Origin of the sequence: Duganella rivi (genome assembly GCF_009857435.1) — a bacterium.
Classification (GTDB): Bacteria; Pseudomonadota; Gammaproteobacteria; order Burkholderiales; family Burkholderiaceae_D; genus Rugamonas; species Rugamonas rivi.
Genome location: NZ_WWCK01000002.1, coordinates 115,344 through 173,014 on the forward strand (window position 1 = coordinate 115,344; position 57,671 = coordinate 173,014).

The window sequence follows — 57,671 nt, forward strand, 5'->3', positions numbered from 1 at the left end:
GGCCAGGGTCTGACCCCGAACGGGGTCAGACCCTTTCGTTAGGGGTACTGCTGGCAGCAAACCTGTTAAGCGCCAGCGATATGTGGATTGGGCGTACAGCGCTATCTACGAAGGACGTTATTTTACCGCGCCGAAGGCGAGGCGTACTTTTAGGCCGGTTTCTCGGTGCCGGACAGTGCCGTCTCCTATCCTTTCCTGTGGTGGAGCCGCGAAGACCTGGGCATGATGGAAACCGTGCTGCGGATCAAACCGCCGGCCGTACGCGAAGAAACACTGATTAACCTGGTCGCTCTTAAGCCGGCTGCCTAGTCGTTTATAATGCCCTTTTGGCTTAGGGCAATAGTTTCAAGATGACGAAGGCTTCTTTCTGGATGGTGGACGCGGACGCGGTGAGCGACGCCGACCTGCAGCGCTTGCGCGGCTGGCTGTCGCCGGGCGAAATGGCGCGCCACCAGCGCTTCGTCCGCGCACAGCGGCAGCGCCAGTTCATTGTCGGCCGGGTGCTGCTGCGCATGGCGCTGGGCCGCTTGCTGGGCGTGACGCCGCAAGAGATCCGGCTGGAAGAGCAGGTCGGCAAGGCGCCGCGCTTGGCGGCGCCGGCGCTCAAGGGCGTGCCGCCCGGTTTCAGCATCGCCCACAGCGGGCGCTGGGTGGCGTGCGCGGTGAGCGCGCAAACGGCGCTGGGTTTGGATATCGAAATGAAGGATGGCGGGCGCGATCTCAATGCGCTGGCTGCGCAAGCATTCGACAGCGTCGAGATGTCGCAATGGGAGCGCCTACAAGGCTTGCCCGATGATCAGCGGGTGGAGGGTTTCTACCGTCTGTGGAGCGAGAAGGAAGCGCGCTTCAAGCTGGGCGACAGCGGCGGCGGCCACTGCCTGGAGCTGCCGCACGCGGAACTGTCGATGGTGCTGTGCACCGACAAGCCACTGGAAAAGCCGCCGGTGATAGAAGTGGTGACTCTTCCAGCATAAAAAAAGGTTCTTCACGGATAACCGGGAAACGCCATTTAACGGGGTACGCAATATGAGGACTGGTTGGCGTCACCCTCCAGAATCCTAAAAACGCACCCCGACCGAAAGGGTCTGACCCCGTACGGGGTCAGACCCTGGCTGCAGCGGTGTGCGGGTTGGGTTGGTGCCGCGCGCTTTTAAAGCGGCAGGCAACGTCAAACCCGTCGTGCAAAACGTCTTCCCTTAAATCCGTGATGAACCTAAAAAAAGCTGGCTTAGCCGGCTTTTGTCTTTCTTAGAACGCGTAACGCACGCCGGCCGAGAAGAAGTCAGCCTTGATGTGGCTGCCGCCGTCCTTGGCGATCTTGCCGAAGTTTTCGTATTCAGCGACGAAGCTGACGTTCTTGTTCAGTGCGAACGACGCGCCTACGCCGATATACGGCGAGGTTTGGTTGTCCGAACCGCTAGCCGAGATGCCAGGCGCCGATGCCGATACTTTCACGTGCGACGAAGCCACGCCCACCTTGCCGAACAGTGCGAACTGGTCGTTCAGCGGCAGGGTGCCGGTTGCCGCGATGTACACGGTTTTCGGCTCGGAAGCGATGCGTGCGCCGTTGCCGCGTTTTTCTGCTTCGCGCAGGTCGGCAAAGCCTACTTCGAAACCGAAGTTGCGGTTGTAGGTGTAGCCGCCGTACAGTTTGTATGCGGTGGTGCTTTCCTTGAACGAGTAGGACTCTACGTCCACTTTTTGCTCAGCGCGGCCAACGTTGGCGCCGATGTAAGCGCCTTCTGCCTGGGCTGCCAGTGGTGCTGCCAGGGCAGCGATCATTGCGGCGAAGATAGTTTTTTTCATGTTGCTCTTTCCTGTAGTGGGACAAAAAGCAAAACGGCGCATCCTGCGTTATGCGGAGGCATCGTTTCGCCGGGGCAACATTATAGAGAAAGCTAGCAAATTATGCAAATTGACCGGTTCGGTGCTAGTCGTTCAGGCCATTGTCGTCGGCATACGTATCAACCTTGCAATGCCAATTCGATAAAAATTTTCTTGTAAATGTAAACGATTCTCATTTAATATTATTGTTTGTGAACAATTCTCATTCAATAAAACTGGGGAAACAGGGAAATGCGGATCAAGGTAATGGCGTTGGCGCTGGCCGGCACGACGGCGGCGTGGGCGGCACAGGCGGCGGAAGGTGAGCCGATCGAGCAGGTAGTGATCAGCGGCGATAAACTGAAACGGACGGAAATCGACAGCAGCGCCAGCGTCGGTGCGCGTAACCGCCGCCAGATCGAGGAGTCGGGCTTTAACTCGCTGGACGAGGTGGCGTCGCAGATGGCCAACGTCGGCACCGCCGAGAACCTGTCGATCCGCGGCGTGCAGGCTTACGGCCCGACCGGTGGCGGCGGCAAGACCATCACGCTGGTGGTGGACGGCGTGCCGCAGGACGGCTTCGGCCAGGACATCTCCAACCTGAGCGTGTGGGACGCCGACCGCGTGGAAGTGCTGCGCGGCCCGCAGTCCACCAACCAGGGCCGCAACTCGCTGGCCGGCGCCGTGGTGCTGAAGACCCGCGATCCTTCCGATGTGCGCGACTTCAGCTACCGCGCCAGCGTCGGCAATCAGAATGCGCACCGCGTGGCGTTTGCCGGCGGCGGCGCCATCGTCGACCAGGTGCTGGCCGGCCGCATCTCGCTGGAGCAGCGCAAGCGCGACGGCGATGTCTACAACCCGACCCGCGACGATAAGCGCGCCAATCACGACGACGGCCACACGCTGCGCGCCAAGCTGCGCGTAACGCCGTGGGGCGATCATTACCAGGCGCTGGTCACGCTGGTGGACGACAAGCAGGATTCGGGCTACGGCACGGTGGAAGCGGTGAAGGCGCCGGCGTCGTGGCGCCAGAATCTCGCCAACGAGCGTAGCTTCACCATCAATCACACGCGTTCCGCGGCGCTGGAGCAGACCTTCCGCGCGTTCGGCGCCGATGTCACGCTGCTGTCTACCTATTCGCACAACCGCTACAACCGCACGCAGGACTACGACGGCACGGAGCTGAAGCAGGGCTATCGCACCGGCGAAAACATCGACCGCCAGTGGGTACAGGAAGCGCGCGCCAACTTCGACACGCAGCTGTTTGGCCACAAGCTGAAAGGCGTGGCTGGCTTGTACTACTCGCAGCAGTACTACAACGGCGACGACACCTTCATCGTGCCGGTGTCATATGTCTTGGGCCTGATTGGCCAGTGCCGGTCGCAAGCCCTGTGCGATGCGGCCTATGGTGCGGAGTTCATCAGCCGCCGCCAGTTGCAGAACAACGCCAGCAAGACCCGCGCCGCCTACGGCGAAGTCGATTATGTGGTCGATAAGCTGACCATCACCGCTGGCATGCGCTTTGACGGCGAGCGCCAGAACCGCGTGCCGGATTCGCAAACCGAGGGCACCTCGCCGCTGGCGCGCCAAATCTTCAAGCAGCTGATCAACGCCGGTTACTTTGCACCGGATGGCCCGCAGAACCTCGATACCGACAACTCGGTGTGGCTGCCCAAGCTGGGTGTGCGCTACGCGCTGGCGCCGGAGTGGGTGGCCGGCCTGACCGCGCAGCGCGGCTACCGCACCGGCGGCGTCGATTACAGCTACCAGCGCGGCTCGCACGCTTATGGCCCGGAATACACCAGGAACTACGAGGTGTCGCTGAAGGGCGCGCTGGAGAATGGTTTGGTGGTGTCGGTGAATGCATATCGCGTCAATTGGGTGGATCAGCAGGTCAACGTGGGCAACAACACGCTGGACGTCTACCTGGTCAACGCCGGCAACTCGCGCCTGCAAGGCCTGGAAGGCGAACTGCGTGGCCGCGTAACGTCGCAGCTGGAGCTGTTCGGCGCGGTCGGTATCGCGCGCACCAAGTTCATTGATTTCGTGACGCCGACCGAGAATTTCAGCGGCAAGCAGTTCGCGCGCTCGCCGCGCGAGACGCAGTCGGTGGGCTTCACCTGGACGCCGGGGCGCTGGATGCTCAACATGAGCCTGGCCCATGCCGCCGGCACGTACACCAGCTCGGAGAATACCGACCGCAATGACGGCCACACCACGCTGGCCGGCAAGACCACCTACACGCTGGCCAATGGCCTGAAGCTGTTCGCTTACGGCACCAACCTGACCAACCAAGCCTACATCACGGCCAACAAGCTGGAATCGGTCACTGGCCGCTACAAGGTGACGCTGGGGAGCGCGCGCCAGGTCGGTTTCGGCTTGCAGGGCTCTATCTGAATGGGAGGATGAGATGAACTGGATCTGCACGGGCGTGGCGGCGCTGGCCGCGTTGTGCCTTTACCTGGCGTCGCCGCACCAGGCCTTGTGGCCGGCGGCGTTGCGGCGGCAAGCGTTCCTGCGCTGGTTGACGGTGCCGCTGCTGGCCGGTTCCATCGCCAGCGCGGCCGAGGCTTATGGTGCGTGGTGCGGCGTATGCATCACGCTGTCCGGTTTCATGACCACGCTGGTCGTGCTGCCGTACCTGGACGCGTGGCACCGGAAGGGAGTGCAACATGCTCGGTAAATCGACTGCCGCTGCGTTGCTCGGCTTGCCGTTGTCAGTGCTGATCGTCGGCTTTGCGGCCTTGCTCAGCCAAGACCAGGCCAGTACCACGCTGCCCTGGCTGTTGCTGTTCTTCCTCGTGTGGATCGCGGTGATGACGGGGGCTTTCCTGTTCAAGACCGGCTTGCGCGCGTGGCTGTGGATGGGCGGTGCAACCGTGATCGGTCTCGCTGCGCTGCATTTTCTCAAGGCCAGTGGCCTGGTCAGGATCGCCGCATGAAATCAGCTACTTTGCGCACTTTTATCTCGGTGCATACCTGGGTGGGGCTGATCGCCGGTTTTGGCTTATTCATCGCTTTCTATGCCGGTGCGGTGACGCTGTTCCACGAAGAGCTGCACGCGTGGGAAACGCCGCCGGCCAAGGTGGCCGCGCCAAGGCACGAGCCGCAAGCCTTGATCGACGCGGTGCTGCAAGCGCATCCGCAGGCCAAGGACGCGTTTTACGTGCGCCTGCCGAATGAACACGAGCCGGAACTGGTGCTGGAATTCGCCGAGCGCCACTTCCGCCTCGACGCGAACGGCAAGCTGGAAGAATTCAAGGAACGCTCGCAATTGGTCGACTTCATCTACCGCTTGCACTATACGGCAGGCTTGCCGCGCAGCTGGGGCATTTACGTGCTGGGCGTGGTGTGCGTGCTGTATGGGCTGGCGCTGGCCAGCGGCGTCATTATCTACGCGCCCAACTTCTTCAAGGACTTGTTTGCGCTGCGCATCGGGAAGAACATCAAGCGCATGTGGCAGGACGCGCACAACGCCATCGGCATTCTGTCGCTGCCGTTTCACTTGATGTACGCGTGGAGCAGCGCGGTGCTGGCGCTGGGCGTGCTGCTGCTGGCGCCGTTCCAGTACCTGGTCTTCGACGGCAAGCTGCTGCAATTGGTCGGGCAGGACATCAGCGCGGCCGCCCCGCCCAAGGCCGCCGGCGTGAGCGCACCGCTGGCGCCGGCCCGGCAACTGCTGGCTGAAGTCGAGCGCGCGGCGCCGGGCATGGAGGTAGAGACACTGATCTACCGTCAAGCCGGCGACGCCAACGCGCAACTGCAAGCCTATGGCCACGCACACCAGAACACCGTGTCGAGCGTTGCCGCCGTGGTGCTGAACGCCAGCAGCGGCAAGGTGGAGCGCGTGGTCATGCCGGACAACTACAGCGCCGGCACGCGCTTCCTGCGCAGTTTGCAGACGCTGCATTTTGGTAGCTTCGGCGCGGCGGCGGTGCAGTGGATGTACTTCGTGCTGGGCATGGCCGGCGCGTTCCTGTTCTACAGCGGCAACCTGCTGTGGATCGAGGCGCGCCGCAAGCGGCACAAGCTGGTGCAGCCGCGCAGCGGCAAGCTGATGGCGCAGGCGACGCTGGGCGTGTGCCTGGGTTGCGTGGCCGGGGTGTCGGCGGTGTTCCTGGCGAACAAGCTGGGGCCAGCGAACCAGTTGCCGCTGTGGGAGTCGCGCAGCTACTACACCGTGTTCTTCGGCTGCGTGCTGTGGGCCTTCGCCCGTCCCCCTGCACGCGCGGCGCACGAGCTGCTGAAGCTGTGCGCTGTGCTGACGCTGGCCGTGCCCTTGTCGCACTGGTGGAGAACCGGCGTTAACCCGGTGTTGGCGCTGCTGCAAGGCGACGGCGTCGTGGCCGGCGTGGCGGCTATATCGGTACTGTTTGCGACGCTGTACTGGAAGATGTCGCGCGCCGTACTGGCACGCGGCCAGCACGGCGACCCGCACAGTGTATGGTCATTGCGCAAAGTCATGCCAGCACAGGGAGAGATACAGCAAGCGGCATAATCATGCGGTTATAATCCGTTCAATCTTTCAGGAAACTTCATATTGAACGGAACCGCCCGACATGAGCCAGCCCAATCAGTTTTCTTTGCTCAAGCAGCGCCGCTTTGCGCCGTTTTTCTGGACTCAGTTCCTCGGTGCGTTTAACGATAATCTGTTTAAGACGGCGCTGGTGGTCATCATCACGTTTGATGCGCTGAGCTGGACCACCATGTCGCCGTCGCTGGTGACCAATCTGATTCCGGGCCTGTTCATTCTGCCGTATGTGCTGTTCTCGGCCACGGCCGGCCAGTTGGCCGATAAGTTTGAGAAATCGGGCCTGACGCGCTTCGTCAAGTGGCTGGAGGTCGGCATCATGTGTGTGGCCGGCATCGGCTGGGTGACGCACCACCTGTGGCTGCTGATCGCCGCCGTGGTGGGCATGGGCGTGCACTCGACGCTGTTTGGGCCGGTGAAATATGCCTACCTGCCGCAGCAGCTGAAACCGGAAGAACTCATCGGCGGTAACGGTGTGACCGAGATGGGCACCTTCGTCGGCATCTTGATGGGCGAGGTGCTGGGCGCGGTGCTGGTGGTGCAGCAGCCGCACGGCCTGCTGCTGGAAGCTGCCGCCACCATCTGCGTGGCGGCCATGGGCCTGGCCGCGGCCTACCGCATTCCGCTGTCGCCGGCGCCGGCGCCCGATCTCAAGATTAGCTGGAACTTCGTCGGCGAATCGATCCGCAATATCAATTTCTCGCGCAAGAACCGCACGGTGTTCTTGTCCATGCTCGGCAACTCGTGGTTCTGGTTTTACGGCGCGCTGGTGCTGGCGCAGTTCCCGGTGTACGCCAAGGATTATCTGCACGGCGACCACGGCGCCTTCGTGCTGCTGCTGACCATCTTCTCGCTCGGCGTCGGCAGCGGCTCGCTGCTGTGCGAGCGCCTGTCGGGCCGCAAGGTGGAGATTGGACTGGTGCCGTTCGGTTCGATCGGCTTGACGGTGTTTGGCGTCGACCTGTATTTCGCCAGCCTCGCCTTCAGCGGCGCGGCAACTGCGGGGGTGCACATAGACGCGTTCGCGCTGCTGGCCCAGCACGGCATGTGGCGCATTCTGTTCGACGTGCTGATGATCGGCATGTTCGGCGGCTTCTTCATCGTGCCGCTGTTCGCGCTGATCCAGCTGCGCTGCGATCCGGCGCACATCTCGCGCACCATCGCCGGCATGAATATCCTCAATGCGCTGTTCATGGTGGCGGCAGCCGGCCTGGCGATTGTGCTGCTGGGGCAGGGCTTGACCATCCCGCAGCTGTTCCTCGTGACCGCGCTGCTGAACGCCGTGGTGGCGATTTACATCTTCTCGCTGGTGCCGGAATTCCTGATGCGCTTCCTCGCGTGGCTGCTGATTCATACCATCCACCGGGTGCAGGTGGTGGACGCCGAGCGCATACCGGCCGAAGGTGCGGCGGTGCTGGTGTGTAACCACGTGAGCTACGTCGACGCCATCGTGATCATGGCCGCTGCGCCGCGTCCGATCCGTTTCGTGATGGATCACCGCATCTTCAAGCTGCCGCTGCTGGGCTGGATTTTCCGCACTGCGCGCGCGATTCCCATTGCGCCGGCCAAGGAAGACCCGTGGCTGATGGAAAAGGCTTATGTCGATATCGCGCAGGCGCTGCACGAGGGCGACCTGGTGTGCATCTTCCCCGAGGGCCAGCTCACGCGCACCGGCGACATCAACGAGTTCAAGGGCGGCGTGGCCAAGATCGTCGAACGCAGCAAGGTGCCGGTGATCCCGATGGCGCTGCGCGGCCTGTGGGGCCATCTGCTGAGCCGCAACCAGGAGAATGTGTTCGAGCGCGTGTTCCGCAAGGGCTTGCGCTCGCGCTTGTCGCTGGCGGTAGGCGCGCCGGTGGCGCCGCAAGATGTCTCGCCGGACGACCTCAAGCAGCGCGTGGCGGCGCTGCGCGGCGACTGGAAATAACCACGCGCCGCGGCAAAAGGCTATGTCATAGTCGTTAAAAAATGTAACTTACCACAGGTTACAAATTACTTAGTTGTCTTAACAAGTTTTCCGTAGACTGCGATGCGGCGCTTCACGCGAGCGCCGCATGCTTATCACTAGGGGAAAACTAAAATGCAGAAATATACGTACTGCGCGCTGGCCACTGCAGCGCTGCTGGCACTGACCGCTTGCGGCGGCGACAATATTCAACAACAACCACCACAGGCGGCGCCGGTCGCACCGGCGCCAACGCCGGTGGCATCGACCATCACCATCGACTTCACCAAGGGCATCGACGGCTGGGTTGCCGGCGTGGCCGATTACACCGACGACAGCGAGCCGACCGAAACCGGCGCCGGCTGGTCGAAAATACCGCTGCCGGTGGGTGGCATGGGCTATTACGTGGCCTCGCGTAACAACAGCGACGATGTGTTCACCTTCATCAAGCGTCAGTTCACCGGCCTGGTGCCGAACGCGAAGTACACCGTGACCTTTGAAATGACCTACGCCACCGATGCCGCAGTCGGCTGCTTCATGGGTGTCGGCGGCGCGCGCGGCGAGAACGTCTACATGGTGGCCGCGGCGACTGACGCCGAACCGAAAGTGGTCAAGCAAACCACTGACAACCGCTATCGTTTGAATTTTGATCACGGCGACCAGGCAGTGTCCGGCAAACAGGGCAAAGTACTGGGCGTGCAGGGTGTCGAGGGACTCGAGTGCGAAGTGGCGCCGATGACCAAGGCCACCCGTAAATCGGACGAAGCGATTTCCTTCACCGCCGATAAAGACGGTAAGTTCTGGATCGTGCTGGGTACCGACTCGGCGTTCGAAGGCACCAACGCTCTGTACTATCTGGGCGCCGTCGCCAAGGTCAAGCCGCAATAATCAGCGCGCCGCCTGCACCTGCTCGCGGTTGTGCCGCGCGCCGGCCAAGCGGACGATCTGTGCCAGTTCCACCGGCTTGACCAGATGATGGTCAAAGCCGGCTGCCGCCGTGCGCTGGCGCGCATCGGTTTGGCCCCAGCCGGTCAGGGCCAGCAGCAAGATGCGCTCGGCGCCGGGGAGGCGGCGGATGGCGCGCGCAGTTTCGTAGCCGTCCATGCCGGGCATGCCCAAGTCCATGATGACCATGTCCGGCGCTTGCTCCGTCACCGCCGCCACGGCGGACGCGCCGTCGTACACGGCGCGTGCATCGAAGCCTTCGATCTCCAGCAAGGCGCTCAGCGAATCAGCGGCGTCCTGGTTGTCATCGACCACCAGCACTTGCATCTTACGGCCATCGGCGCCGCCGCCCGGCGCCAGCGGCTCGGGGAGACCAGCGTCTTGCCCGGCCAGCACCGGCAGCATGATCACGAACTCGCTGCCCTTGCCGATGCCGGCGCTGTAGGCTTCCACCGTCCCGCCGTGCATCTCGGCGAACTGGCGCGATAAGGTGAGGCCGATCCCCAGGCCGCTGGAAAACTGCCCGTTCACCGTGTTGCTTTGCTCGAACATGCGGAAGATGCGCGGGATGGTGTCGGCATCAAGTCCGATGCCGTCGTCGAGTATGCTGACCATCAGCTGCCCTTGGTCGACTGCGGCGCGCACCGACACATGCCCGCCCTGCGGCGTGAACTTGACTGCGTTCGATAAGATGTTGGCGATGATTTGTACCATCCGCGCGTAGTCGATATCGAGCATGAGCTCGTGCGCCGGCAACTGCCAGGTGATGTGGATGCGCTTGGCGTCCGCCGCCTGCTGGCACAACTCGCCGACGTGGTTCATCACCGACACCAGCGACGCCAGTTGCCGCTGCAAGGTGACCTTGCCGCTGGTGATGCGCGCCACGTCCAGCAAGTCCTCGACCAGGCGCGTCAACAGGCGCACCTGCCGTTCCACCATGTCGCGGATGCGCGCCACCGGCGCGGCGTCCGGGTAGAGGTGGGTGAGCATCGTCACGGCGCTGCGGATCGGCGCCAGCGGATTGCGCAGCTCGTGCCCCAGGCTGGCGAGGAATTCATCCTTGCGCCGCGCCGCCTCGCGCACCTGGTACTGCTTGTTGCGCGCGCGTAAAACGGCGTGCAGCGCGGTGAGCAGCGTGATCGTGCGCACCGGCCGCTCCATCAGGCTCAGATTGCCCAGGCCCGCCACTGCCTGCCGCACACGCGGCGAATCGGCGCCGTGGTGGGTGAGCAGGACGATGGGCAGATCCGACCAATCCGGCTGCCGCGCAACGCAGCCTTGCAGCAGCTTGTAGCCGCCCGCGTCCAGCGCTTCCTCCACCGTCAGCACCGCGCCGGCGCCGCGCTCAAGCTCTTGCGCCAGCTCGGCCAGCGTGCCGCATACGTGGCTGTCGATGGCGGCCATGGCCAGCACGCGCGCGGCCAGCGGCGCATCCTGGCCGGTGGGAGCGTAGATCAGGATGCGTGCTTCCATGGCGCCTAGTCGCGGTCGGCGTCGCCGCTGAAGGTCGGCACGCCGGTCAGCACGCCGTGGAAGTCTTTCAGCACCGGCCCCACAGCCAGGCCGCCGGCGCCGATGATGAAGCGGCGGATGGTGCGCTCGTGCGCGCTGCCGCGTTTCTTGAACACCGAGATCGCTTGCCTTACCTCGCCGGCCGCTTCGAAGTAGCGCAGCATGATGATGTTGTCGGCTAGGTAGCTGGCATCCACCGTCGTGCTCATGTGGGAGCCTAGCATGCCTTGCTGTACGCCGACGATGATGCTGACCACGCCGCGCTGGCCGAGGTAGGTCAGTAGCTCGTGCAGGTGGACGATCAGGAAGCGTTCGTCCGGCACGGCGTTCAGGTAGCCGTTCAGGCTGTCGATCACGACCACCCGCGCGCCGTGTTCGACCGCTTTCAGCACGGCGCTGGAGAATTCGCCCGGCGCCAGTTCGGCCGGGTCGATTTGCTGCACCGTCAGCAGGCCGTTGTCGATGGCGTCTGATAGATTCAGGCCCAGGCTGTGGCAGCGACTGAGCATATTGTTGCGCGCTTCCTCAAACAGGAACATGGCGCACGCTTCGCCGCGCAGCGTGGCGGCGTGCACGAACTGCGCCGCCAGCGACGACTTGCCGGTGCCGGACGGGCCGCTGATCAAGGTGCTCATGCCTTCTTCCAGCCCGCCGCCGAGCAGGGCGTCGAGCGCCGGCATGCCGCTGGACAGCTGGCGCTGCGGAAGGCTCTGGCGCGATTGCGCCGCCACCAGGCGCGGGTAGACCAGCAGGCCGCCTTTGACGATCTTGTAGTCGTGCGCGCCGCCGCGATAGGCCACGCCGCGGTACTTGACGACGCGCAGGCGGCGGCGGTCGGAGCCATAGTCCTGGTCGGTCAGCTCCAGCGCCAGCACGGCGTGCGCCACGCTGCGCACCTGCAGGTCGGTGGTGAGGGCGGTGCGGTCGTCGAGGAGCATGGAGGTGCAGTGGCGGCTGCTCAGGTACTGCTTGAGCGCCAGCACCTGGCGGCGGTAGCGCAGCGGACTTTCGGCCAGCAGCTGGAGCTCGGACAGCGAGTCAAGCACAATGCGGCGCGGATGATACTTATCCACGGCCGCGAGGATGCGCTGGGTCGTGCTGCCCAGTTCAATTTCCGACGGGTGGAAAATGGTGTACTGCTGATCTGGATCCAGCGCTTTTTCATCGGGGATGATTTCTTCGATGCGGATGCCATCCATGCTCCAGCCGTGGGAGCGCGCGACACCGCGCAGCTCCTCGGCTGTTTCCGCCAGCGTAACGTACAGGACGGGCTCGCCGCGCCGCATGCCTTCGTTTAAAAATTGCAGGGCAAGGGTGGTCTTGCCGGTGCCCGGCTCGCCCTCCACGAGGTAGAGGCGATTGGCGGTCAGGCCGCCGGCCAGCACTTCATCAAGGCCGGGCACACCGGTCGGTAGAAAATCGATAGCGACGCTGTTTTGTTCTTCCATGGGCAGATTCCGAAACGAAAAAGGCGTTGTCCCGGATGCTACCTGAAACCGCTTTATCGGCGCGCACGCAACTGCAGACCTTCTTGCTTGTGGCGGTACATGGCGCGGTCGGCGCGGCTCAGCAGTGCTTCAATGTCCTGCGGATCGTCTGGATGATGGATGGCAATGCCGATGCTGGCGCTCAGCGCGACGGTGGCGGTTTTCAGCACGAATGGCTGCTGCAGCGCCGGCAGTAGCTTGTCGGCCATTTCCTGGGCGTCGGCGTCGCTGTGCAGCATTTCGAGGATGACCACGAATTCATCGCCGGCCAGGCGGCCCACGGTGTCGGTCTTGCGCACCGCGCCGCGCACGCGTTCGGCGAATTGGCGCAGCAGTTCGTCGCCTTCCTCGTGGCCATAGCGGTCGTTGACTTGCTTGAAGCGGTCCAGGTCGAGGAAGAACACGGCGCAGCTTTGGCGCAGGCGGCTGGCGCGCTGCAGTGCCTCGGGCAAGGCTTGCATCAGGGCGCGGCGGTTCGGCAGGCCGGTCAGGGTGTCGTTCAGCGCCATCGCCTCCATCGAGGCGAATAGCTGCTTGCGCTCGCTGATATCGTGCAGGAAGGCGATGAACAGGTGGCCGCTGCTGCGCGGCACGTAGGCCAGCGAGACTTCCACCGGCAGTTCCTGCCCGGCGCGGTTGTGCAGCATCAGTTCGACGCGGCGGCTAAGCAGCGACGCGGCGCCGCCGGCACTTTCTGCCAGCTGGCGCATGTCGCGCTCGTAGGCGCGGCGCAGCAGCGGCGGCAGCATCATGGCCGCCAGTGGCTGGCCGATGACTTCCGTGCGCTTCCAGCCCAGCAGTTTCTCCGCCTGCAGATTCCATTCGCGCACCACGCCGCCCGGATCGAGGGCGATGAAGGCGTCGTGGGCGTTGTCGAGAATTGCCCGCAATTCGGCGGCGCGTTCTTGCAGCAGTTGCTGCGTGCTTTGCTCCTGCGCCAGCGCGCGCTCCAGTTGCAGCGCTTTGCGGGCGATTTCGCGGGTGCGCTCGGCCACCGTGGATTCCAGCTTTTCGTTCAGGCCGCGCAGCGCGCCGAGGTGATTCTGCTCATTGTTGAGCATTTCATTGAGGGAGCGCGACAGTACTTGCACCTCGTGGTAGCTGTCGTTCTGGCGTACGTCCGGCAAGGTGGCCGCATCGGCCGGCGCGGCCAGGCGTTCTTCGATAGCGCGGCTCAAGGCATTTAGCGGGCGGGTGAGGCGGCCTGCCGCTATCGCCGCGCCGATGGCCATCACCGCGCCAAGGATAGCGCCCAGCAGCAGGATCTGGCGTTCCAGCGCGCGCGCGCCGGACAGGGCCAGCGCCTCCGGCTGGCGTACCAGGATCGACCAGTCCAGCGTGGCCGGATCGCCGGGCGTGCCGGTGCGGGCGTAGCCGGTGAGGTAATCGCGTCCGTCCGCCCAGGTTTCCTTGAGCGCGCCCGAGGCGCCGCTGGCGGCCAGCGCCAGGCTCTCGCTGCTGATCTTTTGTTCTTCCATGCCCTGCGGGCCGAGGATGGCAACGCCGTCGCTGCGCACCACGAAGACATCGGCCGCGTATTGCAGGTTGGCTGGCGCGAACACGGTTTGCACCATGCGCCGCGCCCATCCCCAGCTCATGCGCACGCACACCACGCCGCGGAACTGGCCGTTGGCGTCCAGCACCGGGCCGGAGGCGTCGACGAAGCGCCACGGGTCGGCGTTGTACGGCAATTTCCGGCCAGGCAGGGTGGCCGGAGGATAGTCGGCGGCGCGGATCTTGTCCTGGCCAGCCTTGAACCAGTCGCGCGCGCTGACGTCCGCGCCTTCCTGCACGCCCTGCGTGGCGGCGAACACCTTGCCGTCCGGCGTGGCTAGGCCGATCCATGCGTAGTCGGGGAAGGTTTTTTGCAGGCTCTCCAGCACGCGGCGCACTTCGACCGGATTTTTTCCCTCGCGGATGCGCGGCAGTTCGCTGAGGAGTTGAACGTCGCCGGTGGCCTTGCGCACGATGCCGGTGAGGGAGCTGCGCATCTGCCACGACAGCTGCTGCAAGCGCTGCTCGGCCTCGCGGCGCGCGTAATCGATGGCGAAGTGATCGACCAGTATCAGTAAGGACAATACCGTCAGCAGCACCGTCGCGCTAACGCCCACCGTGACCAGCGTGGTGAGGCGGGGGCGGGTGGTAGCAGGGGCCGGCGGGAGCATGGACTGATTGTAGCATCGCACGATCTGCACACTGTTGCGTTCAGGACAATTTTGCTGGTTTAAACCACGCTTAAGTGACACTTAAGCATGATGCGTTGCACAAGAAAGTTGCTTGACTTAATTAGAATGATCGTTCATTCTATAGTCTGTGCTTAATTTTTATACAGAAAGCCCAATCTCATGGAAGCCTTTTTCTGCAAAAAACCTCTGCTGCGGAGCGCTGGCGCCGTAGCGATCATCTCCGCGCTGGCCGTCATGGCCGGCTGCTCCAAATCCACGGCCGAAGCACCTCGCACGCAGCAGGTGGCGGAAGTGGGCGTATTCAAAGTGGCGCAAGAAGCGCTGCAAATCACCACCGAACTGCCGGGCCGCACCGCCGCTTATCAAGTGGCTGAAGTGCGCCCGCAGGTCAGTGGTCTGATTCAGAAACGCCTGTTTGTTGAAGGTGGCGACGTCAAAGCAGGCGTGCCGCTGTACCAGATCGACGCGGCCACTTATCAAGCCGCGTACAACTCGGCCAAGGCGGCACTCGCGAAGGCCAAGGCCAACCTGGTGGCAGCCGCGCCGAAAGTGGCGCGCTACAAGGACTTGGTCGCCATCGAAGGCGTGAGCCGCCAGGATTACGACGACGCTGTCGCCGCCCACGAGCAGGCCAAGGCCGACGTGGAATCGGCGGTCGCCGCGCTGGAACAAGCCAAGATCAATCTCGATTACACCCACGTTGATGCGCCGATCAGCGGCCGTATCAGCCGTTCGGCCGTGACGCCGGGCGCGCTGGTGACCGCCAATCAAACCACCGCGCTGACCACCGTGCAGCAGTTGGACCCGATCTACGTTGACGTGACCCAGACCAGCGAAGACATGCTGCGCCTGAAGCGCGAAATCGAAAGCGGCGGCTTGAAAAAGAATGGCGGCCAAGCCAAGGTGACCTTGCTGCTGTCGGACGGCACCAAGTACGCGCTGGAAGGCAAGCTGCAATTCTCCGACGTGACGGTTGATCCGGGCACCGGCAACGTGACGCTGCGCGCGCTGTTCCCGAATCCTAAACACGATCTGCTGCCGGGCATGTTTGTGCGCGCGGTGATCGAGTCGGGCGTCAACGAACACGCGATCGCCGTGCCGCAGCAAGGCGTGACCCGCAATCCTAAAGGCGAAGCCACTGCGCTGGTGCTGAACAAGGAAGGCAAAGTTGAACAACGTACGCTGGTGACCAGCGGCACGCTGGGCGCCAAGTGGCTGGTCAAATCGGGCTTGAACGAAGGCGACCTGCTGATCGTGGAAGGCGTGCAGAAAGTGAAGCCGGGCGCACCGGCCAACGCTGCGAAGCCTGCCGCTGCTGTCGCAGGCGGTGCTATGCCTGCCAACGCCAAGAGCGCGCAATAAGGAGATAGCATATGTCCCGTTTCTTTATTGATCGCCCGATTTTCGCGTGGGTGGTCGCCATCGTCATCATGCTTGCGGGCGTGATTGCGATTCTCGGCCTGCCGATATCGCAGTATCCAAGCATTGCGCCGCCATCGATTTCGATCAGCGGTTCCTATCCGGGCGCATCGGCCAAGACGGTGGAAGACGCTGTCACCCAGATCATCGAACAAAAGATGAAGGGTATCGACGGCCTGCGCTATATGTCCTCGTCGTCCGATTCGACCGGTGGCGTCAACATCACGCTGACCTTCAAGAGCGGCACCAATCCTGACATCGCGCAGGTGCAGGTGCAGAACAAGCTGCAACTTGCAACGCCGCTGCTGCCTGCCGCCGTGCAGCAGCAAGGCCTGGTGGTCGCCAAGGCTACCAAGAACTTCTTGATGGTGCTGGGCTTCGTGTCCGAAGACGGCTCCATGAAGCAGGCCGACATCGGCGACTACGTGGCCGCCAGCGTGATCGATCCGATCTCGCGCGTGGAAGGCGTGGGCGATGTGACCAACTTTGGTTCGCAGTACGCCATGCGTATCTGGCTGGACGCGGCCAAGCTGCAAAGCTATCAACTGACGCCTGCCGACATCGCCAACGCCATCACCGCGCAAAACACCGAGGTGTCTGCTGGTGAACTGGGTGGCCTGCCTGCCGTCGCCGGCCAGCAGTTGAATGCGACCGTGACGGCGCAAAGCCGTCTGCAAACCGCTGAACAATTCGGCGCTATCTTGCTGAAGACTTCCGCCAACGGCGCCACCGTGCATCTGCGCGACGTGGCCCGCATGGAGCTGGGCAGCGAGACTTACAACATCCTCGCGCGCTACAACGGCAAGCCTGCCTCCGGTATGGCGATCAAGCTGGCGACCGGCGCTAACGCGCTGGATACCGCCAATGCTGTGAAAGCCAAAGTGGCCCAGCTGGAGAAGCAATTCCCGCACGGTCTGAAAGCGGTAGTCGCTTTCGATACCACGCCTTTCGTCAAACTATCGATTGAAGAAGTGGTGAAGACGCTGGTGGAAGCAGTCATCCTGGTGTTCCTGGTGATGTACCTGTTCCTGCAAAACTTCCGCGCTACGCTGATTCCAACCATGGCGGTGCCGGTGGTGTTGCTGGGTACTTTCGCGATTCTGTCGGCGCTGGGCTATTCGATCAACACGCTGACCATGTTCGCCGTGGTGCTGGCTATCGGCCTGCTGGTGGATGATGCCATCGTGGTGGTGGAAAACGTAGAGCGCGTGATGACGGAAGAGGGCTTGTCGCCGCTGGAAGCGACCCGCAAGTCCATGAGCCAGATCAGCGGTGCGCTGGTGGGTATCGCCATGGTGCTGTCGGCGGTGTTTGTGCCGATGGCGTTCTTCAGCGGTTCGACCGGTGTGATTTACCGCCAGTTCTCAATCACGATTGTGTCGGCGATGGTGTTGTCTGTGCTGGTGGCGATGATCTTCACGCCTGCATTGTGCGCGACGATTCTGAAGCCGGTGGAAAAAGGCCATCACCTGACTAATAAAGGTTTCTTTGGCTGGTTTAACCGCACCTTTGAACGTAGTACCAATAAGTATCAAGGCATCGTCGGTTCGATTCTGAATCGCGGCGGTCGTTCGCTGGCGGTGTACGGCATCATCTTGGTGGTGCTCGCAGTGGTGTTTGTGCGTCTGCCGACTTCCTTCCTGCCGGAAGAAGACCAAGGCGTGCTGTTCTCGCAAATCCAATTGCCTACCGGCGCAACGCAAGAGCGTACGCTGAAGGTGATTGAAAAAGTTGAGAACCACTTCATCAACGACGAGAAGAATGCTGTCGCTTCGGTGTTCGCGGTGGCTGGCTTCAGCTTCTCCGGTAATGGCCAGAACAGCGGTATCGCCTTTGTGCGTATGAAGGATTGGGCTGAACGTCCGGGCGCAGCGAACCGCGTCAATGCGATCGTTGGTCGCGCCATGGGTAAGTTCTCGCAGATTAAAGATGCGATGGTGTTTGCGTTTGCTCCGCCAGCCGTGCTGGAACTGGGTAACGCCAGCGGCTTCGACTTGCAGCTGCAAGATATCGGCGGCGTCGGTCACGATGCGCTGATGGCGGCGCGTAACCAGATGCTGGGCATGGCGTCCAAGAGCCCTGTGCTGGTAGGCGTGCGTCCTAACGGCCAGGAAGATACGCCGCAGTACAAGATCACCGTGGATCAGCAAAAGGCGATTGCACTCGGCCTGTCCGTGGCGGATGTGAACAAGGTGCTGAGCACCGCGTGGGGCAGCTCCTACGTCAACGACTTCGTCGATCGCGGCCGCGTGAAGAAGGTGTACCTGCAAGGTTCTGCTGAATCGCGCATGACGCCGGAAGATCTGAACAAGTGGTTCGTGCGTAATGCCGACGGCCAGATGGTGCCTTTCTCGGCCTTCTCGACCGGCCAATGGATTTACGCTTCGCCGCGCCTGGAGCGCTATAACGGTTTGCCGTCGACCGAGATTCTCGGCATGCCGGCGCCGGGACAGTCGTCGGGTGTCGCCATGGCGGAAATCGAAAAGCTGGCTGCGCAACTGCCGCCGGGTATCGGCTACGAGTGGACCGGCCTGTCGACCGAAGAACGCGACTCTGGTTCGCAAACCACGCAGCTGTATGCGATTTCGATTCTGATCGTGTTCCTGTGCCTGGCCGCGCTGTATGAAAGCTGGTCGGTGCCGTTCTCGGTGCTGCTGGTGGTGCCGCTGGGTGTAGTCGGCACGGTGCTGGCGACTTTTGTGTTCAAGCTGTCGAACGACGTCTACTTCCAAGTGGGCCTGCTGACCGTGATCGGCCTGGCGGCGAAGAACGCGATTCTGATCGTGGAATTCGCCAAGGAGCTGCAAGAGCAGGGCGTGGAACTGAAACAGGCAACGCTGCAAGCGGTGAAACTGCGTCTGCGTCCGATTCTGATGACGTCTATCGCCTTTGGCCTCGGCGTGCTGCCGCTGGCAATCAGCAGCGGCGCAGGTTCCGGCAGCCAGAACGCCATCGGCGTTGGCGTGCTGGGCGGGATGCTGACTGCGACCTTCCTGGGCATCTTCTTCGTGCCGCTGTTCTTTGTGCTGGTACGCGGCTACTTCGCGCCGAAGAAGGCCGCTCCTGCAACTGTAGAGGTGCATTGATATGAAAAAGTCTGTTATTACTTTGGCTGCGCTGGCGATGTTGGCCGGTTGCAGTCTGGCGCCGGTGTACGAACGTCCGGCGCAACCGGTGGCGCAGGCTTGGCCTGCGGGCGACGCTTACAAGGGCGTGCCGGCTGCCGCCGCTGACGCCAAGCCGGTGTCGCAAATCCAGTGGCGCGAATACTTCTCGGACGAGAAGCTGCGCAAGGTGATCGAGCTGGCGCTGGCCAACAACCGCGATCTGCGCGTTTCGGTGCTCAATATTGAGAAGGCCAAGGCGCAGTACAACATCGACACGGCGGCGCTGCTGCCCAAGCTGTCGGCCAACGTCAGCCAGAGCGCATCGCGCACGCCGTCGACGATGACCGGCACCGGCGAAGCTGCCATCAACCGCCAGTACAACGGCGGCCTGGTGATGTCTTCGTACGAGCTGGATTTCTTCGGCAAAGTGCGTAATCAATCGGAAGCCGGTTTGCAGAGTTATCTCGGCACCGAGGAAGCGCGCCGCACGCAGCAAATTACGCTGGTGTCGGAAGTGGCGAATGCCTATCTGACCTTGATCGCCGATCAGCAGCGCTTGAAACTGGCACAGGAAACCTTGAAAAGCCAGCAGACCAGCTATGACCTGAGCAAGAAGCGCTTCGCTTCGGGCGTGGTGGCCGGTACCGATATGTACGATGCGCAGACCACGCTGGAATCGGCGCGCAACGACGCAGCGGTCTACAGCGCGCAAGTGGCGCTGGATCTGAATGCCTTGACGCTGCTGGTCGGTAGCGCCGTGCCGGAAGAATTGCTGCCTACGGGTGACCTCAACGAGGTCACCCAGCTGGCGGCGATTCCGGCCGGCCTGCCTTCAGACCTGCTGCAATCGCGCCCGGACGTGCAGGAAGCGGAGCGGGCGCTGCGCGCTGCCAATGCCAATATCGGCGTGGCGCGTGCGGCCTTCTTCCCGAGCATTTCGCTGACGGCGTCGGGCGGCAGCGCCAGTTCGACGTTGTCTGGCTTGTTCAAGGCCGGTTCGTCGGCGTGGAGCTTTGCGCCGGCGATCAACTTGCCGATCTTCGATGGCGGCGTGAATCGCGCCAACCTGAATATCGCCAAGGCTGACCGCGACATCTCGGTGGCGCAGTACGAGAAGGCGGTGCAGACGGCGTTCCGCGAAGTTGCGGATGCACTGGCGACGCGCGGCACGCTGGATGAGCGCCTGTCGTCGTCGCAGGCCTTGGTCGATGCGGCGCAGAAGAGCTACACCATCAACGAGGCGCGTTATCAAAAAGGTGCGGACTCGTACCTGAACGCGCTGGTGTCGCAACGCGCGCTGTATGCGGCTCAACAGAGCTTGATTACCACCCGCTTGGCCAAGACCAGCAACGCCGTCACCTTGTACAAGGTGCTGGGCGGCGGCTGGCAGCCGGAATTGCCGCAACCGCGCGGTTAAACGGCTCGGCGGGTGCATTGCCATGCGCCCGCCGTTATAATGGTTTCATATTCACCCTAGGATCGCTTCATGAAATTCGACGTCAAACGGCGCACAGACCCGGAACGCGCGCAAAATCGCCGCAACCAGGTCTTGCAGGCAGCAGCGGTGTGCTTTGCGCGCAGCGGCTTCCATGGCGCCAGCATGTCTGAAATTTCCAAGGAAGCGGGCATGAGCGCGGGCCATATCTACAACTACTTCGAGAGCAAGGAAGCCATCATCATGGCCTTCGTTGATCTGGAAATCGAGCACGTGACCGGGCAGTTGCGCGAACTGGAAGGCAAGGACGATCCGCTACAATCGATGATCGACGACGCGCCCAAGCATGTGGATGAGAATCTGGAACCGGAATTCTTCCAGCTGCCGCTGGAGATGTTTGCCGAGGCGGCGCGCAATCCCAAGATTGCCGAGGCCTTGCGCGCTGGCGACCAGACGGCGATGAACCGCTTCCGACCCATCATCAAGCGCGAGCGCGAACGGCGCGGTTTGCCGGTGGATGACCAACTGCTGGATGGGCGCATTGATACGGTGGTGTCGTTATTCCATGGGCTGCCGATACGCGCGCTACATCGTCCACAGATTAATCGCGACTCTCTTGTGGAGGGGTATCGCGTCGCCTTGCGTGCCTTGCTGCTGACCTGATTTGTTGTACCATGCGTGATGTCCTTTCCTGCTTATCGGAGCATCATGACTTCCTACGTAATTCCTGCCCACGACATCGTCGGCCTGCCGGTCGCCGGTACTGCTGACTTATTCCCGGTGCGCCGCGTCTACTGCGTTGGCCGCAACTACGCGGGCCACGCGCGCGAGATGGGCTCCGACCCGGATCGCGAACCACCATTCTTCTTCTGCAAACCGGGCGATGCCCAGGCCGTGGTGCCGGCTGCGCCGAACCGCGTGCTGGAACTGCCGTACCCACCGGTGACCAATAACCTGCACTACGAGTGCGAGCTGGTGGTCGCCATCGGCAAGGGCGGCGCCAATATCGCCGTGGAAGATGCAGCGTCGCACATCTACGGTTATGCGGTTGGTTTCGACATGACGCGCCGTGATCTGCAATTCAAAATGCGCGATGCGGGCCGCCCTTGGGAAATCGGCAAAGCGTTTGATTTCTCGGCGCCGATTGGTTTGATTCATCCGGTGGCGGATGCCGGCGATATCAACAACGCTGCGATTCAGCTGGATGTGGATGGCGTGACCAAGCAGTCGTCGTCGATCTCGCATTTGATCTGGTCGATCAACGAGACCATCGCCAACTTGTCGACGCTGTTTACGCTGGCGCCGGGCGATTTGATCTTCAGCGGCACGCCGGAAGGTGTAGGCGCCGTGGTGCGCGGCCAAGTCCTTGAAGGCAAGGTCGCGGGCTTGTCGCCAATTACCGTAAAATTGGTATAAACCGTTTATAGCAGAGCGTCTATGGCGCTTAATGCGTCGTAGGCGCCGGCTGCCAGCCCGACATCGTTGGCGCTGGCGACCTGCGGCTCCCGTGGATTAATGCGGATCATGCGGCCGTTGTGGCGGCTGATGACTGTTTGGCCGAAATAGCGTACCGACGGTATCGCCACGCCCGCACCCAGCTCAATTACTAGCGGACGCTGGGCCTTAGTCAGTAGCCGGTGTAGCCGCGCTTCCTGCGCGGCGGTGCGCTGCTCGTTCCAGCCGGAGTCGCCAAACATCAGAATATTCGGGCGGGCGAGGGCGCCGCAGTGCGGGCAGGTGGGCGGCGCGTTGAGCAGGCGGCAGGCGTCGTTGTCGACTTGCGGCGTGTAGCCGTCGGCAGGCCAGATGTCATCGCTGCATGGCTTGGTGCATTGCAGGTGGTGGATCGAGCCGTGGCATTCTTCGATGCGCAGCGGATTAAAGCCGGCGGCCTGGAAATGGCCGTCGACATTGCTGGTAAAGACGCCGTAGCCATGCTCCATGCGCTCGCCCCATTTCTTCAGCAAGCCAAAGCCGGCATGCGGCACGGTGGCGCGGTAGAGATTCAGCCGATGCCCGTAAAAGCCCCAGGCAAGCGCGGGATCGTCGCGGAAAGTGGCGGGCGAAGCGACGCTGGTGAACTCCATCTGCGCGCGGGCCAAGGCCGGGTAAGCCTTCCAGAATCCTTGGTTGCCGCGAAAATCAGGCAATCCCGAATCCACGCCCATGCCCGCGCCAGCCGCGATGATTAGCAGGTCGGCTTGGGAGAGAAGGGCGGCGGCATGTTCGAGGGCGGCGGTTGTCATGTGGCCATCTTAACGGCGATAAGCAAACATGACAAATACTTAAACCCGCTGCTATAATTATTCGGTTAGTCGGGGCGTAGCGCAGCCTGGTAGCGTACATGCATGGGGTGCATGGGGTCGGAGGTTCGAATCCTCTCGCCCCGACCAACAAAATCAAGGGGTTCAGTGATAGTGGTCACTAACCTCTTTTTTCTTTTCTGGGTTCGTGCCCTACGCCTGCCCTAGATTTTCTTCCTGCCCTACTGGTGCCCTACGGGCGATTTCCCGGTTTTGGTGCTGTTCTCTGCCTTGATTCTTGCCTCTGAAAGCTAAAGTTTTTCCTTTGGCTTGGGTTCAGGGCTACACTGAATCACCTCAACCACCGCTCGCAATCATGGCGACTTCCCCATCCTTGACCTTCGGCATGTCCAACTGTTTCGACGTGTACGAAAAGCTAAAGATAGACCTTGAGGCGTTAGAGGCTTCTAGTGGCGAAGATGAACAAAGCCAGAAGCGTCAAGACTATGCGGCGTTTAACTTCATGGTCACGGCTAGGCATCTTGCGGCTGACTGGTTGCCCAACAATGCCGGGAGGCCTAAGCAATCCCTAAAGAAGCTAAAGAGGAAGCATCCGGGTATCGCTGCGGCTTTGAGTGCAGCACAGGACATAGCGAACGGGAGCAAGCACTTCACCGTAACGAAGTACACGCCGACCACTACTGTGGAGAGTCGCGGAATCTTCGACTATGAAACTTGGTGTTTTGGGCCGCAGTACGGAGTTAGGGGCGGTGGCTACTATTTCAGCATGTTTGGCCTAGCCCGTATCTTGATGGCCTACTTCGATTGGGTCTTTGATGATGCGGCGTCTGTCAACGTGTTCCCTGCGGGGCTGATTGCACAGGTGGATTACTCCCGGATAGTGCCGATGAAACCTCGCGCCGGGAGCGTGTCATGAGTGGCCCACGAATCACACCTCCGCCCGGTTGGTTGTCCGCAGTTTGGATGGGATCGCTGGTAGCGATGCTTGTGCAGCTTTACTTCGGCTTCAAGGTGCTGCTTTGTTGTGTTGGTATTCTTGTCGTTGTGGCATTGGTGCGGCATCATCGGGAAAAGCGAAGGCGACGTGAGTATGAAAAAAGCCGCAGTCATTTCTGATTGCGGCTTCTTAGGTCAGTGCAGGGTGGTTGCGGCCTTCATTTCGATGTAGGCGTTCAAGTCGCTGAGTTTCCATCGTGTCTGCTTTGCTGAGAGTTTGAACGGCTTCGGAAAGCTTTCGTCGCTGGCGGCTTTGGCCCACACGCCGGATACGCTGGCGCATAAGATGTTGGCTACCTGTTGGACGGTCATAAGCTGGTTTTGGAACATTTAAGTCCTCCTTCTAATCTGTGTTTGTCGGCTCCTTGAGAGTGATTAAGTTGCGCTGGATGGCCCAGCGACGGCATCTTACATAGGTCGCAAACTGAATAGCAAGGGCATTTTGAAATTTCTTTGTTGGTATATGTGCTGGCGAATACCTTACTGTTTTTCGGAACAGTGGGGTATTTCTTAGTGCATATAATGCACAGTCGCGACCTGGCGCTGTCCGTCATTGCGCTCGCCTATGTGCAGCGCTGCGATCTGATTTTGCGCATGCCGTTGAACTGAGCATTGGTGAAACCTTAGAGCACGCTTTACTGTTAAATGGACAGTAAATGACCCATTTGCTTAGATTGGTCATTTATTTTCGTCGCGGAAATTTTCCATAGCAGGGTACGTCAGCCGTATTCTTACTCAATACCCTGCGTTGCCTGTCGTGAACGGCGACTTACCCGTCTTACACTCTTGGCGAAGGCTAACCGTTTTAACCTCACACTTACCTCATTACGCGGCTGGCCGTGTTTCTTTTGGTTGAGGAATCGTGCTTCTTACTTACTTAGCACTTGATGCGGGCATCTTCCGTCTAATTTTGCCGTTCCCTCTGAATTACATTCTGCACGCAGTCAAATTACCATCATTCATGTCTGTTAAGTGTTGAATAGATATCGGTTTCACGACCAGTTCCTTACCTACTTACTTACAACTTTGACAACACTCTTCGGGTGTGTAATGATGCTCTCGTTGATGCAGCAACAGCCGCATTAGCCTCATGAGAAGCACTTGCTGGTGGGATGTTCCCCGCATTTCCTAGCCTGCCATAAAGCCGCCCAACGGCACCAACCCTATCCATTGCCCTCGATGCCATTTGACTGGCAGGTCTAACTTCGTCCCCACAAAACGAGTAAGCCACGGGCATGGGTTATTCGATCAAAATTACACGAAAGGATTCAAGATGAATCAACAACACAACGATCAGAATGCATTCCCAGCTTTTGTGGTTCCGCAAGAAGTGGAGCAGTTCTTAGCCAGCATCGGCTGCTACAAGCGATTGAACCACGCTACCAACGTCTACTGGCACGAAGTCCTTGGATACACGTTTACGGTAATCGATACCCTGCCGGAGAACCCGTTAGCGATGAGCATTGAAGGTGATGAGCCGGTCGTGATCGTTCTTAACGGCATATCCGCCGCGCAGCGAGAAGAAACGGACGGTCACTGGTACTTGCTCACACTCGAAGAATTGCCGCACTTCTGCGTGCATACGGCTTACTTTGACATCCACAAAGAGGATCAAAAAGGTGCCTGCCGAGACCCTATCTATGGCCTGACCTATGTACCACCTCCAGCCGATATCATCGCGGATATCCCTACGTTCTTCGCCAGCTTAGGCTGTCACCTCTTTGGTGACGGCTACACGGGGTATTTGCATCCTCTGGACAAGCTGCTCCATTACACGTCAGCACCAGAAGCCTTTCTGAGAGAGCATGCAGACCTAGATTCGTCACCATGCTCGGTAACTCCTCCATTTTCGGCTGTTCTCGTCATTGATGATGACATACGAATCGAGCGGCTAAACGACCTCACCATGTGGAACATCGTGAAAGTAAGCGATCTCCCGCGTTATCTGGCGAGTTACGCTTTCGCTGATGAAGGTGTTCGTGAAGCGTTGGCCCACGAAAGGGAAATGGTACTTGCATCGATGATCGAAGAATACCGATTGAAGCAGGTAGCAGCAAGCACCATGGTTCAAACGCTACAGACGTCGTGCTGAACATTTAAGTCTAGATAAACACAATATAAGCATGCGATATGCCGTCTCTTAGCATGTCGCGGCTTTAGAGAAGGAGTCCTTATGCATAATCAATCAACTTACGAAGAACACAGCCCAGCGCAAGCCGTCACGAAATTCGCAGCACACCTTCGAGCGCAGCAATGGTGCATTGACACCTCCACCTTCCCGATGAAAGCGCTTCATCCCTCCACAGGCCAGAACGCATCGCTTGACCATTTTCGCGCAAGCTTCCCAAACTGGGCCAAGTCCAACCGCATCAAAGTGACGGGTGACTTCAGCACGTTCCTGAAAGGGCTGGGGGAGCGTCTATCGCAAGAGCTACCGCGTGTACTGGGTTCGGGCTTCAAACCTGTGCCAGAACGGTTTTACGAACCGCACGCAGGCATCCCGATGGCGAATACCTACGTCCCCTTTAAGCCAGTTCGTCAGGTCGGCATGCCCATTCCAGAAGTGTTCAGCGACTACCTCAGTCGCGTACTGCCAGCGCAGCTTGACCGAGACATGGTATTGGACTGGTGCGCTGATATTATCCAGAACCCAGCACGGAGGCCCGAGTGGGGTGTCATCCTGACTGGTGAGCAAGGCACCGGTAAATCCACCGTCGTCTCGCTGGTCAAGAAGGCGCTTGGTGATAAGCACGTATGGCACCGCGAAAAGTATTCGCTGGCGCTGGAGCGCTTCTCCGAGGTCTTACCCAACAACCTGCTAGTCTGCTTCGATGATGCCGTTGCTAGCCCCAGCACGTACGAGGATTTGAAGTTTGTAATGTCGGCTAAGGAGCTATCCGTCAGTATCAAGTTCGTTCAGAAACCCCAGAACCGTGATCTGTACGCTCGTGTAATGGTCTGTTCCAACCATTCTGTACCGTTTGACTTTGGTGGGCAGGAAGACCGTCGCTTTTACGCCTGCGAACCATGCACGCACAAGATCAGCTTTGCAGAATCCAAAGAGTTCTTTGCTCAGTTCCATGCGTGGTTAGGCACTCCTGGCACTGCTGACTTTCTTTATAACTTCTTCATGGATCGTAACCTTAGCCAGTTCAAGTCAGGGTCTACGATTCAGACCGACGCGTTGAAGCACATGATCGGGCTGACCGCTGCTGACCTGCATGTTGTCTTGCGTGATATCGTTGCGCAGACGCCGTTTTTCCATAACGAGTTTTTGCGCACTGAACTGAAACGCATGGGACACGGGTCGGTTAGCGCAGAACGAATCCAATTCGCAATGTCACGCCTTCATTATGAACAGCGTCGGCGTGCAGTTCCCGGATGCCGTTCTAAGCAGGTCAGTATTTGGCAGCAGTGCGGCAGGCAACGGAACCGCAAGCTGACGCCGCGAGAGGTGGCCTCGATCCAGTACAGCGACCAGCAGGAAGCTATTCGCACAGGTCTACAAGCTGATGCAGTGAATTGCACGTAACGATGGGTTAAGTGCATGAGAGAGTCCCTTGAAAGCCTTTAAATTCAAGGGTTCTTCGTCTTAGTGCAGTTAATGCAGAGATCGGGTTAGCCTTCTAATATATACATTAATAGCCCGTTTTTTCGTTGTTCGCATTGGGGATCGGTACCTGATCGTTTCAGCCGTGCGGTAGCGAGGCTGGCTGTAAGTTATGTTATACACCTTTGCCGCAAACTTATTTCTACACCGTTGTGTACAGGGTCTCCGCTTCGCTACCGGCCCACAATCCTACCCCTGACAAACCACTTACACTATTGCCCGTAACGGGTTTGCTTTCCAGTGCACGATATGGCGCAGCCATGTTATACAACCGCAGCAGTATCGATAGTGATTGCTGGCCTTCGCTCCGCTCTCGGCCCTAAATCCACCCACAGAAAAACTACTCTCACTACAACACCTACCGGGTTTGACTTCCCTGTGCACGATATGGCGCAGCCATGTTGTACCCATAGCGTGGCACATGTATTGGCACAAGTGGGAACTTAGCGTACAACACATGCAATGCTATGTTTTAGGGAGCGTAGAGAGTTGTGTGTAAGTGGCGAGTACTGGAAGTACGAGCCGAGTGACATAGCTGTCCGATAATGTACGCGATATGATTTCGCTACATGTGGTGCGACACCTGAAAGGTGTGACCAGACATGTAGTCCGCTCATATCTTACTCAGCCAATCCTGACAGTGAATGGGAGTTAGCTGAGTCCGAGCCGTGACCAGTATCAGGTTAGTTTTGCCGCCACTATCCAATTGGAGTTTGATGCAACGCAAGCCATCGATCTGCAATTTCCGTAACCATGCTGTTATGGACTATTTCCTTACCTCTCGCCTGTGCACTGTAGCTCTTATGCTAATCGAGACGCATGGTACGTTTTTCGCGGCATGCTTTTTATCCGAGCAGGGAGTACCACTCGAACTTGCGCTGGCAACTTTAATCAAGAGGTCGGTTGGAAAACCTGCGAAGCCGAACTATCCTGAATCATCTCAGTAATCTGGGCTACGTAGACTGCCCTGACGGAGCATGGAGGCTTACATGGACTCTCGTACAGTGCCGATCAAAGCGGCTTGCTATGCACGAATGTCTACGGAACATCAGAACTACTCCTTGCTACACCAGCAGAAGGTCATCGATGCCTATGCAGCAGCGAATGGCCTAGAAATCTGCTGCCGGTATGAGGATGCCGGTAAGAGTGGCTTGAGTCTTCAAGGTCGGAAGGCTTTGCAACAACTAATCGCCGATGTGCAGGGTAATCCAGCGTTCGCAGTCATTCTTGTGTACGACATCAGTCGCTGGGGCCGATTTCAAGATGTTGATGAGTCGGCCTATTATGAACACATCTGTCGTCGCTCTGGCGTGCAGGTAATCTACTGCGCGGAGCAGTTCAGCAACGATCGTTCGGCTCTGTCATCGATTCTGAAGTACCTCAAGCGCTTGATGGCAGCGGAGTACAGTCGAGAACTCTCTGCCAAGGTCTTCTCTGCTCAGTGCACGTTTGTGGGCCTCGGGTACAAGGCCGGTGGTTTAGCAGGTTACGGACTTCGCCGTGTACTGGTTGATCGCTCAGGGAAGATCAAGCAGGTGCTGAATCATGGCGAACGGAAGTCAGTATCAACAGATCGGATTTCACTTGCGCCGGGCTCTCCGTCTGAAATGGAACTGATTCAGCGCATCTTCAAATGGTACGTTGAAGACGGGCTTGGAGAGACTAGAATCGCCAAATTACTCAATTGCTCTGGCCATACCGACGAGAGTGGCAAGCTCTGGACTAGATTTCGTGTTCGTACAATCCTGACTAGCGAGAAGTACGTGGGCAACTTGGTCTTCAACCGAACCTCATTTAAGCTTAAAGAGCACTTTGTTAAAAATCCGCCCGAGATGTGGATTCGTAAAGTTGCAGCTTTCGAGGGCATCATCCCATCGGAACTTTACGACGCGGCTCAGTTAGTACGAAAACGGAAGTGCAGTCGGTTCGCCGACGAGCAACTGTTTGACATTTTGCGGTACATGCAAAGCAAGCACGGACGGGTATCTGCACGCCTACTTAATGCCGAACCTGGCATTCCCGGAATGCAGGTTTATCGCCACCGCTTTGGCACGATGGGGGAGGCATACCGTCGCGCTGGCATCTACAGTCCACGCATCGATCACCATGTCCAGACAAGACGACGCATAGCTGCGATGCGGAAAGCGCTCATGGATCAAGCTATGGGGCTGATCGCACAAACAAGCGTTCAGGCAGCACGGACTGAAAATCCCTACGAACTGCTGCTCAATGAAAGTATCCGGGTACGTATCGTCACTGTGCGCTGCATACACGATGTCAGCGGGCATGAACGCTGGCGCATCCCGATGGGCGAAAGTATGGGGACTGACTTCGTGTTGGCTGCCCAGCTAACGACTGACAATTCAGGCATCCTTCACTACTATCTCTTTCCGGCCAATACGCATCCACGGCCTTACGTGCTACTGCGTGGCGAGAGACCCGACGAATACTTGTGCCGCCGGTTCGAGCAGCTTGCGGATATCTTCGGGGTAAAAAAAGATCGGAGGGGTGGTTGATAGGATGAGGTTGGAAAATTTGCTTGTATGCGACCATTAAACGTTCGTATAATAGGTGCATACAAACTGCAACGAGGCACCAAACCATGAAGCCAGCCATCATTTACCTGCGAGTATCGACCTCTGAGCAAGGTAAGAGCGGTCTTGGTCTGGACGCCCAGCAGCGTGCTATTGAAATGTTCGCCAAAGCTGAAGGCTTCACCATCGTGGAAGCAGTGACAGAGGTCGCCAGTGGCAAGCTGGGCCTTGAAGACCGTACTGGCTTGAAGCAAGCACTGACCAAGGCGAAGAAGCTGCGCTGCCCGGTCATCGTATCGAAGCTTGATCGCTTATCTCGCGACGTGGCGTTCATATCGGGCTTAATGGCGCGAGGTGTGCCATTCGTGGTTGCTGAACTGGGCGTCGATACTGACCCGTTCATCTTGCACCTGTACGCTGCACTTAGCGAGAAGGAGCGCAAGCTGATTGGTTCCCGTACCAAGGCAGCACTGGCGACGCTCAAGGCGAAGGGCGCTCAACTGGGGAACCGAACCAACCTAGCCGAAGCACAGGCAGCAGGGCAAGCAACCAACGCAGCCAAGGCCGCAGCCTTCAATGCCAAGCTGCTGCCAACCATCAAGCAGATGCAAGCACAGGGCATGACGATGGCACAGGTAGCGGCTGAACTGAACGACCGTGGCACCACAACTGCGCTGGGCAAGACGTGGCACCAGTCCACTGTTTCCCGGCTACTCAAGGCAGCAGCCTAGGACGCGATAGGAGGCCCGCTACGGGCCTTCACTTCCGGGCAGTGGCACGCTGCCTAACAGCGCCCGCAGCGTCCACGTATATTTTACGCGCTTGTGAGGAGCATTCTCCCCGGCCCCAGCCGCATTAAACAACTCGCTGTAACTCTCAACTTTCCAGACGACTCCGACGCCCTGGCAATATCTTGGTGGCTCTATAGACGACTTTTGCAGGGCTGGTAGCTCGTTAAGGCAGCTCCTCGACCTTGCTGTTTTTTTTTAGGTTTTTTCAGAACGGTATCGAATCATCCATGTCTCCAGCCTTTGGACGTGGCAGTTGACGATGAAGACAAACATAGTTTCGTTGTCCTCGACCCACTACAATCCCTTTTCTGACAACGCAATGCCAGGGTAGAGCCAACATTTTTCTTACGCATACGCGGCTGCGCGCGATGGGGGAAATATGAACAAGAATCTTTCTAATCAGCAATGGCTAAGCCACTCGCCCGCCCTGCCAGAAGCTCCCCATCGCACCCTGCAAAGGGTCCTGCCGCCCCACCGCTTCGTGCCCTTCTCACCAAACTATACATTGTCGTAGCCCACAGAATTAGGAGCCAAAACGTCATACCCATGCGTTGATTCAGATTGACCCGTAGACGGGAATATGCCATAATCGCATATTTAAAGTGGGTTAGACTTGCCATGAATCTCCAACAATCGTTAGTTCAAGAATTCGAAAGCCTGTTGGGGGCCAGCGTTCATTTTCCTCAAGAATATAAGGTGGCACTCGCCCCCTTATGCGAACATCTGGAAGCGCATGCACTTCGGACACCAACTGAGCGTCAGGCGAGATTGATAGCCCACATAAACTCGAAGTTCAATGTTAATCGCGATGGCATTGCTAAGGTCTACGCTCACGCCGCATCCCGAGGTTTAGTCTTCAATTTCCACGAGAAGAACCTTATTCAAGCTGCGTTCGACTCCGGGGACCAGTCCGCATTCGAGGAAGCAATTAGCAAAGCAAGTAGCAAGGAGGGCCTGGTCGACGCCCTTTGCCGGCTCTTCGCTCCAGCCAGTCCGGCAGAGACTATCTCCTACTTTAGAGGAGAAGTTGAGGCACCCTCTAAGCTCCGCGCGGAACAAGGCGACCGTGCTATTGGAAACGAAGCGCTGTTGTCTGCATTTTCGGCATTTGTGTTCTCAGCGGCCGATCAGGAAGTACTGCATTCGTACTTCGATTCCACTTATAGCGCCGAGACTTATGAGCGCGCTTTCTGGCTTCAGTTGCGTCAGCTACATCCACAACTGTACTCGCGAGAACGGACGTTAGATATCGCAAAGATAGACCAGGAGCTTGCCGATTCGTGTGGCTCCTTAGAGGAACTACGGTCAGCGGTGTTTGCTCATGTATCTACAAGCTATCAAGAGCTGGAGAACCATGGTCATCTAGCATACTGGATTGAGCCGATAGTAGTCGAGGGTCGCAATATCACCTGGGAAATCTGTTCGGACATCATGCTCTTCGCGGAAAAGCATGACGAGGTAAAGCTCAAGAATGCGTATTTTCGAGCTAAGCAAATCGAGAGCGAAACAGTCTCGCATGTCCCGGATGTAGACGTCGGACAAGCGCGGTTTGACCTGGCAAATGAAGGGTTTACCTACAAAGACACTTTCGTATGCGCTCCGTCGCCCACGTCCCCCGCTGGCTCTGAATCGCTACTTTTACTTTTCCAAAAGAATAAACGAGACGAGACGATAATTCCTTGTCCCGCTTGTCGCACGCGTGACGTTCACGGGAATTCCTATTCCAGCCTCGGCGTTCGAAGCTGGGAATGCCGAAATTCTCTCTGCCCAGACAGAAGCAAATATAATCGCGGCAAGCGGTACTCGTTCAAAGCAATTTTGATGCAAGAGGCTATTGACGAGGTCGAGAGCTATATCCCGCCCGAGTCCGTTCGTAAGTGGTCTCGCGATGTTCAAACCGAACGAACGATTTACGACGCGACTGAGATGCTGATTCGCCACTACTCCCTGCATGGAGACGGTGTCGCATTATTCGGAGTAGATGCGCCCAGCGATTCGCTGGGCCGTCGCTTCCTATCGCACGGCCGTATAAATACCGCAGACGGGAATAGCTCAGCCGGCTTCTTTGAATCTCCCTGGTTCCAAAGGTACGCCTTGCCTTCTTCTGCACAGGAATCAAAAGAGAATGCTAGCAGCACCACGATACAACGTCTTGGCTCCCTGACGATGGTCTGCGGCAACTCGGCAATGGTGCTTCAGGACTGGCCCGAAAACTATTTTGATGGTGCAGTAACGTCCCCACCTTACTTCAACGCGCGCGAGTATTCACAATGGCCTAATATCTATTGTTATTTACGCGACATGTTGATAATTGCCCAAGGCTGCTATAAAGCCCTAAAACCTGGCGCAGTATATCTCTACAATATCTTCGATTATTTCGACAACGAACGAAGTGTTGTATTCTCAGCCATGGGCGACAAGCGACTGATTCTCAGCGCATATACTGTTGACATATTCAGGCGTGCCGGCTTCCACCTCAGCGGCTCGATAACCTGGGACAAGGGCGATATCGAAGGGAAGCGTGGATTCAATGCTGGTAACTTCTCGCCCTATTACCAAGCGCCGTTCAATTGCTGGGAGCATGTTCTTGTGTTCGTCAAGCCACCAGCAGTGGAGACCACCGATTTGTCCAGCGCTCTTCCAGCAATTCTTCGTGCTCAACCAGTGATTAAGATGGTAAAAGGCCAAAACACTTACGGCCACACTGCACCATTCCCTATAGAACTGCCGAACCTATTGCGAGCACTAATGCCGAAAGGCGGACGAGCATTAGACCCCTTCGGAGGAAGCGGCACGACCGCTCGCGCCTTGGACGGGTACGCAGCCGAAACGGTGTGTATCGAACAAAAAGAGGAATACTTCGAGCTGGCGCTAAAGTTGTTCGACTCACACCGCATGGCCACAACAAACGTAGCGACTTAAGCAGAGCTATTTGATGGAGACGTCATGGGCACATGAGCATACTTGCTTGTAGGGTCAATATCATAGAGCCCCTCGTGCTGAAGCCACCTCGCCATCGCCCAAGCTTCCTCAAACCTGATATTCGCCATGGTTAGGCCGTAGGCACGGCACAGGTCATGGAATGCAGCGTAATTGCTAGGGCGATGGACGAACAGGAGCCACATCAAACCGGCTTCAGCAGTAAGGAAAGTTAAGCCCCCATTTGCATGGGAGGGACGGCGGATAACGTTGTGCCGCCTGCAGCGAAGAGTCATATTGTCGAGCCGGTCCGCAACGTTTGCAAACTCTTCATACGAGGCTTTTCCTGCCATCAGCGCAGCATAAAGGTCCCGAGAAAGACTGTCGAGCAGCGCCTCTTCGATGCCCTGATAGTTGTGCTGAACTAGCATTCCGCTCAACTGTGACTTAATGCTGCCGACAACTGCCGCAGGGTCGCGTTGCAAAATATTCGGAAAGCCTTGCCAGGCCCAGAGCCCGACCCCAGCTACAAACTCCCTCGGAATTGCATGGTCAGCCTGCAAGTCCACTCGGGTATCGCAATCAGCGCACCGCCCGTTTTGCATGAAGTGCCAAGCGCGCACCGCCGCCCAACATTTCCGAGGTTCGAAGTGGCTTTGAAAGGTCTTCTTCGACGCTATCGAAGTACCGACCTGTGATGGGTTAATGCTGCCCAGCATGGTCGATGTCACCTCACGCCAGCTAACGATTCCCTGAGCGATGAGCTGCTCAAGAAGTCCGTGCCAATGCTCCTCCGTCCAGTCAGCACCGTTTGCGGGATACCCTGGGTTATGCTGCCCTACGTCAATCGTCATCTAACGCTTCCTGTTCATGTCCTGTAAGAGCAGTCTCGAACCGCAAGACGAACTCGTTAAGACCAATACCCATAGCAGCGCAGTAAGTACGAAGCTCAGCAACGTCCAGCCGTCTCTCGCGTCGCTCAATCTTGCTGATTAGAGACTGCTCCACGCCAAGCCGCGTAGCTAACTCGACTTGAGTAAGGCCCGCCTCTTTCCGAACCGCCCTAAGCAATGAAACGAGCTTGGAATAATCATTACTGTGTAAGGGGTGTGGGAACATTGGACTACGATATAGGTGAGAATCGAATATGCCAAAATCGACTATTCGGACTGGAGAGGCAAAGAGGCGTTAAAAGCGATACCGACAGAAGGACTCCTGCTCAGCTACAGAAGAAGGACTTGGCTATCGCATACCATGGGAAAGTAACTGTCTGACAACGTGGGGCAGAGGCGCAGACACAAAGCGAGTGATCTGATAGGTGGAGCAGTCCAACAAGCAACTCAAGAGCACATACCGAGCGCCGCCAATTGGATTCCTACACCAGCCCTACATGGGAAGTCACATGCGAGCGCAGAGCGCAAGAAACTGGCCATAGGAATTACGTAAGCTCTTGATTTTATTGGCCCAGCCCAGCTGGGTTCGAACCAGCCCCCGTTACTATATACAGACCTTGATCCTCAAGGTTTTGGCCAGCCAAGTTCGGCATGATTGTTGCCCCCAGTCGCCCATGATCCGGGGGGTGTTGTCACCGAACTTGGTGGGTGGCTGGTGATCGCTGATAGGGACTTGGCCAAGGAGACATGCTGAGGCCATCCGTAACGTGGATGTCGAGACCTGCTGCCGTATGCCGTTGGCCATTAGAACCTCTTGTAGCGGGAGGTCGCTGCAAAAGCGTTTGCCTCTGCTGCTCACCTCGCGGCCTATGCTGGGCTGGCCCCTGTTACCCGCCGCTCTGGCTCCTCGATTCGCGGTGAGCATCCATCACGACGTGGAAACAAAGTACTCAAGCGAGCGTTGTTTCTATCTGCCTTCGCGGCGCTACGAGACCCCGTATCACGGGCTTACTATGCCCGAAAGATTAGCCAAGGCAAGCGCCACAACCAAGCGTTAATCGCTCTCGCCAGGCGCCGCTGTGATGTCATGTACGCCATGATGCGGGACGGTACACTTTATAGCCCCGCCCCACTCACAACTGCTTGACGAAGGACATAGGGACACCCCTCGGCTTAGAAGGCTATAGCTTTGCCTACAATTTGGCTACGCCCATCAACTGCTCCACAGTAACTTCGAGCGCTCGGGCAATCCGAGTGATGACCAGCAACGCAGCAACGGAGTCACCGCGCTCCACACGTCCTAGATAACCCTTGTCCAGTTCAGCAGCGAAGGCAAGCGCCTCTTGGGTCAGCCCCCTCTCAGTACGCAGACGACGAACAGCATCGCCGAAGGCGATCAGGTCTGGATGCTGGCGGTTTGGTGAATAAGTGGGCACGCCAAGATGATGCTGGTATGCTACTGTTTCATCGAGCGTCTATAGACGCATTCTGATCGACTTAACCAATTTCGAGGCAAATGAGAAACCACACCGTAGCTGCTACCCTGCTTTGCTTGCCACTATTGAGCCACGCAGGAATGATCGACAACGCGAAGGCTGAGATTCGCAAAGAACGCATTGATAGCGTGCTGTCTCGGCTGGGCTACTTGGAGAAGGAGGTCGCAGCATGGCAAGCAAACCCAGACGCAGAGGGTAAGCGCTGCTACGACGAAGCAAGCAAGAACTGGACGCTGTTTAGCGGGATGCCCAAAGCTGCGTTGGATGCATGTGATGAGATCATACGCAGAGAAATCAAAGGAGCGTGGGAGGCCGCGTCGAAAGCTTCTGCTCAGGAATACGTACAAAAGCGTCTTGCTGTTCGTAAGGAGCGGGCTGAACTACGCAAAGCGGGCTTGTTGCCATCAGATATGCGCAGACCGTACGCGGTGTACGACACCGAAATGAGTTGCATGTACTCGTACGGAGACAACGAAACCACTTCTCACTGCGACAGATCCCGCAAAGTAATCGAAGACTTGATGGAAGACGAAAACCTCATCGTTGACCGTTATGAAGCTCGGCTATTCCAGAACGAGCAGAAGAGAAAGGCTGAACTTGCCGAAACCGGCGCTGCGATGGTCGAAGGAAACCCGGAATACTGGAACTGCGTACTAAAGCGTCTCCCACCACGATCAACGGTGTACGATGCTACCGAAAAAGACCAGAAAGCATGTTCAACAGACTCGCGCAGCAAGAAGAGGTGAAGGTCGTGTGGGGCTGCGCCATTCACAGGATGGGCGTAGCCATTGATCGTATGCTGGCATTGACTAACCAGCGTAGATCGCCATAACAGGCCCGCTAGCAGCCTGTTCTAAGCCGCCACACAAAACGAAGCTTAGGGCGTGATAGGACGCTCTGTACGCGCCTTTTACCTCCGAGCAGTGAATGGCTGCCTACCAGCATCAGTAAGCGCTTACAGATATTTTAAAGCGGGCCTAGTGCGATATTCACCGGGCCGGTGCCGTATTAAGCCAACCTCTCGACCTAGAGAATTTTTTTTGTTTTCACTCCATGCGGCCATTCATCGGAGTGGTTTTCTCATGTCTATTCTGCGGTAGTATCAAGCGGCCTGTACAACGACATGGATAACGTAATGCGCCTCTACTACATGACCAGTCTTGACACTGCCGTGGAATACATCTTGCCAGAGCGGCGTCTGCGCCTTGCGCAGTTTGAAAAGCTGAATGACCCGTTCGAGTTGATGAGTGTTAGGCTGGAAGGCCCGAAAGGACGTGCAGCCTACAGGATACTAAGGCAGCATTGGAGTAAGCGCCTTGGCATAATCTGCACCGGCCAGCACTGGCGAAGCCCGGTTATGTGGGCGCATTACGCCCGAAGTCACACCGGCGTCTGTCTTGGTTTCGATGTACAGGACGACATGGCTAAGAAAGTCACCTACACACAGGAACGAAAAGCCATAAAGCTGAATCCCAAGGAGCCATATCATGGCCTCACCTTGGAGACGCTTGAAGAACTGTTGACCACAAAATACTCGCAGTGGGCGTATGAAGAAGAGTGGCGGCTATTCTCTAACTTGGACAAGCCCGACCCAAACAATGGAGAGTATTACCTTCCGTTTGGTTCAAACCTCGCCTTGAGAGAGATAATCATTGGAGCGCGCTGCAAGCGTACCGCAGCAGACTTCGATAAAATATTAGGCCCAGTAGATAAAACAATAAGAATAGCTAAAGCTAGACCAGCTTTTGAAACTTTCACGATGGTTGAGCAACAGCGATTCAAACCTGTATTTATTAAACCAAGGCCATAGTCCATCACTTCGGAGAAGAGAATGAAATGTCTTGCAGATTATGATGTTGAAGTGGATATATGCTTAGAAAAACCAGAAACCTTTTCCAGTTCACTTGGTTCTGAGAGTCAATTCGAGTTTCACATTAAGAACAAGGCGCAGGAAGGTGATAAGGAAGGAAGTCTAGTATCCATTAAGATAGTGTTTGAAGTGGATCAGATTGAAGATGCTGCCGATATATCTAGGGCTATCCTCGCGGACATAATAAACTCACTGGCTTTTGTAACCAATGGAAGGTTTTCACCTTATCGGTTAACGAAGATTATTGACTGGACTCCTGGGCTTACTTCGCGCACGCTTCTTTTCTTCACAGAACCTGCGGCAGATGCCCCTGCTATCGCCGCGATTGGTGACGAGATACTTACCTTTACTCAGGAACTTATCCAGCTGGATTTATCAAATCCGCTAAAGTCTGCGATGCGCTGGTTTCGATTAGGTGTGGCTGCGGAGGTTTTGGAAGAACAGTTTCAGTATTTTTGGTTTGCATTGGAGATACTAGCTCAGATTGATAAACCAAATGACAAAGTCCCTGATCGTTGCGCAAAATGTAGAGGGGCTTTATTCTGTTCAGCTTGCAATGAACATCCGAAGCATAGGGCGTTCAGTACCCAACTTATAGAAAAGCTAGTCTCGGACATTTCGGGTGATACTCAGGGTGAAACGTATGGAATATTTGTTAGAGTTAGAAACACTCTTATGCACGGAAATCAGTTGCATGAGATTGAATCTGAGTTGCCGTGTGAAGCTTACGAGGTAGTAGATAAACTTGCAGGGATAGTGTGGAAGGTAATTTGCTTCAATGTTAATAAGAAATGGCCGGTTAGCGGTCGCCCATTTCTTTTGCCAAGCACGTATGTGAAACACCTTGTTATGGCTGCGACTAACATGACCATCACGCTGCCTGAGGGGCCGAACGGGCTTGATATTCACTCGTGTGACGAACTGGGTATAGAAGCGTCCGTGGTGCGCTTCTCATGATGCGCTGCGGCTTGACCGGCGATGGCTAGGACTTAGCCCAGCCCATCGAAGAGTAGTTACTCGGTGTGCGTCTGTACCGTAATCTTGCCGGTCAGATCGTCCAGCAGCGCACCCAGCTTGATCCAAGCATCACGCTTGTCCTCGTCATAGCCGAAGCGGTTGTAGATACGCTTCATCCGGTTCTGTTCTACGTGGTTCAGGATGCGGTCGGTGAGGTCGGTGTGGATGCCAAGGCTCTGCATCAGCGTAGTGCCGGTGCGTCGCAGATCGTGAGGCGTCCACTTCTCGTTGCCCAGTACCAGCGCGTTACCTGCCTTGCTGCGCTTTTGAAGTGGTGCGCCGGTCTTGGAGAACATCACCTGTCGGCCTGTAGTTTGCTTGGTTACTGCTCTCAACTCTACGTGGCTGGTGTTCTCCCGGTTCGGGAAGCACCACTTGCTGTAGCCCGTAATCTTCTTGAGTGCTTGGAACTGACGCTTGGCGAAGTCGGACAGGAACACGGTATGTTCAGGTGCTATGCCTTTCGTATTGGGTTCTGGGAGGAACCAGATGCCCTTGTCCAGATCAATGTGTTCCCATTCGGCCATCAGGGTTTCGCCAATGCGGGTGCAGCATGACAGGGCAAGCCAGATAGCGACTTCGGTGGTCTTCTCAAGGCGAGCGCCGGGAAGCTTGGTAACGAGTTCTTTGATTTCATGGCGGGACAGCACGCGCTCACGCTCTACCTCCTTGTAGCCGATCTGCGTAACGTCTTCCGGCTTCAAGTTCTCGGTCGGGTTGTCGATTACCAGCAGCTTCCACGGACGACGACCAGCAGCCCACTTGAACATTTGCTTGAGGATGTTCAGCATGACCACGGCCTTACGATTGGTGCCGGAAGCAGCGGCAGGGGCAATCAGTGCCTTGATATCACCTTCCACCAGTTCACGTAGTACCTTCGTGCCGATGACCGGCAGAATGTCCCGGTTGAAGTAGCGTTTCAGTTCGTCGCCGCCGTCCTTGCGTCGGGTAGTCGGGAACCACGCATCGTACAGGTCTTGCACCGTCGCGTTGTTGGCATTCTGTTGCGCTTGCTGCGCTGCTGCTGCTTGGGCGTCGGCCTCAAGCTTCTTCTGGTAGTCGATGCCTTGCTTGCCCAGTGCGCGAATCTCTGCGGCCTTGGCGCGTGCATCCATCAGCGATATGTGGGCAGCGTCGGACTTCAAGCCGAACGGCTTGGGAAGGCGGTAATCAATCTGCTTCTTGTTGACGGAGTAGCGCACGATGAAGTTCTTTTCACCGCTGGCAGCTACGCCGATAAACAGCCCTGCGCTGACGTTATACTTCCGGTAGGTAGCCTCTGGTTGAAGCTTCTGAATTGCTTGTACGGTTAAGTCTGCCATGTAGTCCGTGCCCTAGCTGTGCCCTAGAAAATGTTGGATTTGGGTACTTTCGTCTGGATGAGGCTAGACGAAAAAAGCACCTAAGTGACTGATTATACAAGGAGATTGAATTGCTGTGGACGTTGCTGGATGGATGTGGAACTACATGGGGTGCATGGGGTCGGAGGTTCGAATCCTCTCGCCCCGACCAACAATCAAATCAAAGACTTACGCAGCTCCCGCGCGTAGGTCTTTTTTGTTTTCCGGTATAAAGTCACATACCGCGTCCCGCCAAGCCGCCGCCACGACCTCCACCGAAGCAATGACCATGACAACTGCCCTTGAGGCTTGCTTGCTGGATCGCGATATTGAACTGGCCGGGCAGCGTGATTTCACCGAGAGCGATTTGGCAAAGTGGGCCGCACGGTGTAATGAGATTGAAGCGGCTGAGCCGGCTGCGCATCGCGGCCTGATGGAGCGCTGCTATCAGCGCGCTTGCACGGCGCTCGGGCAGTTGCCGGAAAGTCCCGCGACGCTGTCGTTCTGGCAGCGGCATTTCCCGCCGGTACTGATCGCCTGATTAGCCGGGCAGGAATATTTTCAGCAGCGCCGGCAGTAGTTGGGCGATGAAAATTGCTGTCACTGACCACTGGATGATGGAAGCCTTGGCTTCGGCGAGCTGGGCCTTCATCTCAGCCTGGAACTTGCCAAACTCGCCTTCTAACTTGGCAATATCGGCCTTGGTCGCGCAATTGGCCTTGAGATAGGTAAGGTCGACCTTGTGGGTAAGGTCGTCCGTTTCTAGCTGCTTGATGCGGGCCTCGGTATTCATGCGCCAATGGTAGGCCTCCGTTTTTTCCTCGTCAAATTTCACGGACATAACGTGCTCCCCGGTTGGTAGCCGAGCGATTCGGCCTTGGCTATCGTAGTCGCCTGCGGCAGGGCGTGATTGATGGCGGTCAAAGGGAGCAAGGGCTCGTATTGAACATCGTCGCATGCGTCGCTATCAGGCGAACACAGCCTCGCGCGCACGAAGCGGATGCAGTTGGCGCCGTTGGGATTGGCGATGCAGTTCAGGTGCGCCCGCACCGGGCAGCTGGGCATGCCCGCCGCCGGAATCGGCGTCATTGCCAGGCTGCCGTCGGCATTGCGCGTCAGCGCCAGATAGTCGATGCGGAGGTGGGCGTCGCTCACCGGCGTCCCCAGCGGCAGCGGGCCGGCGTTGTCGCGCAGTACCGCTGCCTGGCGGATGCGATCCATCACGGCAGGATTGCTGAAGTCGCTCATCGCGGCCGCATGGGCGGCGCGGCGGGTGGCGTCTTGCAGTGTGTTCCAGACGTACACCGCGCGCGCCGTTTCCATCACGAAGAACATCGCCGTAAAGAAAATCACCACGCTGAGCGCGAACTCGGCCAAGGTCGCGCCGCCTTGTTTAATTTCCCGCATAGCGCGCCTTGCTGGTGATGGTGAGCCGCTGATCCAGCAACTCCGGCAGGTAGCCGGGGAACAGATTCGGCACTTGCATGATCACGATGATCGAGACTTCGGCCGGCACGGCGCCGTTCTGCATGCACGGGGCGTTGTCGCAAGACACCACCACCACCGCATTGCTGCTCAGCGCCCCGAGTTCCGCCTGCACGATGGCCTGGGTCAGATTGCTCTCGTGAGTGGCCAGCGCCGCGCTGCGCAGGTTGACGGCGGCCACGCTGGACAGATAGCGCACGCCATCATTGCTAGCCTTGCGTATCACCTCGTAGTTATACGTCAGCCGCCCGAGATAGAGCACCGCCGTAAGCAAGGTCAGCACCACCGGCAGGATCAGGGCCAGTTCCAGCGCCACGATGCCGCGTTGCCGCTTCATCGCTGCAACTCCACGGTGCCGGCCAGCGAGGAAGGTTGCGCCACGCCGGCAAACTCGGCGCTGATGCTGGAGCTGGTGGCCGGCACCGTCATGAAGAAGCGGCCGATGCCCAGCACCGTGGCGCTGGCGGTGGCGCCGGCCGGCACCGGGCACGCCAGCAAGGCCACGTTCAGCACGCGTCGGCGCGGCTGCCCCGGCTGGTGGGCGACGCTGGGCGCCAGGAAGTTGGCGGCGTTGTTGGTCAGATAGGGTGTCGCATTCACCACCGCCGGGTAGCCGCTGGCGGCGGGCGGCCCCGGCGTGTACAAGCTGGCCCATGCGCTGGTGGCAAAGGTGCTGTAGCCGGCGGCCGGTTCCTGCGGCATGGCGCTGTAGGCGGAGTAGGGGACGGCCCTGGCAAATGCCCACAAGGGGCCGTATTGCGGCGCGGTGTTGCTGGCGTCGCCGGGCAGGGGATCGGCGCGCGTCCATAGCTTGGTGCCGCCATTCGTCCACGTGGCGGCGGTTTGCGTGGCCGCCACCGGCGACATCCACGTGATGCTGGAATACAGGTAGGACTTGATGTTGCTGTCGGGCGGCGCGGCTTCCGGCGTGCAGTTGTTGCCGCTGTAGTTGTCGAAGCGCGAGTTCAGATGCGGGTACAGCGCCGCCAGCGGAAAGTTGCGCTGCACGTTGAGCGTGCCACCGCTGACGCTGGGCATGAGCATGCTGCCGGCGCAGACGAAGGGGCCGACCACGGCCGTGCTGAAATTCGCCGCCGAACCAGGCATGCCCGGCGGCGACAGCGGATCGATCAAAAAGTTTTCCGGCGTGCTGCCGTTGGGATTTAAGTTCATCAGGTTGTAGGCCACGCCGCGGCGGAAGCCGAATTCCACCAGTTCGTTGTAGGCGGGATTGGCGCTGTTGGCGCGCGAGGCGGCCGGCGTGGCTGATTGCGCGCAAATCGCCAGCGGCGTCACTGGAATGGTCAGGCGGCCAGCGACGGCACGCGCAGTTGCTGATAGCGTGGCAGCGGCCCCTGTGGCGGGCATGAAGATGGCGGTCACGCGGTTCACCTCGTCCGCCAGCGCAGCGGTATCGACCTTGGCAAACAGCAGCCCCGCCGGCGTGGACGGCGCGCTGGCGGCGTCAGTCCACGCATGATCTGGCGTGCCCGGCGCGGCGGCAAAACTGAGCGCGCTGTTAGACCACGGCACGCCGATCTTGTTGTACTGATAGCGGAAATTCTGCGCGGCGTTTGCCGCCGCCGCCACTGCGTTGTTGACGCCGGCCGCGGTGCCGTTCAGCTCGCGCGCAGCGGCCAGCGCCGCGCTGTCCGCCAGCGATTGCAATTCGGCCTTGCGGTTGTAAGCCTGCGCCAAATCCAGCGCCATGCCGGCCATGCCCAGCAAGGCCAGTACCATCAGGCTGAACATGATGAAGATGGCGCCACGCTGGCGCGCTGGGCGGGTGGGGCGCATCGGCGTCTCCTGGGTTGGCTCACTGCTCGATTCTATCCGGCAGGAAATATCGCCCCTTGATGCGGCGCAAGCAGGCTACTGACAGAAACTGTCGCAGCCGCTGCTTAAACTGGCTTTATTGACTATCTTGACCGGAGAACCACATGAGCCCCGATTACGTCCTGTTGTACGTTGACCAGCCTGCCGCCAGCGCGGCCTTTTATGCCGACCTGCTGACCCTGCAGCCGGTGGAGTCGTCGCCCACGTTTGCGCTGTTCGTGCTGCCGTCCGGCCTCAAGCTGGGCTTGTGGTCGCGCCACACGGCCGAGCCGAAAGTGCTGGCCTACGGCGGCGGCAGCGAACTGGCGTTCGCGGTGCCCGATCGCAGCGTGGTCAACGACATGTATGCCGACTGGTCGGCGCGCGGGCTGGCCATCGCCCAGCGCCCGACGGCGCTTGATTTCGGCTACACCTTCGTGGCGCTGGATCGCGACGGCCACCGCCTGCGGGTGCTGGCGCCGGATGCCTGATCAGGGCGGCTGCGGCCGCCATTTTTCGTCCATTTCCGTTGACACTCAAAATCATTGAATGCTATATTGAGCGACAGATTGGTAACGTTTCCAATCTCACCCTCGTCTCTTCGCCCCGCGAAGTTACCGGCGCCTTGGGCGGCGCCGGTTTTTTTGTCCGGCGGAAGGCGGTAGTATCTGGGTGACATAAAAAAATCACGGAGACTGGATGGACAAGCACACCACGGGCGCCGCGCGCCGCGCAGGGATCTGGCTGGCCGCGTTGGCGCTGACCGGCGCAGGCGCAGGTGCAGCTAAGGCCGCCGCCGCTGCCGCCCCCAAGGCGGAAGTGATGCACTGGTGGACGTCCAGCAGCGAATCGGCGGCGGTGCGCAAGTTTGCCGACGCCTACCGCGCCGCCGGCGGGGTGTGGGGCGATACCGCGATTGCCGGCGCCGACCAGGCCAAGGCCGTGGCGATCAACCGCATCGTTGGCGGCAACCCGCCGACCGCCGCCCAGTTCAACACCACCAAGCAATTCCGCGACCTGATCGATCAAGGCTCGCTCAACAACGTTGACGACATCGCCGTGCGCGACCGCTGGGATCAGCTGATGCCGCAGCCGGTGCTGGACGTCATCAAGGTCAAGGGCCATTTCTACGCGGTGCCGGTGGACATCCATATGTCGACCTGGATCTGGTACTCCAAGGCCGCGTTCAAAAAAGCCGGCATCGCCAAGGAACCAGCCACGCCGGACGAACTGTTCGCCGCGCTCGACAAGCTGAAAGCGGCCGGCCTGGTTGGCCTCGCGCACGGCGGCCAGCCGTGGCAGGAAAACATTTTGTTCCAGGCCATGCTGGCCAACGTCGGCGGCAAGGAGCTGTACCTGCAAGTGCTGCGCGACCGCAATCCCAAAGCGATCAATTCGGAAGCGTTCAAGAAAGTACTGCTGGCCTTCAAGCGCCTGCAAGGCTACGTCGATGCCGGCTCGCCGAATCGCAACTGGAACGACGCCACTGCCATGCTCATCAACGGCAAGGCCGGCGTGCAGATCATGGGCGATTGGGCCAAGGGCGAATTCGCCGCCGCCAGGCAAACGGCAGGCAAGGACTTCGGCTGCATTCCCGGCCTTGGCGCCAACGTGCCTTACCTGATTCAAGGCGATGCTTTCGTGTTCCCGAAAACCAGCAACGCCGACGCGGTACGCGCGCAAAAGCTGCTGGCCACCACCATGCTGGCGCCGGGCGCGCAGCTGGAGTTCAACAAGATTAAGGGCTCGCTGCCTATCCTCAGCAATGTCGATGCGTCGAGCATGGATATTTGCGCGCAAGCCGGCATGGCGATTTTAAAAGACAAGTCGCGCGCAGTCGGCATGATCGAAGTGTTTTTAACGCCTGATCAAAACGGCGCGCTGCAAGATGTGCTGACAACTTACTGGAACACGCGCATGCCGGTGGAGAAGGCGCAGAAGGGGATCGTCTCGGCGTTGCAAGATTGACGGGTGCGCGTTATCCTTGCCGCCGCATAGACAGAAACGGATAGGGAACTCGTGGCAACCATCAAAGACGTAGCCCGGCTGGCGGGCGTGGGACTGGGCACCGCCTCGCGTGTTATCAGCGGCAAGGGTTCGGTATCGCAAGCCACGGTGGACAAGGTGCGCAAGGCGATCGAGGAGCTGGAGTTCCGGCCGTCGCACGCGGCGCGCTCGCTGTTGTCGGGCAGCTCGCGCATGATCGGCGTCTACATTCCGTATCTGAGCGGGACGTTCTATACACCGATCCTGCAGTCGATTTACACGGCGCTGCGCGAGGCCGGTTTGAACATGGTGGTGGCGTTCGGCGTCGGCGACGGCGATGCGCGCAACCAGGCGATTGATGGTTTGAATTTCCTGATCGAGCGCGGCAGCGACGGCTTGATCGTGATGAGCAACGTACTGGAAGACGAGGACTTTGCGGGACTGGGCCCGTTCCAATCCAAGGTGGTGGTGATTAACCAGGATTTCGCCAGCATCTCGGAGCAGTGCTTCACGGTGGATCACGATGCCGGCGGACGTCTGGCGGCGCGCACTTTGCTGGAACTGGGCCACCGCAAGATCGCGGTGATTGCAGGCCGCGCGGCGGCGCCCGATAACCAGCAGCGTATCGCCGGTTTCAAGGCGGAGCTGGAAGCGGCGGGCGTCGACACCAGCAAGATGTGGATGGCCGACGGCGAGTTCACGCCGGAAGGCGGCCTGGCTTGCGCAGAAAAGCTGCTGCAATCGGGCGAAGAATTTACGGCGGTGTTTTGCGCCAATGACGAGATGGCGGTAGGCGCCTTATCGATGTTCCAGAAGGCCGGCGTGAAAGTGCCGGAGCAGGTGTCGGTACTTGGTTACGACGATACGCACAGCGCGGAATTCACCGCGCCGCAGCTAACCAGCGTGCATATTCCGTGGAGCGAGATGACCCTCAACGGTTTGAATTATTTGCTCAACCAGTGCTACGACTTGCAGCGTCCGGTGGAGCGCGAATACAAGCTGCATGTGGCGGAGCGGGCTTCGCTGGCGCAGTTGAAGAAGTAAAACGGCGTAAAAAAATCGAGCAAGCGATAGTCGCATGCTCTTTTTTTACAGTATATTGGAAACGATTCCAGTGATGAGGGTAGATGCTCATGAAACGATGGCTGAGTACAGTCTTGCTGTTGGCCGGCGCCGCTCACGCTCAGGCGCAGGCGGCCTTGCCCATGCTGCATACCGAAGGCACCAAGTGGCTGGACGCCGACGGCAAGCAAACGGCGCTGCGCGGCGTCAATCTGGGCAATTACCTGATCCAGGAATTCTGGATGATGGGTCAGGAGACCAAGGCCGTTGATGATCAATGCAAGCTGGAAGCAGTGCTCGATCAACGCTTCGGCTACGAAGAACGCCAGCGTTTATATGGCCTGTTCCGCGATAACTGGATCAAGCCGCGCGACTGGGACATGCTGCCGCAGATGAATCTGAACCTGGTGCGCCTGCCGTTCATCTACAGCGTGATTGAAGATGAGAAGAACCCGCGCCACTTGCGCGCCGACGCATGGAAGTATCTCGACAGCGTGATCGATGAAGCCGAGAAGCGCGGCATCTACGTGATCCTCGATCTGCATGGCGCTGTTGGCAGCCAAGGCTGGGAACATCACAGCGGCTGCGCGGGCCAAAACAAATACTGGGACAGCGCTGAATACCAAGAGCGCACCATCTGGCTGTGGCAGCAGATCGCCGCGCGCTACAAGGATCGCGGCGCGGTGGCCGGCTACAGCATTTTGAATGAACCGTGGGGCACTACGCCGGAAAATCTGGCGGTGGTCATGGGCACGCTGTACAAGGCGATTCGTGAAGTGGATCAAAACCACGTCATCATCCTGCCGGGCCATAACAAGGGCATCGACGCCTACGGCAAGCCGTCCGACCATGGCATGCGCAACGTCGCCTTCGAGATGCATCCATATCCCGGCCACTTCGGCTGGGGCAAGCCGGGACTGGCTGTCCACAAGGGCTGGCTGCAATGCTCGGGCGACGGTGACAACGTTTGCAAATGGCAGGCCAAGCTGGAAGGCTTGAACACCGCCTTCTTCGTCGGCGAGTTCCAGCCGTGGGCCTTCATGGGCGCGGAGAACGGCGGACAAGTCACTCGCGTCACGTACGACACTTATGTCGCCAAGGGCTGGGCCTCGACTGCGTGGGCCTACAAGGTGGTGACCAACAAGGGCGGGCAGGGTAAGGGCACGTGGGGCCTCGTCACCAACGCGCCCGGCGCCGCTATCCCAAAACTAGATTTCACCAAGGCCTCGCTGGCCGACATCGAGAAGTTATTCCGACTGTTCGGCAGCGTGCCGTATCAACCGCAGCAAACCGCCATCAAGTGGATGAACGCCACCGTACCGCCTACTCCATTCGCCAAATAAAAACTATGACCATGATTCTTACCGACCTGCCAACGGCGATTAAGCGCTCCGATTTTGCTAGCGACTTCCTGTGGGGCGTCTCCACCTCGGCCTACCAGATTGAAGGCGCTGCCGCTGAAGATGGCCGCGTGCCGTCGATCTGGGACACCTTCGCCGCCACGCCGGGCAAGATCCGCGATGGTTCCACTGGTGCTGTGGCCTGCGACCACTATCACCGCTGGGAGGAGGATCTCGACCTGGCGCGGGCCATGGGATTGAATTCGTACCGCTTCTCGATCGCGTGGACGCGCATCTTCAATGGCGTGGATGCGGAACCGAATGCGAAGGGCCTGGAGTTTTATTCCAAGCTTGTAGACGGCATGCTGGCGCGCGGCTTGCAGCCTTGGTGCACGCTGTATCACTGGGATTTGCCGCAGTACCTGGAAGATCAAGGCGGCTGGAGTAACCGCGCCACCATCGACGCTTACCTGCAGTACGTGGACGTGATCACCAAGCATCTGGGCGGCCGTGTTAAGCACTGGATCACGCATAACGAACCATGGTGCACGGCGATGCACGGCAACTGGGACGGCATGCACGCACCGGGCAACAAGTCGCTGCCGCTGGCGCTGCAAGTCTGTCACAACGTGCTGGTGTCGCATGGCCGCGCAGTGCCGCTGATCCGCGCCAATTTGCCCGGTGCGAAGGTTGGTATCGCATTGAGCCTGCATCCTGTGAAAGCGGCTAGCGACAGCGCTGCCGATATCGCTGCCGTGTCGCGCCACGACGCGCTGCGCAACCGCTGGTTCCTCGATACCCTGTATGGCCGTGGCTATCCGGCGGAAGCGCTGGCGCTGGTCGGCAAGGATGCGCCGGTGATTGAAGCGGGCGATATGGAAGCGATCGCCGTGCCGTGCGATTTCCTCGGCGTGAACTACTACTTCCCGGAAGTGGTGGTGGATGCACCGGACGAGTACCCGCTGCGCACCCGTATCGTGTATCCGCAAGACCGCCAGCGTACCGACTTCGGTTGGGAAGTGTCGCCGGAAGGGTTGATCTCGCTGCTGGAACGCGTCGCGCGCGACTATCCAACCGGTGATTTGTACGTAACCGAAAACGGTTCGTCCTACGACGATCACCTGGGTGCTGACGGCGCAGTGACCGACACCGCCCGCCGCGATTACTTGATCCGCCACTTGGCGGCCATGCGCGATGCGATTGCAGCAGGTGGCAAGATCAAAGGCTACTTCGCATGGAGCCTGCTCGATAACTTTGAATGGGCGGAAGGCTATCTGCGCCGCTTCGGCCTGACCTATATCGACTACGCAACGCAACGCCGCATCGTCAAGCAAAGCGGCGAGTGGTATAGCGCCTTCGTGCGCGGCAAGAACTGAGCAACTGATAACTACAACGGAGAGAGACTGAATGAATTCGCATAACCACATCCTGCGCCGCGCCGTACTGGCCGCAACCTTGGCGCTGGGCGCGCAAGCTTTCGCTGCGCCAGCCGACAAGCCGCTGACCGACTGGCCGCACATTACCAGCGCCGTCAAGCAGGACAAGGCGATGGAAGCGCGCATCAAGGAAATCGTGGCCGGCATGACGCTGGCGCAGAAGGTCGGCCAGATGACTCAGCCGGAAATCAAATTCAGCACGCCGGAAGACATCCGCAAGTACTACATCGGCTCCGTGCTGAATGGCGGCGGCAGCTGGCCGCAAAATAACAAGCACGCCAGCGCTGCCGACTGGGTCAAGCTGGCCGACGCTTACTACGACGCTTCGATGAGCACCGATATGAAGGTGCAGATCCCGGTCATCTGGGGCATCGACGCCATGCACGGCAACTCGAATATGTACGGCGCCACGCTGTTCCCGCATAACATCGGCCTTGGCGCGGCGCGCGATCCCAAGCTGGTGGAAGATATGGCCAAGTCGGTAGCGAAAGCAGTGCGTGCTACCGGTATCGACTGGGTGTTCGCACCGACGCTGGCGGTGGTGCGCGATGATCGCTGGGGCCGCACCTACGAGAGCTTCTCGGAAGATCCGGCCATCGTTAAATCGTATGCAGCCGGTTACGTCAAAGGCCTGCAAGGCGATCTGAAATCGGACAACACCGTGGTGGCCACCGCCAAGCACTTTGTCGGCGATGGCGGCACGGCCGAAGGTAAAGACCGTGGCGTCAACCAGTCCACCATGTCGGAGATGATCAACATCCACGCGCAGGGCTACTACCCGGCGCTGCAAGCGGGCGTGCAGACCGTGATGGCGTCGTTCAATAGCTGGAACGACGTTAAGGGCGCAACTGACCACGGCAAGATGCACGGCAGCCGCGAGCTGCTGACCGTGGCGCTGAAAGAGAAGATGGGCTTCGATGGCCTGATCGTCAGCGACTGGAATGCGATTACTGAAGTTCCGGGCTGCGCGGAAGACAGCTGCGCCGCGTCGATCAACGCCGGTGTCGACCTGGTCATGGTGCCGGAAAAATGGAAGACCTTCATCGCCAACACCATCGCGCAAGTGGAGAAGGGCGAGATTCCAATGTCGCGCATTGATGATGCGGTCACCCGCATCCTGCGCGTGAAAATGCGCGCTGGCCTGTTCGACGGCAAGAAGCCTTCGCAGAACATCTACGCCGGCAAGCAGGAAGCGCTGCAAGACCGCGCGCTGGCACGCAAGGCGGTGCAGGAATCGCTGGTGCTGCTGAAGAATAACGGCAACGTGCTGCCACTGGCGCGCGGCAAAAAAATCCTGGTTGTCGGCAAGAGCGCCGACAACATGGCCAATCAGTCGGGCGGCTGGTCGCTGACCTGGCAAGGCACCGATAACAAGAACAGCGATTACCCATACAGCGACACCATCCTGACCGCGATTCAAGACGTCGCCGGCAAGGACAACGTCACCTTCAGCGAAAACGCTGCCGGCGTTGATGTCAGCAAGTTCGACGCGGTGATCGCGGTGATCGGCGAAACCCCTTACGCGGAAGGCGATGGCGACATCGGCCCGGCCGGCACGCTGCGTTTGAGCGGCCGCCATCCCGAAGATCTGGCAGTGCTGCAAGCCGTATCGGGCAAGGGCAAACCGGTGGTGACGATAGCGATCACCGGCCGTCCGCTGTACACCAACGATCTCCTCAACCTGTCGGACAGCTTTGTGGCCGCATGGCTGCCGGGCACCGAAGGCAAGGGCGTGACCGATGTCCTGTTCCGCAATGCGAACGGCAAAGTTAACAAGGACTTCCACGGCAAGCTGTCGTTCTCGTGGCCGAAGTCGGTCTGCCAGTCGCCGCTGAACGTGGGCGATGCCAATTACGATCCGCTGTTCAAATATGGCTTTGGTTTGAACTACAACAGCAAAACCACCTTGCCGCAGCTCGACACCAGCTATCCTGATGGCGGTTGTAGCAAAACTACGGCCGTCCCGGTGTACAATCCAACGGACCGCTCGACTTACGGCTTGTACGTGAGCAGCGGCGGCCAGCGGGTGGCGCTGGGTGCGGACTTGAACGCCGTGTTCAACCTGCCGACCGTGAAAGTGGAAACTGCCCAGATCAACACCCAGCAGGACGCGAAGCGCCTGACCTGGGCCGGCGCGGCGAAACTGGAAGCGCAGGCGCGCAAGGCGATCAAACTGCCGGCTTACGCCAGCACGGACGGCGCGTTGCAGTTTGACGCCATCGTGTCGGCTGCGCCGCAGGGCAAGGTCGCCATCGGCATCGAGACGACGGAGCTGGACGCCAGCGCTGTATTCCAGCAGTTGGCGGGCAAGGGCAAGCAGACGGTCAAAATCCCTCTGTCGTGCTTTAGCGCTAAAGGTTTGACGCTGGCTGCATTGAGCACGCCGTTCAGCGTGAGCGCCGACGCGCCGTTCGCCGCGACGTTCGCCAACATTCAAATTGTCGGCGGCGCCGCCAAGGACAAGGATGCGTTGGCGTGTGGGGACTTTAAATAAAAACGAGGAGAAGGTAAAAGTATGGAACACTATTCGCAAACTGCCCCGGTAGCATCCGGGCAGTCGCAGGCGGGCGGAAATACCGGGCCGCTGGTCATCGTCACCATTTTGTTCTTCATGTGGGGTCTGCTGACCTCCTTGAATGACGTATTGATTCCGCACTTGAAGGCGGTCTACACGCTGACCTATGTGCAGGCGATGCTGGTGCAGTTCTGCTTCTTCGGCGCGTACTTCATCGTCTCGCTGCCGGCCGGCATGCTGATTAAAAAACTCGGTTACCAAAATGGCGCAGTGGCCGGCCTGACCATTGCGGCTGCCGGTTGCGCGCTGTTTTACCCGGCGGCGACCAGTGGCTACACGCTGTTCCTGATTGCTTTCTTTGTGCTGGCTGCCGGCATCACCATCTTGCAGGTGGCGGCCAATCCTTATGTGGCGGTGCTGGGCGATCCACGCACGGCGTCGAGCCGCCTGACCCTGACGCAGGCCTTCAACTCGCTGGGCACCACCGTGGCGCCGGCATTGGGCGGCATGCTGATTCTGGGCGGTGTGGTGTTGAGCGCTGACGATCTGGCGAAACTGCCGGCCGCAGAGCAAGCTGCATATCACGCTAAAGAAGCGGCTTCCGTGCAAGGGCCTTACCTGGCACTGGCTGCTGCGCTGCTGGTGCTGGCGATCCTGTTCGCACTGGCACGTCTGCCGAAGATTGTCGATGCAGAAGACAGCAGCGTAAAGGGCGGCTTTAGCGAAGTGCTGAAGCACCGTCACCTGGCGCTGGGCGCGGTGGCGATCTTCCTGTACGTTGGTGGTGAAGTCAGCATCGGCAGCTTCCTGATCAACTTCCTCGGTGATCCTAAAGTGGCTAGCCTGACGGCGGCCGATGCGGCGCACTACGTCAGCTTCTACTGGGGCGGCGCGATGATCGGCCGCTTCATCGGCTTCGCCGTGATGCGCACCATCAGCCCAGGCAAGGCGCTGGCCTTCAATGCGGCGGCGGTGATTGTACTGGTACTGCTGGCGATCTTCAGCGGCGGTTCGCTGGCGATGTGGGCGATTCTGGCGGTTGGCCTGTTCAACTCCATCATGTTCCCGACCATCTTCTCGATGGCCCTGAACAAACTGGGCCCGCTGACCGGCCAGGGTTCGGGCGTGCTGTGCATGGCGATTGTGGGCGGCGCGCTGGTGCCGTTCGCGCAAGGCTATCTGGCCGATACCGTCAGCCTGCAACTGTCCTTCCTGATCCCGGCGGCGTGCTACACCTTCATTCTGTACTTCGGCCTGAAATACGCCAACATGTACAGCGAAAAATAAGCAGCGCCGCTGCCAACAAAAAAGCTCCCGATGGGAGCTTTTTTTTCGTCCGCAGCGGGCGTCAGGAAATTTTGAAGAAGGCGATTTCCTCGTTGAGCTTTTGCGCCTCGCCGGACAAGGTGCCGGAAGCTGCAGCAGTTTGCTCGACCAGGGCGGCATTCCGCTGCGTGGCCTCGTCCAGTTCTGCCACCGCGCGATTTACCTGGGCCACGCCGCTGGCCTGTTCTTCGGTGCTGGTCGCCACGTCGCGCATCAACTGGTCGATACGTTTGGCATTGGTGACGATGTCGGTAATGGTCATGCCGGCTTCGGCCACTACCGCGTTGCCGGCCCGCACCTGCTCCATGCTGTCACTGATCAGCTCCTTGATTTCCTTGGCGGCGCTGGCCGAGCGGTGCGCCAGGCTGCGGACTTCGGAGGCCACCACTGCAAAGCCGCGGCCCTCTTCACCGGCGCGCGCCGCCTCCACCGCCGCATTCAGCGCCAGGATATTGGTCTGGAAGGCGATGCCGTCGATGACGCTGATGATTTCCTCGATTTTGCGCGACGATTGCTGGATATCGTCCATGGTGCTGACAACTTGAGCGATCACCTCGCCGCCACGGGTTGCGGCGGCGGCGTTCTCGTTAACGATGGCGGCGGCGTTGCGCACGGCGTCCCCCGTGTTGCGCACGGTAGCGCTGATTTCCTCTAGGCTGGCGGCGGTCTCCTCCAGGCTGGCGGCGGCGTCCTCGGTGCGGCGTGACAGATCCAGCGATGCCGAGGCGATTTCCTCGCTGGCCACCTGCACGCTGGCGGAGCTGTCGATTACCGTGCCGACCATGCGGCGCAGCGAGGTCTGCATGCGGCCCATAATCTTCATCAGTTCTGCCGCTTCGTCGCTGCCCCATGGCGTCGGCGCCGTGGTCAGATTGCCGTGGGTGATCTGTTCGAGATGGCCGGACACTTCCTGCAGGCCGCCCATCATCACCTTGTAGAACGCCAGCAGCAGGTAGGCGGCCAGCAGCACGAAGACCAGTGAAATGGCGAACTGGGTGCGCAGGGTCGCTTTGATGCGGTCGATGCGCGCTTGCAGCCGCTGGTCCAGCTCCGCGCTGATGCGTTCCTGGCCGCTGCGCTCCATGTCGACGGCCTTGTTGGATAGCGTCAGATAGCCCTGCGCATCGTTGCCCAGTTCAGCGCCAAGCACCTGGTGCGCCAGCATCTCGCGCTGGGCGCGGGTTGCGTTGACGATGCCTTCGATATCCATGGTGGAGGCCGCAGTGGTGTCGCCAGCCAGGCCTTGCTCGTAGGAGTCGCGGATATCGGCGATCAGTTGCTGCTGCACGGCGCCGTCTTCGATCATGCTGTCGCGCAGCTTGCTGTCGAGATGGCGATCGACCAGGGCGATCATGCCTTTGCCGCGCAAGCGGGCAGTCATTTCACTGAGCATCGGTCCGCGCAGCACCGCAATGTTCATCATGTGATAGGTGTCCAGGTCGGGATCGAGCGACAGCTGGGAGCCGTCGGCAATATTGCGGTTGAGCTGGAGCAGGGTGTCGATGTAGGCGCTGTGGGCCAGATAGGTGGTCTGCACGTCGGCCGCGACTGGCGACGCCGCCAACGGTTCATGCAATTGCCGCAGTTTGGCGTAGATGCCTTCGAGCTTGAACTCCTTGCCGGTCAGTTGCTGCTGGTTCTCGACTTCGGCAAAAGCGGCTTGCAGTGCTGCCTGCGTCTCCGGCAACGCCCCCGGATTGGTGGTGGCGGCCAGGCGGCGGAACTGCGCGGCCTTGACCAGATGCACCACCTTATTGGAGTAGCTCAGGCCGCGGTGCTCCGAGCGCGCGATATCGATCTGGCCTTGCGCCGTAGTCCACAGATAGAACAGGGTGGTCAGCAGCGGCGCCAGGAAGGCGGCGGAAATCCAGGTCGACTTGGCGGTGAAACTGAGCGAGCGAAATAGCCGTACGCCTGGCGAAAGCCAGCCGTGATAGCGAAAGTATGCGCCGAAACCGTCATTGCGCGCTGCGGGACGCGATTGCGGCCGGGCAAGGTCTGTGCTGAGTTCCATGGATGGCATGACTTCCCTCTTTTTCTCAGTTGAATTAATCAAATAAATCAAATTAGTTAAATTTTGCGCGATAAAATTCCTTTTGGCAATAAAAATGAATCCATGTGTTGTTAATTTGGTGAATTTGGGAAAGTGCGCGGCGCGCGCCGGCGCGGGGCCGGCGGCAGGTGAGGAGGGAGGTTTACAGGAAGCGGTCGATGATTTTTTTGCTGTGCTTGTCCAGATCGCGCAGGTCGCGGATCAGGTAATGGATGCCGTGGATGTCGGTGATCAGCAGGGTGTCGATGGTCAGGCGGCGGATGTCCTCTTCGCCGCGCAGCACGAATTCGGTGTCGCCGCGGTCGGTCTTCACGGACCAGGTGCACGGCGTGGCGTAGCTGGTCACGCTGTTGATGCGGGCGATTTCGGGCATGAATTCACGGCCGCTCAGTTCTTCGCTCACTAAAGCACCTATCGGTGCGGGGAGGTCGCTAATGCGGTCGATCCATGCCACTTCCTTGCCGTCGTTGTTGAGCAGCGAGATGCCGTCTTCCGGCGCTTGCACCGGGAAGGCGCGTACCGGCGAGACGCCTTCGTGCACCACGCCCTCGGTGGTGGTCAGCACCAGTTTGCCGAAGGGATTGCGGATCAGTTCAAATTGCGTCGTCATCTTATTCTTCCTTGCCCAGTTCCGCGTTGCGCGCTTGCGCTTGATACAGGCGGTAGTACGCGCCTTCGAGCGCCATCAGTTCATCGTGCGGGCCGTCTTCTACGACCACGCCGCGATCCAGCACCACCAGGCGGTCAGCCTTCTGCAAGGTCGACAGGCGGTGCGCAATTGCGATGGTGGTGCGGCCTTGCACCAGGTTGTCCAGCGCGCGCTGGATTTCTTTTTCGGTTTCCGAGTCCACCGAGGCGGTGGCTTCGTCGAGGATCAGGATCTTCGGATCGATCAGCAGCGCGCGCGCAATCGAGATGCGCTGACGCTCGCCGCCCGACAGGCCTTGGCCGCGTTCACCGACCATCGAGTCATAGCCTTGCGGGAGGCGCAGAATAAATTCGTGCGCATGCGCAGCGCGCGCGGCAGCGATGATCTCTTCACGTGTCGCATCCGGTTTGCCGTACGCCAGATTCTCGGCGATGGTGCCGAAGAACAGGAACGGCTCCTGCAGCACCAAGCCGATATTGCGGCGATAGTCCGACACCGCGAACTGGCGAATATCCACGCCGTCCAGCAGGATTGCGCCTTCCGCCACATCGTAGAAGCGGCAGATCAGGTTGACCAGCGTCGATTTGCCGGAGCCCGAATGGCCGACCAGACCCACCATCTGGCCCGCCTTGATATCCAGATTGATGCCCCGATTGACCGCGCGGTTCCCGTAGCGGAAGCCGACTTCGCGCAGCGAGATATTGCCTTCGATCCTGCCCAGCTTGACCGGATTTACAGGTTCCGGCACCGACGATACGTGATCCAGGATATCGAAGATACGCTTGGCCGCCGACGCCGATTTCTGCGTCACCGACACGATGCGGCTCATCGAATCCAGACGGCCGTAGAAGCGGCTGGCGTAAGCGATGAAGGAGGTCAGCACGCCAACGGTGATATTCCCTTTCGAGACCTGGTAAATACCGAACACCCAGATCACCAGCAAGCCCAATTCGGTCAGGAACGACACGGTCGGCGAGAACAGCGACCACACCTTGTTCAGCTTATCGTTCACCGCCAGATTGTGTTTGTTAGCGGTGCGGAAGCGGTTCGCTTCGCGCGCTTCCTGCGCAAAGGCCTTCACCACGCGGATGCCGGGAATGGTATCGGCCAGCACGTTGGTGACTTCGCCCCACACGCGGTCGATCTTTTCAAAGCCAGTGCGCAGGCGGTCGCGCACCAGGTGAATCATCCAGGCGATGAACGGCAGCGGCGCCAGCGTGCAGATGGCCAGCCACGGATCGAGATTCAGCAGGATCACGCCGGTCATGATGATCATCAGGCAGTCGGACAGGAAGTCCAGCAAGTGCAGCGACAGGAATACGCAGATACGGTCACTCTCGGAACCGATACGCGACATCAGGTCGCCGGTGCGCTTGCCGCTGAAGTATTCGAGCGACAGTTGCAGCAAGTGTTCATAAGTAGTGGTGCGCAGGTCGGCGCCGATGCGCTCCGAGGCCAGCGCCAGCACATAGGTTTTGCCCCAGCCGAAAATCCACGCCAGCACTGCCGCGCCGACCAGTCCGGACATATACATCACCACCAGCTTCGGATCGACTTCCTTACCGTTCTGGTAGGGGATCAGCACATTGTCCATCAGCGGGATGGTGAGGTACGGCGGAATCATATGCGCGCCGGTGGACAGCAGCATCAGCGTAAAGCCGAGCGCCAACTGCCATTTATATGGCTTGGCGAAACGCCACAGGCGGAACAGCGTCCACGTCGACGGCGGCGTGTAGACCACCTTGGTGCAGACCGGGCATTCCTCCTGCTCCGGCTCCATCGGCGCTTTGCAGCTGGGGCAGATGTTTTTATCGTCAACCACCACCGGCTCGCCGCTGGCGTGGCTGTCGCGGTGCGCGTCGAATTGTTCGACCAGGCGGATG

46 protein-coding genes, 1 tRNA gene and 2 pseudogenes (1 of these 49 only partly in view) are annotated in these 57,671 nt (G+C 59.1%); 32 read left to right on the forward strand and 17 right to left on the reverse strand.

Annotated features, from left to right (window positions below; translation table 11 throughout):
* Nucleotides 1–153: 153 nt before the first annotated feature.
* Nucleotides 154–309: pseudogene (locus tag GTP45_RS05100) on the forward strand (SAM-dependent methyltransferase); the annotation flags it as partial.
* Between the two features lie 41 nt (nt 310–350).
* The gene (locus GTP45_RS05105) at nt 351–974 is read left to right on the forward strand and encodes a 4'-phosphopantetheinyl transferase family protein (protein ID WP_161012816.1); all 624 of its coding nucleotides are present in this window, start codon (nt 351–353) and stop codon (nt 972–974) included.
* 274 nt (nt 975–1,248) lie between these two features.
* On the opposite strand, the gene GTP45_RS05110 is transcribed toward GTP45_RS05105, so the two are convergent.
* Complete coding sequence (locus GTP45_RS05110) at nt 1,249–1,806, reverse strand: outer membrane beta-barrel protein (RefSeq protein ID WP_161012817.1); 558 nt, start codon at nt 1,804–1,806, stop codon at nt 1,249–1,251.
* Nucleotides 1,807–2,076: 270 nt separating this feature from the next.
* On the opposite strand from GTP45_RS05110, the gene GTP45_RS05115 reads away from it, so the two are divergent.
* The 6 genes from GTP45_RS05115 to GTP45_RS05140 all read left to right on the forward strand — a co-directional run bounded on the left by GTP45_RS05115 (nt 2,077) and on the right by GTP45_RS05140 (nt 9,188).
* Nucleotides 2,077–4,221 (forward strand): TonB-dependent receptor, encoded by a 2,145-nt coding sequence (locus GTP45_RS05115; RefSeq protein ID WP_161012818.1) that lies wholly within the window; start codon nt 2,077–2,079, stop codon nt 4,219–4,221.
* Nucleotides 4,222–4,234: 13 nt separating this feature from the next.
* Nucleotides 4,235–4,507 (forward strand): hypothetical protein, encoded by a 273-nt coding sequence (locus tag GTP45_RS05120; protein ID WP_161012819.1) that lies wholly within the window; start codon nt 4,235–4,237, stop codon nt 4,505–4,507.
* Nucleotides 4,497–4,766, forward strand: a complete 270-nt coding sequence (locus tag GTP45_RS05125) for a hypothetical protein (RefSeq protein WP_161012820.1) — start codon at nt 4,497–4,499, stop codon at nt 4,764–4,766. Before GTP45_RS05120 ends, GTP45_RS05125 begins: the two co-directional genes overlap by 11 nt.
* Entirely contained in the window at nt 4,763–6,322 is a 1,560-nt protein-coding gene (locus tag GTP45_RS05130) for a PepSY-associated TM helix domain-containing protein (RefSeq protein WP_161012821.1), read from the forward strand. The genes GTP45_RS05125 and GTP45_RS05130 overlap by 4 nt, the downstream gene beginning before the upstream one ends.
* A 61-nt stretch (nt 6,323–6,383) precedes the next feature.
* The gene (locus tag GTP45_RS05135; protein WP_161012822.1) at nt 6,384–8,282 is read left to right on the forward strand and encodes an MFS transporter; all 1,899 of its coding nucleotides are present in this window, start codon (nt 6,384–6,386) and stop codon (nt 8,280–8,282) included.
* A gap of 153 nt (nt 8,283–8,435) precedes the next feature.
* Nucleotides 8,436–9,188, forward strand: a complete 753-nt coding sequence (locus GTP45_RS05140; RefSeq protein WP_166454546.1) for a hypothetical protein — start codon at nt 8,436–8,438, stop codon at nt 9,186–9,188.
* Here GTP45_RS05140 and GTP45_RS05145 read toward each other — a convergent pair whose 3' ends face one another.
* The 3 genes from GTP45_RS05145 to GTP45_RS05155 are packed head-to-tail and all read right to left on the reverse strand — an operon-like array spanning nt 9,189 to nt 14,409.
* On the reverse strand, nt 9,189–10,718 hold the full coding sequence (locus GTP45_RS05145) for a hybrid sensor histidine kinase/response regulator (RefSeq protein ID WP_161012823.1): 1,530 nt from the start codon (nt 10,716–10,718) through the stop codon (nt 9,189–9,191).
* Between the two features lie 5 nt (nt 10,719–10,723).
* A complete protein-coding gene (locus GTP45_RS05150; protein ID WP_161012824.1) occupies nt 10,724–12,205 on the reverse strand; it encodes an ATPase domain-containing protein in 1,482 nt (493 codons plus the stop codon).
* A 53-nt stretch (nt 12,206–12,258) separates the two neighbouring features.
* Entirely contained in the window at nt 12,259–14,409 is a 2,151-nt protein-coding gene (locus GTP45_RS05155) for a diguanylate cyclase domain-containing protein (RefSeq protein ID WP_161012825.1), read from the reverse strand.
* 180 nt (nt 14,410–14,589) lie between these two features.
* On the opposite strand from GTP45_RS05155, the gene GTP45_RS05160 reads away from it, so the two are divergent.
* From GTP45_RS05160 to GTP45_RS05180, 5 genes are all read left to right on the forward strand, one after another.
* On the forward strand, nt 14,590–15,792 hold the full coding sequence (locus GTP45_RS05160; RefSeq protein ID WP_371874412.1) for an efflux RND transporter periplasmic adaptor subunit: 1,203 nt from the start codon (nt 14,590–14,592) through the stop codon (nt 15,790–15,792).
* An 11-nt stretch (nt 15,793–15,803) separates the two neighbouring features.
* Complete coding sequence (locus GTP45_RS05165; protein WP_161012826.1) at nt 15,804–18,935, forward strand: efflux RND transporter permease subunit; 3,132 nt, start codon at nt 15,804–15,806, stop codon at nt 18,933–18,935.
* Nucleotide 18,936: 1 nt separating this feature from the next.
* Nucleotides 18,937–20,373 carry an efflux transporter outer membrane subunit gene (locus GTP45_RS05170; RefSeq protein WP_161012827.1) on the forward strand — a complete coding sequence of 479 codons (1,437 nt, stop codon included), beginning with the start codon at nt 18,937–18,939 and terminating at the stop codon, nt 20,371–20,373.
* Between the two features lie 69 nt (nt 20,374–20,442).
* Nucleotides 20,443–21,054 carry a TetR/AcrR family transcriptional regulator gene (locus GTP45_RS05175; RefSeq protein WP_161012828.1) on the forward strand — a complete coding sequence of 204 codons (612 nt, stop codon included), beginning with the start codon at nt 20,443–20,445 and terminating at the stop codon, nt 21,052–21,054.
* 45 nt (nt 21,055–21,099) lie between these two features.
* Entirely contained in the window at nt 21,100–21,807 is a 708-nt protein-coding gene (locus tag GTP45_RS05180; protein WP_161012829.1) for a fumarylacetoacetate hydrolase family protein, read from the forward strand.
* A gap of 5 nt (nt 21,808–21,812) precedes the next feature.
* On the opposite strand, the gene GTP45_RS05185 is transcribed toward GTP45_RS05180, so the two are convergent.
* Nucleotides 21,813–22,637, reverse strand: a complete 825-nt coding sequence (locus GTP45_RS05185) for an SIR2 family NAD-dependent protein deacylase (protein WP_161012830.1) — start codon at nt 22,635–22,637, stop codon at nt 21,813–21,815.
* Nucleotides 22,638–22,707: 70 nt separating this feature from the next.
* Here GTP45_RS05185 and GTP45_RS05190 point away from each other — a divergent pair.
* A tRNA-Pro gene (locus GTP45_RS05190) sits at nt 22,708–22,784 on the forward strand.
* A 256-nt stretch (nt 22,785–23,040) separates the two neighbouring features.
* Nucleotides 23,041–23,571, forward strand: a complete 531-nt coding sequence (locus tag GTP45_RS05195) for a hypothetical protein (RefSeq protein WP_161012831.1) — start codon at nt 23,041–23,043, stop codon at nt 23,569–23,571.
* A gap of 215 nt (nt 23,572–23,786) precedes the next feature.
* Here the strand turns inward: GTP45_RS05195 and GTP45_RS05200 are convergent, their stop codons facing one another.
* Nucleotides 23,787–23,981 carry a helix-turn-helix transcriptional regulator gene (locus GTP45_RS05200; RefSeq protein WP_161012832.1) on the reverse strand — a complete coding sequence of 65 codons (195 nt, stop codon included), beginning with the start codon at nt 23,979–23,981 and terminating at the stop codon, nt 23,787–23,789.
* Nucleotides 23,982–24,924: 943 nt separating this feature from the next.
* Between GTP45_RS05200 and GTP45_RS05205 the strand changes: the two genes are divergently transcribed.
* The 5 genes from GTP45_RS05205 to GTP45_RS05225 all read left to right on the forward strand — a co-directional run bounded on the left by GTP45_RS05205 (nt 24,925) and on the right by GTP45_RS05225 (nt 33,508).
* Complete coding sequence (locus GTP45_RS05205; protein WP_161012833.1) at nt 24,925–25,743, forward strand: hypothetical protein; 819 nt, start codon at nt 24,925–24,927, stop codon at nt 25,741–25,743.
* A gap of 81 nt (nt 25,744–25,824) precedes the next feature.
* Nucleotides 25,825–27,183, forward strand: a complete 1,359-nt coding sequence (locus tag GTP45_RS05210) for a primase-helicase family protein (protein ID WP_161012834.1) — start codon at nt 25,825–25,827, stop codon at nt 27,181–27,183.
* Nucleotides 27,184–28,250: 1,067 nt separating this feature from the next.
* Nucleotides 28,251–29,777 (forward strand): recombinase family protein, encoded by a 1,527-nt coding sequence (locus GTP45_RS05215; RefSeq protein WP_161012835.1) that lies wholly within the window; start codon nt 28,251–28,253, stop codon nt 29,775–29,777.
* Nucleotides 29,778–29,863: 86 nt separating this feature from the next.
* The gene (locus GTP45_RS05220) at nt 29,864–30,526 is read left to right on the forward strand and encodes a recombinase family protein (protein WP_161012836.1); all 663 of its coding nucleotides are present in this window, start codon (nt 29,864–29,866) and stop codon (nt 30,524–30,526) included.
* A 678-nt stretch (nt 30,527–31,204) separates the two neighbouring features.
* Nucleotides 31,205–33,508 carry a DNA-methyltransferase gene (locus tag GTP45_RS05225; protein ID WP_161012837.1) on the forward strand — a complete coding sequence of 768 codons (2,304 nt, stop codon included), beginning with the start codon at nt 31,205–31,207 and terminating at the stop codon, nt 33,506–33,508.
* Here GTP45_RS05225 and GTP45_RS05230 read toward each other — a convergent pair.
* Complete coding sequence (locus GTP45_RS05230; RefSeq protein ID WP_161012838.1) at nt 33,505–34,359, reverse strand: hypothetical protein; 855 nt, start codon at nt 34,357–34,359, stop codon at nt 33,505–33,507. The two genes, GTP45_RS05225 and GTP45_RS05230, sit on opposite strands and share 4 nt — an antisense overlap.
* On the reverse strand, nt 34,349–34,624 hold the full coding sequence (locus tag GTP45_RS05235) for a helix-turn-helix domain-containing protein (RefSeq protein ID WP_161012839.1): 276 nt from the start codon (nt 34,622–34,624) through the stop codon (nt 34,349–34,351). The genes GTP45_RS05230 and GTP45_RS05235 overlap by 11 nt, the downstream gene beginning before the upstream one ends.
* A 597-nt stretch (nt 34,625–35,221) precedes the next feature.
* On the opposite strand from GTP45_RS05235, the pseudogene GTP45_RS05240 reads away from it, so the two are divergent.
* A pseudogene (locus GTP45_RS05240) lies at nt 35,222–35,545 on the forward strand (transposase); the annotation flags it as partial.
* Between the two features lie 46 nt (nt 35,546–35,591).
* Here the strand turns inward: GTP45_RS05240 and GTP45_RS05245 are convergent.
* A complete protein-coding gene (locus tag GTP45_RS05245; RefSeq protein WP_161012840.1) occupies nt 35,592–35,834 on the reverse strand; it encodes a helix-turn-helix domain-containing protein in 243 nt (80 codons plus the stop codon).
* 140 nt (nt 35,835–35,974) lie between these two features.
* Between GTP45_RS05245 and GTP45_RS05250 the strand changes: the two genes are divergently transcribed.
* The 3 genes from GTP45_RS05250 (at nt 35,975) to mauJ (ending at nt 38,721) form a co-directional block, all read left to right on the forward strand.
* A complete protein-coding gene (locus GTP45_RS05250; protein WP_161012841.1) occupies nt 35,975–36,640 on the forward strand; it encodes a hypothetical protein in 666 nt (221 codons plus the stop codon).
* 389 nt (nt 36,641–37,029) lie between these two features.
* A complete protein-coding gene (locus GTP45_RS05255) occupies nt 37,030–37,704 on the forward strand; it encodes a DUF2971 domain-containing protein (RefSeq protein WP_161012842.1) in 675 nt (224 codons plus the stop codon).
* Nucleotides 37,705–37,725: 21 nt separating this feature from the next.
* Entirely contained in the window at nt 37,726–38,721 is a 996-nt protein-coding gene (mauJ, locus tag GTP45_RS05260; protein WP_161012843.1) for a methylamine utilization protein MauJ, read from the forward strand.
* Nucleotides 38,722–38,777: 56 nt separating this feature from the next.
* Here the strand turns inward: mauJ and GTP45_RS05265 are convergent, their stop codons facing one another.
* Nucleotides 38,778–40,103, reverse strand: coding sequence for a tyrosine-type recombinase/integrase (locus GTP45_RS05265; RefSeq protein ID WP_161012844.1), 1,326 nt, complete (start codon nt 40,101–40,103; stop codon nt 38,778–38,780).
* Between the two features lie 307 nt (nt 40,104–40,410).
* Between GTP45_RS05265 and GTP45_RS05270 the strand changes: the two genes are divergently transcribed.
* A complete protein-coding gene (locus GTP45_RS05270; protein WP_161012845.1) occupies nt 40,411–40,662 on the forward strand; it encodes a hypothetical protein in 252 nt (83 codons plus the stop codon).
* Here GTP45_RS05270 and GTP45_RS05275 read toward each other — a convergent pair whose 3' ends face one another.
* The 4 genes from GTP45_RS05275 to GTP45_RS05290 are packed head-to-tail and all read right to left on the reverse strand — an operon-like array spanning nt 40,663 to nt 43,403.
* On the reverse strand, nt 40,663–40,962 hold the full coding sequence (locus GTP45_RS05275) for a hypothetical protein (RefSeq protein WP_161012846.1): 300 nt from the start codon (nt 40,960–40,962) through the stop codon (nt 40,663–40,665).
* Nucleotides 40,953–41,528: a TadE family protein gene (locus tag GTP45_RS05280; protein WP_161012847.1), complete on the reverse strand. Its 576-nt coding sequence runs from the start codon at nt 41,526–41,528 to the stop codon at nt 40,953–40,955. Before GTP45_RS05280 ends, GTP45_RS05275 begins: the two co-directional genes overlap by 10 nt.
* The gene (locus tag GTP45_RS05285; RefSeq protein ID WP_161012848.1) at nt 41,515–41,943 is read right to left on the reverse strand and encodes a TadE/TadG family type IV pilus assembly protein; all 429 of its coding nucleotides are present in this window, start codon (nt 41,941–41,943) and stop codon (nt 41,515–41,517) included. Before GTP45_RS05285 ends, GTP45_RS05280 begins: the two co-directional genes overlap by 14 nt.
* The gene (locus tag GTP45_RS05290) at nt 41,940–43,403 is read right to left on the reverse strand and encodes a pilus assembly protein TadG-related protein (protein ID WP_161012849.1); all 1,464 of its coding nucleotides are present in this window, start codon (nt 43,401–43,403) and stop codon (nt 41,940–41,942) included. Before GTP45_RS05290 ends, GTP45_RS05285 begins: the two co-directional genes overlap by 4 nt.
* Nucleotides 43,404–43,546: 143 nt before the next feature.
* On the opposite strand from GTP45_RS05290, the gene GTP45_RS05295 reads away from it, so the two are divergent.
* From GTP45_RS05295 to fucP, 7 genes are all read left to right on the forward strand, one after another.
* The gene (locus GTP45_RS05295; RefSeq protein ID WP_161012850.1) at nt 43,547–43,912 is read left to right on the forward strand and encodes a VOC family protein; all 366 of its coding nucleotides are present in this window, start codon (nt 43,547–43,549) and stop codon (nt 43,910–43,912) included.
* A 208-nt stretch (nt 43,913–44,120) separates the two neighbouring features.
* Nucleotides 44,121–45,389 (forward strand): ABC transporter substrate-binding protein, encoded by a 1,269-nt coding sequence (locus tag GTP45_RS05300; RefSeq protein WP_161012851.1) that lies wholly within the window; start codon nt 44,121–44,123, stop codon nt 45,387–45,389.
* A 51-nt stretch (nt 45,390–45,440) separates the two neighbouring features.
* On the forward strand, nt 45,441–46,451 hold the full coding sequence (locus GTP45_RS05305; protein WP_161012852.1) for a LacI family DNA-binding transcriptional regulator: 1,011 nt from the start codon (nt 45,441–45,443) through the stop codon (nt 46,449–46,451).
* A gap of 89 nt (nt 46,452–46,540) precedes the next feature.
* Nucleotides 46,541–47,812 carry a glycoside hydrolase family 5 protein gene (locus GTP45_RS05310; protein ID WP_229258346.1) on the forward strand — a complete coding sequence of 424 codons (1,272 nt, stop codon included), beginning with the start codon at nt 46,541–46,543 and terminating at the stop codon, nt 47,810–47,812.
* Nucleotides 47,813–47,817: 5 nt separating this feature from the next.
* Entirely contained in the window at nt 47,818–49,185 is a 1,368-nt protein-coding gene (locus GTP45_RS05315; protein WP_161012854.1) for a GH1 family beta-glucosidase, read from the forward strand.
* A gap of 31 nt (nt 49,186–49,216) precedes the next feature.
* Entirely contained in the window at nt 49,217–51,739 is a 2,523-nt protein-coding gene (locus GTP45_RS05320; protein WP_161012855.1) for a glycoside hydrolase family 3 protein, read from the forward strand.
* 21 nt (nt 51,740–51,760) lie between these two features.
* Nucleotides 51,761–53,047: an L-fucose:H+ symporter permease gene (gene fucP, locus GTP45_RS05325; RefSeq protein ID WP_161012856.1), complete on the forward strand. Its 1,287-nt coding sequence runs from the start codon at nt 51,761–51,763 to the stop codon at nt 53,045–53,047.
* A gap of 61 nt (nt 53,048–53,108) precedes the next feature.
* On the opposite strand, the gene GTP45_RS05330 is transcribed toward fucP, so the two are convergent.
* From GTP45_RS05330 to GTP45_RS05340, 3 genes are all read right to left on the reverse strand, one after another.
* Nucleotides 53,109–55,109, reverse strand: a complete 2,001-nt coding sequence (locus tag GTP45_RS05330) for a methyl-accepting chemotaxis protein (protein ID WP_161012857.1) — start codon at nt 55,107–55,109, stop codon at nt 53,109–53,111.
* Nucleotides 55,110–55,281: 172 nt separating this feature from the next.
* Nucleotides 55,282–55,749 (reverse strand): cyanophycin metabolism-associated DUF1854 family protein, encoded by a 468-nt coding sequence (locus GTP45_RS05335; protein ID WP_161012858.1) that lies wholly within the window; start codon nt 55,747–55,749, stop codon nt 55,282–55,284.
* A gap of 1 nt (nt 55,750) precedes the next feature.
* Nucleotides 55,751–57,671 carry the 3' portion of a cyanophycin metabolism-associated ABC transporter gene (locus tag GTP45_RS05340; protein ID WP_161012859.1) on the reverse strand. The gene runs 338 nt beyond the window's last position, so the window shows 1,921 of its 2,259 coding nt (coding positions 339–2,259); its start codon lies beyond the right edge, outside the window; the stop codon is at nt 55,751–55,753.

Coding starts and splice junctions, on each gene's coding strand:
- GTP45_RS05105 (WP_161012816.1), top strand. CDS start 351: ATGACGAAGGCTTCTTTCTGGATGGTGGACGCGGACGCGGTGAGCGAC.
- GTP45_RS05110 (WP_161012817.1), bottom strand. CDS start 1,806: ATGAAAAAAACTATCTTCGCCGCAATGATCGCTGCCCTGGCAGCACCA.
- GTP45_RS05115 (WP_161012818.1), top strand. CDS start 2,077: ATGCGGATCAAGGTAATGGCGTTGGCGCTGGCCGGCACGACGGCGGCG.
- GTP45_RS05120 (WP_161012819.1), top strand. CDS start 4,235: ATGAACTGGATCTGCACGGGCGTGGCGGCGCTGGCCGCGTTGTGCCTT.
- GTP45_RS05125 (WP_161012820.1), top strand. CDS start 4,497: ATGCTCGGTAAATCGACTGCCGCTGCGTTGCTCGGCTTGCCGTTGTCA.
- GTP45_RS05130 (WP_161012821.1), top strand. CDS start 4,763: ATGAAATCAGCTACTTTGCGCACTTTTATCTCGGTGCATACCTGGGTG.
- GTP45_RS05135 (WP_161012822.1), top strand. CDS start 6,384: ATGAGCCAGCCCAATCAGTTTTCTTTGCTCAAGCAGCGCCGCTTTGCG.
- GTP45_RS05140 (WP_166454546.1), top strand. CDS start 8,436: ATGCAGAAATATACGTACTGCGCGCTGGCCACTGCAGCGCTGCTGGCA.
- GTP45_RS05145 (WP_161012823.1), bottom strand. CDS start 10,718: ATGGAAGCACGCATCCTGATCTACGCTCCCACCGGCCAGGATGCGCCG.
- GTP45_RS05150 (WP_161012824.1), bottom strand. CDS start 12,205: ATGGAAGAACAAAACAGCGTCGCTATCGATTTTCTACCGACCGGTGTG.
- GTP45_RS05155 (WP_161012825.1), bottom strand. CDS start 14,409: ATGCTCCCGCCGGCCCCTGCTACCACCCGCCCCCGCCTCACCACGCTG.
- GTP45_RS05160 (WP_371874412.1), top strand. CDS start 14,590: ATGGAAGCCTTTTTCTGCAAAAAACCTCTGCTGCGGAGCGCTGGCGCC.
- GTP45_RS05165 (WP_161012826.1), top strand. CDS start 15,804: ATGTCCCGTTTCTTTATTGATCGCCCGATTTTCGCGTGGGTGGTCGCC.
- GTP45_RS05170 (WP_161012827.1), top strand. CDS start 18,937: ATGAAAAAGTCTGTTATTACTTTGGCTGCGCTGGCGATGTTGGCCGGT.
- GTP45_RS05175 (WP_161012828.1), top strand. CDS start 20,443: ATGAAATTCGACGTCAAACGGCGCACAGACCCGGAACGCGCGCAAAAT.
- GTP45_RS05180 (WP_161012829.1), top strand. CDS start 21,100: ATGACTTCCTACGTAATTCCTGCCCACGACATCGTCGGCCTGCCGGTC.
- GTP45_RS05185 (WP_161012830.1), bottom strand. CDS start 22,637: ATGACAACCGCCGCCCTCGAACATGCCGCCGCCCTTCTCTCCCAAGCC.
- GTP45_RS05195 (WP_161012831.1), top strand. CDS start 23,041: ATGTCCAACTGTTTCGACGTGTACGAAAAGCTAAAGATAGACCTTGAG.
- GTP45_RS05200 (WP_161012832.1), bottom strand. CDS start 23,981: ATGTTCCAAAACCAGCTTATGACCGTCCAACAGGTAGCCAACATCTTA.
- GTP45_RS05205 (WP_161012833.1), top strand. CDS start 24,925: ATGAATCAACAACACAACGATCAGAATGCATTCCCAGCTTTTGTGGTT.
- GTP45_RS05210 (WP_161012834.1), top strand. CDS start 25,825: ATGCATAATCAATCAACTTACGAAGAACACAGCCCAGCGCAAGCCGTC.
- GTP45_RS05215 (WP_161012835.1), top strand. CDS start 28,251: ATGGACTCTCGTACAGTGCCGATCAAAGCGGCTTGCTATGCACGAATG.
- GTP45_RS05220 (WP_161012836.1), top strand. CDS start 29,864: ATGAAGCCAGCCATCATTTACCTGCGAGTATCGACCTCTGAGCAAGGT.
- GTP45_RS05225 (WP_161012837.1), top strand. CDS start 31,205: ATGAATCTCCAACAATCGTTAGTTCAAGAATTCGAAAGCCTGTTGGGG.
- GTP45_RS05230 (WP_161012838.1), bottom strand. CDS start 34,359: ATGACGATTGACGTAGGGCAGCATAACCCAGGGTATCCCGCAAACGGT.
- GTP45_RS05235 (WP_161012839.1), bottom strand. CDS start 34,624: ATGTTCCCACACCCCTTACACAGTAATGATTATTCCAAGCTCGTTTCA.
- GTP45_RS05250 (WP_161012841.1), top strand. CDS start 35,975: ATGATCGACAACGCGAAGGCTGAGATTCGCAAAGAACGCATTGATAGC.
- GTP45_RS05255 (WP_161012842.1), top strand. CDS start 37,030: ATGCGCCTCTACTACATGACCAGTCTTGACACTGCCGTGGAATACATC.
- mauJ (WP_161012843.1), top strand. CDS start 37,726: ATGAAATGTCTTGCAGATTATGATGTTGAAGTGGATATATGCTTAGAA.
- GTP45_RS05265 (WP_161012844.1), bottom strand. CDS start 40,103: ATGGCAGACTTAACCGTACAAGCAATTCAGAAGCTTCAACCAGAGGCT.
- GTP45_RS05270 (WP_161012845.1), top strand. CDS start 40,411: ATGACAACTGCCCTTGAGGCTTGCTTGCTGGATCGCGATATTGAACTG.
- GTP45_RS05275 (WP_161012846.1), bottom strand. CDS start 40,962: ATGTCCGTGAAATTTGACGAGGAAAAAACGGAGGCCTACCATTGGCGC.
- GTP45_RS05280 (WP_161012847.1), bottom strand. CDS start 41,528: ATGCGGGAAATTAAACAAGGCGGCGCGACCTTGGCCGAGTTCGCGCTC.
- GTP45_RS05285 (WP_161012848.1), bottom strand. CDS start 41,943: ATGAAGCGGCAACGCGGCATCGTGGCGCTGGAACTGGCCCTGATCCTG.
- GTP45_RS05290 (WP_161012849.1), bottom strand. CDS start 43,403: ATGCGCCCCACCCGCCCAGCGCGCCAGCGTGGCGCCATCTTCATCATG.
- GTP45_RS05295 (WP_161012850.1), top strand. CDS start 43,547: ATGAGCCCCGATTACGTCCTGTTGTACGTTGACCAGCCTGCCGCCAGC.
- GTP45_RS05300 (WP_161012851.1), top strand. CDS start 44,121: ATGGACAAGCACACCACGGGCGCCGCGCGCCGCGCAGGGATCTGGCTG.
- GTP45_RS05310 (WP_229258346.1), top strand. CDS start 46,541: ATGAAACGATGGCTGAGTACAGTCTTGCTGTTGGCCGGCGCCGCTCAC.
- GTP45_RS05315 (WP_161012854.1), top strand. CDS start 47,818: ATGACCATGATTCTTACCGACCTGCCAACGGCGATTAAGCGCTCCGAT.
- GTP45_RS05320 (WP_161012855.1), top strand. CDS start 49,217: ATGAATTCGCATAACCACATCCTGCGCCGCGCCGTACTGGCCGCAACC.
- fucP (WP_161012856.1), top strand. CDS start 51,761: ATGGAACACTATTCGCAAACTGCCCCGGTAGCATCCGGGCAGTCGCAG.
- GTP45_RS05330 (WP_161012857.1), bottom strand. CDS start 55,109: ATGCCATCCATGGAACTCAGCACAGACCTTGCCCGGCCGCAATCGCGT.
- GTP45_RS05335 (WP_161012858.1), bottom strand. CDS start 55,749: ATGACGACGCAATTTGAACTGATCCGCAATCCCTTCGGCAAACTGGTG.